Raw genomic sequence first — 57,671 nt, 5'->3', positions numbered from 1 at the left:
CGATTGGGGACTGACGTGCCTGCGCGCTCGGCCTGGCTGGCAGCGGGCGGCGCACTGGCATTTGTGGTGTCTGACAGCCTGATCGGCATTGACCGCTTCGTGATCAAGTTCGGTGCCGCGCCCTACCTGATCATCCTCAGCTACTGGCTCGGTCAATGGGGCATTGCCGCATCGGTGTTTAGCCAGCGCAAACGCTGACCCTTCCACTGTCACTTATGACAGTAGACGCCATGCCCGTTGCCATCATTAATACCGTCTCTGCACACTCAATCAGTCAGCGAGGGTTCGATGATGGCCAATCACTTTTCTACGCGTGGCAAAGACAAAATCAAAGGCACGCTCAAACCAAACCCCAAGCAACCGCCACGCTCTAAACAGGCACTGATCAGCGATGCATCGGCCACCATTACGGACCGCGCCGATTTCAAGGCCGATGACATCATGTTGGGCAGCGGCCTCAAGACCCTGTCCATTGCGGCCTCGGCTGCAACCTTTGGCTCTTACGAATACCGGGTGATTAATTTCATTTTTGACCGGGGTATTGAAAGCGGTACGCACATCTTCGAGCCGGGTGGAGCCGGACCGATCCGGGGCTTGTCGTATGTGGAGTTCGCGGTCGTGGGCGGCAATGAAATCTATTACAACTGCGAAGGAAACAGCGGCTCTTTGACGCTGGACATCATCGACCACGCGTACTACATCCGTGAGTTCACGTTTACCGCACAGGACAGCGAACAGAAAAACATCACCCTGACCGGGCATGTGAGCGTCTCGTCCTCGTTGTGTGATTGCACCTGACACCCTGTCAGCACATTCAGAATGCTGCGCGGTTTATCAGACAGACCGCGCACTCCGGCGCCAACTTGGCTAAAATGCCGCCCCTTTTGAATTTCCATCGCCGGAACCCTCGTGAGCAAAGAACCCGACCGTATTTTCGCCCAGCCCCTGGCCCAGGTGCCGGACTTCGCCTTTAACGAAGACGTGGTAAGGGTGTTCCCGGACATGATCAAACGCTCGGTGCCCGGTTACCCGACCATTGTGGAAAACCTCGGTGTGCTGGCGGCGCAATTCGCCCAACCCCACAGCGTGCTCTATGACCTGGGCAGTTCGCTGGGTGCGGTGACGCAGGCGTTGCGCCGTCATGTGCGCAACGAAGGGTGCAAGGTGATTGCGGTGGACAACTCGGCGGCGATGGTCGAGCGCTGCCGCGAATACCTCAATGGGCAGAACTCGATGTTTCAGGAGCTGTTGCCGGTTGAGGTGATCGAAGGCGACATTCTTGCGCTGCAATTTGAACCGGCCTCAGTGGTTGCGCTGAACTTCACGCTGCAATTCATTGCCCCCGAGCAACGGCTGGCGCTGCTCGGGCGCATCCGCCAGTCGCTGTTGCCGGGCGGCGCGCTGATCCTGTCGGAGAAGCTGCGCTTCAATGACGCTCAGGAGCACGCTTTGCTCACCGACTTGCACATTGCGTTCAAGCGCGCCAATGGCTACAGCGATCTGGAGATCGCGCAAAAACGCAGCGCCATCGAAAACGTCATGAAGCCCGACAGCCTCGAAGAACACCGCGAACGCCTGCTGGCCGCTGGGTTCTCGACCGTCGTGCCGTGGTTCCAGTGTCTTAACTTTGCCTCGTTGATTGCCTTGCCATGATTGATCTTTCCCCTCTTGCCCGGCGTCTGGCCGGCACGCCCCTGGCCGAATGGGCCACCACGCTGCAGGCTCAGCTCGACCTCAAAATGGAGAAAGGCCACGGCGACCTTGAGCGCTGGCAAAGCGCGCTGGATGCGTTGCCCGACGTCAAGCCTACCGAGATCGACCTGCTCAACGGGCTGACCCTGGACACCGACTGCGACGACGACACCCGCGCGCAGATGCATCAAGCGTTGATGGGGCTGTCGCCGTGGCGCAAAGGGCCGTTCGACCTGTTCGGCGTGCATGTGGACACCGAATGGCACTCGGACTGGAAATGGTCGCGGGTCGCGCCGCACATCGACCTCACAGGCAAGCGCATCCTCGATGTGGGCTGCGGCAACGGCTACTACATGTGGCGCATGTTGGGCGCCGGCGCCCACAGCGTCATCGGCGTAGACCCGAACTGGCTGTTTTTCTGCCAGTTCCAGGCCGTGCAGCGCTTCTTGCAGCAAGAAGCCGCGTGGCATTTGCCCTTCCCGTTCGAAGACCTGCCAGCGAACCTCGAAGGCTTCGATACCGTGTTTTCCATGGGCGTGTTCTACCACCGCCGCTCCCCCATCGAGCATTTGCTGGCGCTCAAGGACTGCCTGGTCAAGGGCGGCGAACTGGTGCTCGAAACCCTGGTGATTGAAGGCGACGAAAATCAGGTGCTGGTGCCGGAAGACCGCTACGCACAAATGCGCAACGTGTGGTTCCTGCCGTCAATTGCGGCGCTGGAGCGCTGGTTGCGGCGCGCCGGTTTCAGCGAGGTGCGCTGTGTCGACGTGAGCATCACCACCGTGCAAGAACAGCGGGCAACGCCGTGGATGAAATTCCAGTCGTTGAGCGACTACCTCGACCCGAACGACCACAGCAAAACCATTGAAGGTTTGCCTGCGCCGATGCGCGCAGTGATTGTGGCCCGCAAGTGACCACGCGTTAACCCGGCTACAACGGCTGTTTGGCGCGGCGGGCCTTGAAAAAGTCGCTCAGGATCGCGCCGCATTCGTCGGCCAGCACCCCGCCTTCAAACAGCACCCGGTGGTTGAGAAAGCCCTGGGTGAAGAACTGCCCCTGACTCTGCACAATCCCGGCCTTGGGCTCCAGCGCGCCATACACCACGCGTGACACCCGCGAATGCACGATCAGGCCCGCGCACATGCTGCACGGCTCCAGCGTGACGTACAGCGTGCTGCCCGGCAGGCGGTAGTTACAGGCCGAGGCGGCTGCGGCACGTATGGCGACCATCTCGGCATGGGCGCTGGGGTCGTGACCGCTGATCGGGCAGTTGAACCCGCGCCCGATAATCTCGCCGTTTTGCACCAGCACCGCACCCACCGGCACTTCCCCCAGGGCCGCCCCCTGAGCAGCCAGTGCCAGCGCTTCACGCATGTAGTCTTGATCGCGGCTGCGGTCGATGATCTGGGGTTGACGCCCTTGTCGCATCAGGAAACCTCAATGGCGGCCATCAGGCCGGTTTCCATGTGGTCAATCACATGGCAGTGGAACATCCACACGCCGGGATTATCCGCCACCAACGCCACGCGGGCACGTTCGTTTTTACCCAACAAATAGGTGTCGGTGAAATACGGGGTGATTTTTTTGCGATTGGACGCCAGCACCTTGAAGCTCATGCCGTGCAAATGGATCGGGTGCTGGTATTGGGTCATGTTCTTCAATTCGAAGATGTAGCTCTGCCCCAGCTTGAGTTTGGCAATCGGCCGATCGGCGCAGGTCTTGTCTTTGATGTCCCAGGCAATGCCGTTGATTTGCCACAGGCTGGGGGGTTGATCGCCGTCTTGATTCTCGGACACCGAACCGACCCATTCAAAATTGAAGTTGAGCTTCTCGGCATTGGCCACATCCGGCTCGGCAATCGGGTTGGCCGGCAAGGCGGCAGGCCACTGGGTCGCCGCACCGGGGCTGGCCACCGCCCGCAACGTACCCAGGCGCACAGGCCCGTCACGCAGGGACAATTCTTCGCCTTCGGCGGGTGCCTTGATGGCCAGGCAAATGCGCATACCGGGGCCCAGCCAGTATTCCTTGCCCAGCGGCCGTGGCTCTATGGGGTTGCCGTCCAGCGCGTAGATCCTGGCCTCCACCCCCGGGATGTTGATGCGGTAGGTCAAGGTGTTGTCGAGGTTGAGCAGACGCACACGGGTGATTTGCCCGGCGGGCAGTTCGATGGTCGGCACATGGCTGCCGTTGATCGTGGACAGGCGCCCCGCCGTACCGCCGCGTGCGGCTTCGCGGGTGATGCTGAATGGCATGAACCCGCCCTCTTCATCCACGTGCCAGTTTTTGATGCTCAAAGTGCGTTCGTGGACAAAACCGGTCGGCTCGCGCTCCTCGACAATCAGGGGCCCCACCAGCCCGCGACCCAGCTCTTCACTGCTGTTGACGTGCGGGTGATACCAGTAGCTGCCAGCGTCGGGCACGCGGAATTTGTAGTCGAAATACTCGCCCGGCAGAACCGGCAACTGGGACACATAAGGCACGCCGTCCATCTCCAGCGGCAGACGGATCCCGTGCCAATGAATGGTGGTGGGCACCGGCAGGTGGTTGATAAAGCGCACCCGTAGCCATTCGCCCTGACGCACCCGCAACTCGGTACCCGGTGCCGACGGACCAAAGGCCCAGGCTTCGGTCTGATGCCCGGGCACCAGCTCGACGTCCAGCGGCGCGGCAATCAGCTCGTAATCGTGGCCGGCCTCGGCGTCGGCCATTTTCCCCAGCCAGTAACGCGAAGCGCCACCCGCTCCGACACCCACCACGACCAGGCCGGCCAAACCACCGAGTATTTGTCGACGGGTAAAGGACATGGGCTCAACTACCTCTCGTATCGTAAACGGGCTTATGCCCCGCAAAAGGCGAATACGATACACCTGCAGTTGAGAAACAGTAAGGCCGGGGTGGCGAAGGGCCGCACCCACGTCAGCAAGCCTGAACCTCGACCAGGCGTTTACAGCCCTACGAGCACATGCACCACGCCATTGGCCAAGGGCATGACGTTCGGTAATTGCTGCGCGTGCAGGGTCAGTTTCGAGGCATCGCACACTTGGACACGCACGCGGGTGAGTGCGACTTTCTGTTCGGATGTAATGTTCTCGGCCCCGCCCAACGCCGCCAATACAGCACTGTCCAGCAACGACGAGGCCGGGCGGGTCACGTCGGGCACCAGATCCGGGGTCAGCGCTTTCCAGAGCGCCTGGTGAAATTTTTCAAACATGTTCAATGCTCCAGCACTAACGATTGAGGCTGCAAGGTGGCCCGCACATGCTCGGCGCTTTCCAGCGCCAGTACCTTGTCGGCCAATGCCTTGCAGGCGGTGAATTGCACTTCGCGTACTCGTGCCTTGATGGCCGGGATCAGCGGCACGCTGACCGACAGCTCATCCACCCCCAGGCCCAGCAGCACCGGCACCGCCAACGGCTCGGAGGCCAGCGCGCCACACACGCCCACCCACTTGCCATGGGCGTGAGCGGCCCGGACCGTGTGAGCGATCAGGCGCAACACGGCCGGGTGCAAGCTGTCGGCCTGACGGGCCAGGCGCGGATGATCACGGTCCATGGCCAAGGTGTATTGGGTCAGGTCGTTGGTGCCAATCGAGAAGAAATCCACCTCGGGCGCAAACAGGTCGGCCATCAAGGCCGCCGCAGGCACTTCGATCATGATGCCCAGCTTGGGCAACGCGCTGAGCCCCAGCCGCTGCGCCTCTTCCTGCAACATCTGCCGCGCGACCCGCAGCTCGGACAGGTGCGTGACCATCGGCAACAGGATGTGCAGTTGCGTCAGCCCGGCACAGGCCAAAATGGCGCGCAATTGGTCGCGCAGCAACTGCGGACGTTCAAGGCACAGGCGAATACCGCGCATGCCCAGGAACGGGTTGAGTTCACTGGCCATTGGCACGTAGGCCAGCGGTTTGTCACCGCCCACATCCAGCGTACGCACCACCAGCGGGTGTTCCGTGCCCACGGCGCGAGCTATCTCGCAGTAGGTGGCCACTTGCTCGTCATGGGAAGGGGCGCGGCTGCGATCCAGATACAAAAACTCCGAGCGCAGCAACCCGACGCCGTGGGCGCCCAAGGTCATCGCGTGTTCAGCCTCCGCGCGCGAGGCAATATTGGCGGTGATGTCCACCGGGTGCCCGTCCAGGGTGCAGGCCGCCAACGACGCGAGCTGTAAATCCCGTTGTTGACGGTCCTCACGCAACGCGCGCTGCGCACCCAGTCGCTCCACCTGCCCCACATCAGGCTGCACGTGCAACTGACCCGCATCGGCGTCCAGCAATACCGGGAGGCCACTGGCCAGCGCCCGCACCTGAGGTGACACCCCGCACAATGCCGGGATGCCCAAGGCACGGGCCAGAATGGCGACATGGCTGGTGGCGCCGCCGCCCACGGTGACAAACCCCACGACTTTGCGGGTGTCGAGCCCGGCCGTTTGCGAGGGCGTCAGTTGTTCTGCCACCAATATCGCCTGATCGGGCAACGCCAGCGCACGGTCATCCACGCCGAGAATCCGTTTGAGCACGCGCAGCCCCACGTCTTCCAGATCCAGCGCCCGCTCAGCCAGTAACGGACTGCCCAGGCCCTTGAACAACGCCGAGGTGGCTTCGGTCGCATTGCGCCAGGCAAAGGCTGCACTTTTGCCCGCGTTGATCAGCTCGGCGGCATGCTCCAGCAAGCTCGGGTCTTGCAACAGCTGCTGATGCGCCCGAAAGATGTCGCGCTGCGCCGGGTTGGATGCGTCATCGCGCAGCCCCTGCAACTCATCGGCCGCACGGGCCAACGCGTGTTGCAGCGCGGCGTGTTCGCGTTGCGCTTCGCTGGCATGTTCGTCCACCTCCAGCGCGCTGTGCGCCACCTGCACCACGTAACCGAACGCCGAACCGGTGGAGGCGCACACGCCGCGCAGCACATCCGACACCCCGTCATGGGCGACGGGGTCGGGATCTGGGGCCAACACCACGTGCTCAACCTCTTCGCCACAGCCTTGGCTCAGCAGCTCGGACAACTCACGCAGGGCCGCCTCGGCATCCGGCCCCGCCGCACTGAGGTAAACGCTGTCTGCATACGCGGTTTGCAATGCCATGATCGCCACCAGCGACTTGGCGTTGGCGCTGTCGTGCTGGCGATGCAGTTGAACACGTGCCGCAAAGCCTTTCGCCGCCTGGGCCAACACCCCGGCCGGTCGCGCATGCAGGCCATTGGGGTTGGGCAGCAGCACGGCCTGCGAATGCAACACCGGGCTGTCTTCATGACCGGTTGGCCCATCGCCTTTACCCGCGTGCACTTGCACGTGCAAAAGAGGCTGCCCGGTCTGGATGTGCGCCTTGCCGTGCGCCAGCGCCTGAAAACCCTCCCCGCTGATCACCAGCATCAGCGTCAGCAAACTGCGGGCATGCAGCGCCAGGTAGTCGGCATCGAACTCAATCAGCGGCTGCCCGGCCTCAACCCGCTGGCCTTCCTCAACCTGCGCGATAAAACCTTTGCCCTGAAGGTTCACCGTGTCCAGCCCAATGTGCAGCAGCACCTGCACACCGCTGTCATGGGTGATGCTCAGGGCATGCCCCGTGTGTTGCAGGTTGCTGACCACCCCGGCCAGCGGGGCGCATAACATCTGTGACGTCGGGTCGATGCACACACCATCGCCCATCAGGCGACTGGAGAACACCGGATCAGGGACATCGTCGAGCGCCAGCACCACGCCTGACAGGGGCGCCAGCAGTTCCAGTTGTGAGGGTGTGACCATGACTTCACCTGCAATAGAGAGTTTGAATGCCGAGGGCGTGCGCGCCTCGCCAGCGTCGCTTATTTCCACCAGTACTCGACCTGCAATCCCATATTTGAACCGTGCCGCGCCCTGCCAAACGCGCCGCTGTCAGATAACGCCGACCCGGCGTCCAATCGATTGGCGGCCAGCTGTGCGGCTTTGTTCCAGCGGGCATAGGTGTAATACAGGCGAATTTCGGGGCGCTCCCAAAAGCCGGGCCCCTTGGGCGACCAGGTGGGCGCAAAGGTAAATTTGCTCAAGGTGCGGGTGCCGTCGGCGGCCTTGACCTGATCGTGGCCAAGCTCGGTGACCAGCTTGAACTGTTGACTGATCGCGTACGCCGGGCGCACACCCAGCGACAGCCACTCTTGATTGTCACCCTGGGGGCGAACGTCTTTTTGATAGACCGCCTCGACCTGTCCGCCGAAGCGCGGCGTCACTTGCCAGTCAAAAAACTCCACCAGCCGATACCGTTTACTGCTGTTGTCCAGCCGGGTGTTGCCGGTGTAGCCAAGCCCCGTCCCTGAGCCCTCGCCGTATTGCAGGGCAACGGTGTTGCGGCCCCCCAAAAAGGCGTTTTGCACGTGCTGCGCCGTGATCGCCCAGCCGCTGTGGGCATCGGTGCGCCGGGGTTTTTCGAGGTAGCTCACACCGAACTCCAGCTCGCCTCCGGGGTTGGTCTTGAACCCAGCAACGTTGACGTCGTGACGGGTGACAGCCTGCTCCTGATAAAGACTGTCTTTGCGCGAAAACGCATAGCTGTATTTCAACCCGCCGATCAGCACATCTTCGATGCCGCCGCCCGTGGCGCTCTGGTTCCAGTAGTAAAAGTCGGAGATGTGGATGTCATTGCGTTTGTAGTAGCGACGCCCGGCCCACAGCGAACCGCCATTAAGACGCGGCAGGTTCGACCATTGCGCGTACAGCTGGGGCATGCGCACCGAACCGTTCTCCCCTTGAAAGGTGAGCTGGTGGTTGTACTGGTTGTAAAACGAGGCCATGCCGTCGACGCTGAGCACCGAGCCGTCATCCAGGGTCAGGATGTCCTGGCGAAGTTCCAGCTCCGCGTACTGCTCGCACTCGTTACCCAGCCGGTATTTGGTTTCAGCGCCGGGCAGTTTGAAACACGATTGTTTGCCCGCGTTGAGCGAGTTGCCGACGCCGCTGCGCAGGTAACCCGAGAATTCCAGCGCCTGCGCCGGGAGCGGTGCCAGCAGGCATAACGATGCGGTAAGCACGCAGCGGTTGAGTGGTGTGTTCATAAAAGATGACCTTTCTTATTGTTATGGGTAAATCACAGCGGCTAAACCGCTGGCAGGGGTTAGCCCGCGTCAGTCCTGCACGTGCAAGGCGAACGATTCGTAGGGCCGTAACGTGATGCGCCGCGTTCGCTGCGGGCAGTCGTCGTAGTTACTGATGAGCACACGCTGTTGCCGGTGTGGGTCGATGACCTCAGCGGGCAATTCGACATCGCAGGGCGTGCCGTAAAAGTTGTTGAGCACCAGCAATCGCTCTTTATCGCCTTGGCGCAGGTAGGCCCAGACACGTGGGTGGTCCAGCAGCAACGGGCGGTATTCGCCGTGTTGCAGTAACGGCTCGGCACGGCGCAAGGCGATCAGGCGGCGGTAGTGGTGCAGCACCGACGACGGGTCGTGGCGCTGGTCTTCGACGGTGATGCGAGTGGCGTTGTCCGGCAGGTCTATCCAGGGTTTCGCGGTGCTGAAACCTGCATTCGGCTGGTGGTTCCATTGCATCGGCGTACGGCCGTTGTCCCGCGACTTTTGCATGATCGCGGCCATGCACCCGGCATGGGGTTCGCCTGCGTCGCGCTTGAGGCGGTAGATGTTCAGGGTTTCGACGTCGCGGTACTGCTCGATGTGCTCGAAGCCGGGGTTGGTCATGCCGAGCTCTTCCCCCTGATAGATAAAGGGTGTGCCTTGCAGGCCATGCAGGGCGGTGGCCAGCATTTTGGCCGACAGCACGCGGTGTTCGCCGTCATCGCCAAAGCGCGAAACGGCGCGCGGTTGATCGTGGTTACACCAGAACAGCGCATTCCAGCCGCCCCCGGCCTGCATGCCCTGCTGCCACTCGCTGAGGATGCGTTTGAGCGCGAGGAAGTCGACGTCGGCGCGCACCCACTTTTGCTGGTTCGGGTAGTCCACCTTCAAGTGATGAAAATTGAAGGTCATCGACAGCTCGCGGCGCTGCGGGTCGGAATAACGGATGCAGTGTTCAAGGGAGGTCGAGGACATCTCTCCGACACTGAGCAAGTCATGCCCGGCGAAGACTTCGCGGTGCATCTCTTGCAGGTACTCATGCACCCGCGGGCCATCGGTGTAAAAACGGCGCCCGTCACTGTCATCCTGGGCAAAGTCCGCGGGCTTGGAGATCAGGTTGATGACATCCAGACGGAAACCGCCCACGCCTTTGTCGCGCCAGAAACGCATCAACGTGTAAACCTCGGCGCGGACGTTGGGGTTGTCCCAATTGAGGTCGGCCTGGGTGTGGTCAAACAGGTGCAGGTAGTACTGGCCGGTTTGCGCCTCGTACTCCCACGCCGACCCGCCAAACTTGGAATGCCAGTTGTTTGGCTGGTCGCGCCAGATGTAAAAGTCTCGGTACGGGTTGTCGAGGCTGCTGCGGGCCTGCTGGAACCAGGGGTGCTCGATGGAAGTGTGGTTGACCACAATGTCGAGCATCAGCTTGATGCCCCTGGCACGGGCTTCGAGAATCAGCAGTTCGCAATCGGCCATGCTGCCGTAGCTCGGGTCAATGGCGTAGTAGTCGCTGATGTCGTAGCCGTTGTCGCGCTGGGGCGAGCGCAGAAACGGCGTCAACCACAGGTAATCCACCCCCAGCCATTGCAGGTAGTCGAGCTTGTCGACCACCCCCAGCAAATCGCCGGTCGCGTTGCCGGCATGGCTATGAAAACTCTTGGGGTAGACCTGATAGATCACCGAACGCTGCCAATCGTGCATGGGGGAAAGTTCCTTGTGCTGCCTTGGGTTATCGCGGTTGCGCCTTTCAGGAGGGGCAGCCTGCGGCCGCCCACAAGTGAGGGCTCAGGCCACGCGGTAACCGGGGCGGATGATTTTCATGCTCAGCACACACGTCAGGGCAAACGGCACGACGATGGCCACCAGCATCCCGATGACGAACATGGGGATGTGCCCGGGGGTGATCGAGATAAAACCGGGCAACCCGCCGACACCGATCGCCGAGGCCTGCACCTGATTGAGCGACAGGAAAATACTGCCCAGTGCCGACCCGGTGAGCGCCGCATAAAACGGGAATTTGTAGCGCAGGTTGATGCCGAACATCGCCGGTTCGGTGATGCCGAAATAGGCGGAAATTGCCGAGGTTGACGCCATGCTGCGCTCGCGCAGGTTGCGGCTCATGTAGAACACCCCGAGCGCGGCACTGCCTTGGGCCAGGTTGGACATCACAATCATCGGCCAGATAAAGGTGCCGCCCTGCGTGGAGATCAACTGCAAATCGACCGCGAGGAACATGTGGTGCATGCCGGTAATCACCATCGGCGCATACAGCACACCAAAGATCAGGCCGCCGATCACGGGCGCCAGGTCAAACAGCATCACCAGGCCCTGGGTAATCAGAATCCCCAGATGCCGGGTGACCGGGCCAATCACGGCCAGCGCCAGCACCCCGGTGATGACAATCGTGGTAATGGGCACCACCAGCAGTTGAATGGCATTGGGCACCCGCGCGCGCAGCCATTTCTCGATCACGCTCATCACGTAGGCAGCCAGCAGAATCGGCAGGATTTGCCCCTGATAGCCGACCTTTTCAATCTGGAACACGCCAAAGATGTCGAAGTACGGCAGGCTCTGGCCCTCCAGCCCCGCCACCGCCTTGCCGTAGTTCCAGGCATTGAGCAGGTCGGGGTGCACCAGCATCAGGCCCAGCACGATGCCGAGGATTTCACTGCCGCCAAAGCGCTTGGCCGCTGACCAGCCGACCAGCGCGGGCAGGAACACAAACGAGGTATTGGCCATCAGGTTGATCAGGCTCCACAGCCCGTCCAGCGAGGGATAAGCGTCGAGCAGGGTTTTGTCGGCAATGAACATGCCTTTGGCGCCGATCAGGTTGTTAATGCCCATCAACAGGCCCGCAATGATGAGCGCCGGCAGAATCGGCATGAACACATCCGAAAACACCCGCACCAGGCGCTGCAAGCCATTGCCCTTGTCGGCGCCCTTCTGTTTGACGTCTGCGAGCGTCGAGGCCGCCAACCCGGTTTGCTCGCGCAAGGCGGCGTAGACCTTCTCGACATCGCCGGGGCCGATCACCACCTGAAACAGCCCACCGTTGAAAAAGGAACCTTTGACCAGATCGATCTGATTGAGGGTCGCACTGTCGACCCGGTTTACATCGTTGAGGGCCAGGCGCAGACGCGTGACGCAATGCGCGGCCTGTTCGATGTTGTCGGCACCACCGAGGCTGGTGATCAGCTCGCTGGCGATGGAAGAGTAATCGTGGCTCATGCCGGATCTCCTGCCTGGAATTATTGTTATGGGGCGTCGTTGAGGCAGCACGCTGAAACGAAAAATACTCGTCTGTACCAGTTAAATCAACAACTGGTACAGACGAGTTAAAGTACTGTATGTTTCGCTCGCCAGCACAGGACCGGGACTGAAAGACAAATCTGAAGACTGCGTGTGATGGCTCCCAATCTTTTATGGGACTTGCGCTACCTGAACCCTGCACTTAAGGTTCGGGCCCAGAGCACCCATCGGCATCGAGCCATCGCCATGACCAAATACAACCAGATCTACAGCGATCTGCTTGCCAGCATCACCAGCGAGCGCCTGCAACACGGCGCCCGGCTGCCCTCGGAAGCTGAATTGATGGCCACCTACGAGGCCAGCCGCGGCACGGTGCGCAAAGCGATTGAGCAACTGCAGGAACGCGGTTTTGCGCACAAGGTGCATGGCAAAGGGACGTTTGTACTGTCCACCCGCCCGATTGAGTTTCAACTGGGCGGCATCGTCAGTTTTCAAGAAACCTGGCCGCGGCTGGGTGAAAACGTCAGCACCGACGTGGTCGAATTCAGCCAGATTGCCCTTGAAGGCGCGCTGCACGCGCACATTGATGCCGAGGCTGGCAGTTCGATCACCCGCATCAAACGGGTCAGGCGCATCGATGGCAAACGCGTAATTCTGGACATCAACCACTTCGTGACCGACCTGATCCCGGGGTTGGACGAAGGCATCGCCCAGCACTCGATTTATGCCTACATCGAACAGCACCTGAAGCTGCAAATCAGCTACGCCCAGCGCACCATCGAAGCCGTGCCGCGCAACCAGGACGATCAGCAACACCTGGACATGGACGGCCAAAGCCATGTGATCGTGGTCAGCAACCAGACGTTTTTGCAGGACGGACGGCAGTTTGAGTACACCGAGTCGCGGCACACGCTGGACAAGTTTTACTTTTCCGATGTGGCACGGCGCTAGGCTCACGGGTTGCGCGCAGCCTTGCGCTCGTCAGTAACCGCCACCCCGGTTAGCCGCACGGTGACAAAGCGCAGAAACAAAAAAGGCGGTCAACACTGAGTGTTGACCGCCTTTTTCACATCGAACCGGTTAACCGGCCAGACTTATTCCCACTCAATCGTTGCCGGCGGCTTGCTCGACACGTCGTAGGTAACGCGGGAGATGCCTTCGATTTCGTTGATGATGCGACCGCTTACGGTTTCCAGCAGTTCGTAAGGCAGGTGTGCCCAACGCGCAGTCATGAAGTCGATGGTTTCTACGGCACGCAGGGCAACAACCCAGGCGTAACGACGGCCGTCACCGACCACACCCACCGATTTCACTGGCTGGAACACCACGAACGCTTGGCTGACTTTGTGATACCAGTCGGCCTTGCGCAGCTCTTCGATGAAGATGTGGTCAGCACGACGCAGGATGTCGGCGTATTCCTTTTTCACTTCACCCAGGATGCGCACGCCCAGGCCCGGGCCCGGGAACGGGTGACGGTAGACCATGTCGTACGGCAGGCCCAGTTCGAGACCCAGACGACGAACTTCGTCCTTGAACAGCTCGCGCAGCGGTTCAACCAGCTTGAGGTTCATTTCTTCCGGCAGGCCGCCCACGTTGTGGTGCGACTTGATGACGTGCGCCTTGCCGCTTTTGGCGCCAGCCGATTCGATCACGTCCGGGTAGATGGTGCCTTGGGCCAGGTACTTGATGTTGTCCAGCTTGCAGGATTCGGCATCGAACACGTCGATGAAGGTACGGCCGATGATCTTGCGCTTTTTCTCAGGGTCGGATTCGCCCGCCAGGTTGTTGAGGAACTGGTCCTCAGCGTTGGCGCGAATCACTTTGACGCCCATGTTCTCGGCGAACATGGCCATCACTTGCTCGCCTTCGTGCAGGCGCAGCAGGCCGTTGTCGACAAACACGCAAGTCAACTGGTCGCCAATGGCCTTGTGCAGCAGGGCCGCCACGACCGAGGAGTCCACGCCGCCCGACAGACCGAGCAACACGTTGTCGGTGCCGACCTGGGCGCGGATGTTGGCGATTGCGTCTTCAGCGATCTTGGACGGCGTCCACAGGGCTTCACAGCCGCAGATGTCGAGGATGAAGCGCGACAGGATGCGGCCGCCCTGTTTGGTGTGGGTCACTTCCGGGTGGAACTGAACGCCGTAGTAGCCGCGTTCGTCGTTGAACATACCGGCAATCGGGCAGCTCGGGGTGCTGGCCAGAATGTGGAAGTCAGACGGCATTTTGGTGACTTTGTCACCGTGGCTCATCCAGACGTCCAGGCCGAACAGGCCGTCGGAGTCGATATGGTCTTCGATGCCGTCGAGCAGACGGCTTTTGCCGACCACGTCTACGCGGGCATAACCGAACTCACGCAGCTCGGAACCTTCAACCTTGCCGCCCAGTTGCTCGGCCATGGTCTGCATGCCGTAGCAAATGCCGAAGACCGGTACGCCCAGATCGAAAACGGCCTGTGGCGCGCGCGGGCTGTTGGCTTCGTGAACCGACTCCGGGCCGCCTGCCAGGATGATGCCTTTAGGGGCGAATTCGCGGATCGCGGCGTCGTCCATGTCGAACGGGTGCAGTTCGCAGTAGACACCGATCTCGCGCACGCGGCGGGCGATCAGCTGGGTGTACTGGGAACCGAAGTCCAGGATCAGGATGCGGTGAGCGTGAATGTCGAGGGCCATGACAAAATCTCGATTAATTTCAGAAACGACACGGGGCTGAATCAAACAGCCCCGGTTACTTAATTCGCATCGCACCCGGCATTGGCCTGGGTGCGATTACTATCAACCTACGCGATAGTTTGGCGCTTCCTTGGTGATCTGCACGTCGTGGACGTGAGATTCAGCCATGCCGGCACCGGTGATACGCACGAACTCTGGCTGGGTACGCATTTGTTCGATGTCGGCGCTGCCGGTGTACCCCATCGAAGAACGCAGACCGCCCATCAGTTGGTGAATGATCGCTGTCAGCGAGCCTTTGTACGGCACGCGACCTTCGATGCCCTCGGGCACCAGCTTCTCGGCACCCGCGGAGGAGTCCTGGAAGTAACGGTCGGAGGAACCCTGGGACTGCGACATCGCACCCAGCGAACCCATGCCGCGATAGGCCTTGTAGGAACGACCCTGGAACAGCTCGATTTCGCCCGGTGCTTCTTCAGTACCGGCAAACATCGACCCCATCATCACGCAGGACGCACCGGCCACGATGGCCTTGGACAGGTCACCGGAGAAACGGATGCCGCCGTCAGCGATCAGGGGAACGCCAGTGCCTTCAAGGGCAGCGGCCACATTGGCAATCGCGCTGATTTGCGGAACGCCCACACCGGCCACGATACGGGTGGTGCAGATCGAGCCAGGGCCGATACCGACCTTGACAGCGTCCGCGCCCGCTTCAGCCAGCGCCAGTGCCGCTGCGCCGGTGGCAATGTTGCCGCCAATGACTTGCACGTCAGGGAAGTTCTGCTTGACCCAACGCACGCGGTCGATCACGCCTTTGGAGTGACCGTGCGCGGTGTCGACTACGACTACGTCAACGCCGGCAGCAACCAGGGCTGCAACGCGATCAGCGGTGTCTTTGCCGGTGCCGACCGCAGCGCCCACGCGCAGACGACCCTGGTCGTCCTTGCTGGCCAATGGGTAGGCCTTGGCTTTTTCGATGTCGTTGACGGTCATCATGCCTTTGAGGGCAAATTTGTCGTCAACGATCAGAACGCGCTCGATGCGGTGTTTGTGCAACAGCTCGCGGGCTTCTTCTTTGTCGGCGCCTTCCTTGACGGTGACCAGACGCTCTTTGGGCGTCATCACATCGCGTACGGAGGCTTCCAGACGGTTTTCAAAGCGCACGTCACGGGAAGTCACGATGCCGACCAGGTCGCCATTTTGCAGGACCGGAACGCCGGAGATGTTGTGCTGGCGGGTCAGTTCGAGCAGTTCACGGACGGTGGCATCCGCTTCGATCGTGATGGGCTCTTTGACCACACCGGCTTCGAAACGCTTGACCTTGCGGACTTCGTGAGCTTGCTGCTCGATGGTCATGTTCTTGTGGATGATACCGATACCGCCTTCCTGAGCCATGGCGATTGCCAGACGGGCTTCAGTTACGGTGTCCATTGCGGCGGAAACCAGCGGAATATTCAGTTCAATGCCACGGGTCAAACGAGTCTTGAGGCTGACTTCGTTCGGGAGAACCTCGGAATAACCGGGGACGAGAAGGATGTCATCGAAAGTGAGTGCTTCTTGGCTGATACGCAGCATCGCTGGGGCTCCCGAGCGGGAAAATGGAAGCGCGCCATTGTACTTAAAACACCTGTGCGGCTCAACGGAAACCTTTAGAGAGTTTTGCGCTAAGGGTCAATGATTTGCTGACTCTCAAGGCAGAAAAAAAGCCCCGACGCTGGCGCACGCGTTAAAGCTCCACCCTCACCCACGCCACGGGTTGATCCAGCCAGTCGGCAAACTCGTCCAGGAAGCTCTGTTTGAAACCCGCCTCGGCCCAATTATTGAAGATGAACCCCAGATTGGAGAACGCACAGGGCTGCAAGAACAGGAAACCATTGATGTCATCTTCATGGCCGCACAACGGGCACGTGAAGTTGTCGGTGCGCCCCGGCATCCAGTCTTCAAGGCTTTCGAACAGGGCCTCACCGACTTCCTTACGACACTCGGCGCATCCGGCCTCTTCAAGAAACCCCTTGGCCGGGGTGTAGATGCAGCGCTTGGTAATGATTTCCAGACCGTTGACCGGTTCACCGAACGGCAGCGCCTCGGGGTGCAGCACGACCTCGGCAGCGCCTGGCGCGATGGCATGGGCCATGCCGTTGCCGGTGCGACCGCAGGTGGTCAGGGCTTCTTCAATGATATTTTTGCGCACTAACCAGCGCACGATGGCGCGGGCGCGCGGCTCATGAACCGGCAAGGTGGAGATTTTGGGGACGATGATGCTTTGCGAATTCATGAAAAACGACACGTATAAAAAGAGAACAAAGCCAAAGGTGTAAACGCTGGCGCAGACCGCAAGGGTTTCAGGGGGTGCAGCTTAAAGCCTGATCCCCCGAGGTCAAGCGCTCAAGTAGCGCACGATCAGGGCAATGCCGCTGGCCAGCACCAGCCATGTCACCAGTCGCACAAAGGCCTCGCGGGACAATTTGCGCGTCAATCGGCGTCCCGTCCATAACCCGAGTGCCATTGCCGGTAACAGACAGACGGCCAATAGCAGCAGCGCGCCATCGGCGTACACCCCGGCCATCACAAACAAGATCAAGCGCACCACCGTGCTGCAACTGATCAACGCACTTTGCGTGGCCCGCGCCGCCTCTTTGGGCAAGCGTGCATTGAGGTACAGCGCATACAAAAAGCCGCCACTGCCAAACAATGCACCAAACAACCCGCCCACCGTGCCGGTCGGAATCGCCCAACCGGCCGCCACCTGCCTTGGCCGCGCCTTCACGGCCAGGCTGTAGATCGCATAGGCGCTGATGAAAATCCCCATCATCAGCAGCAACACATCTGATTTGAGGTTCAGCAGAAACACCACACCGACCAGGCAACCCAGCGCCATGCAGGGCAGCAAGCGTAAGAGCTCGGCGCGTGCCACGTCGCGACGCGCGGGCAACCAGTTCCCGAATGCCGCCACAAAATCGAGCAGCACCAGCAACGGGATGATTTTCGATAACGGCAGGCACAGGATCAACAGCGGGCCCGCCACCAACGCGGTGCCGAACCCGGCCACGCCAAATACGATGTACGCCAGCGCGATGGCCAGCTCCAACAACAACCACTCGCTCCCGGTGTAAGGCAGATCCATGGGACAACTTCCTTGTTTTTAGTGCGCGGACTGTAACCAGATACGTGCAGTGATAACAATCCGCCCTTATGATGGCCGACATGATTAAAGACCCCTTTGCAAGACTCAATCTGGACCGCGAAGTCCTGACCGTCAGCCAGCTAAACGGCCGTGCCCGAGTGTTGCTCGAAGACGTGTTCAGCAACATCTGGGTCGAAGGCGAAATCTCCAACCTCGCTCGCCCGGCGTCCGGCCACGTGTATTTCACCCTCAAGGACAGCGGCGCCCAGGTGCGGTGCGCGCTGTTTCGCAACAACGCTGCCCGCGTACGCCAAGCCTTGAAAGATGGCCTGGCGGTCAAGGTGCGCGGCAAGGTGTCGTTATTCGAAGGCCGGGGCGATTACCAACTGATCCTCGATACCGTTGAGCCTGCGGGTGACGGCGCGCTACGGCTGGCCTTTGATGCGCTGAAAGAAAAGCTCAGCGCCGAAGGCCTGTTCAGCGCTGAACGCAAGGTCGCGCTGCCCGCCCACCCGCAGCGCATCGCAATTATCAGTTCGCCCACCGGCGCCGTGATACGCGACATCATCAGCGTATTTCGCCGACGCGCACCTCAGGTCGAGTTGACCCTGATTCCTACCGCCGTTCAGGGGCGCGAAGCCACTGCGCAAATCGTGCGTGCGTTGAAAATTGCCGATGCACGTGGCTTTGATGCGCTGATTCTGGCCCGTGGCGGGGGTTCGCTGGAGGACTTGTGGTGCTTCAACGAAGAGGCCGTCGCCCGCGCCATCGATGCCTGCGTCACCCCGATCGTGAGCGCTGTCGGTCACGAGACCGATGTCTCGATCAGTGACTTCGTGGCCGATGTGCGAGCGCCTACGCCGTCTGCCGCCGCCGAGTTGCTGGCCCCGGATTCCAGCGACTTGCAACACCGCATTGAAAGCCTGCACAGACGCCTGGTGATGCGTATACGTGACCGTTTGATGCGTGAGCGCCTGCGCCTTGACGGGCTCGCGCGTCGCTTGCGTCACCCCGGCGAGCGTCTGCGCCAGCAAGCGCAGCGCCTGGATGACCTGGACATGCGCATGCGCCGCGCCTTTGAGCGCAGCCTCAATACCCGTCGAGAGCGCCTGATTCGCCTGGAAACGCGCTTGGCCGGTCAACACCCCGGCCGCCAACTGGCCCTGCTGCGCCAGCGCCTCGACAGTCTGGCCGAGCGCTTGCCGCGCGCGATGCGCGAAGGCCTCAAGGCCCGTCGACTGCAGTTGCAAAGCCAGATGCAAACGCTGCACGTGGTCAGCCCGCTGGCCACCCTGGGACGCGGGTACAGCATCCTGCTCGACGAGCGCGGCAACGCCATTCGCAGCGCCGGACAAACCCACAACGGCCAACGCTTGAAAGCCAAGCTGGGTGAAGGCGAACTCCATGTGCGCGTCGAGGACAATCACCTCACGCCTGTCACCCTTTCATTACTGGATTGATCGATGCTGCGTTTCGTCTCTGCTCTTTTGTTGCTGTGCCTGACCGTCAACGCGAACGCGGCTGACAGTTACATCACCCGCCTGCTCAACAAACCGGTGCCGGGCGGTGTGGCTGTGATTGAACTGGGCAGCGGCGCGCAAGCGCCCAAGGCCACCTACCAGGGCAAACCGGTGCTGGTGGTCAAGGAACAGGACACCTGGCGTGCCATCGTCGGTATTCCGTTAACGGTCAAACCCGGTACTCAATCCATCAGCGCAGGCGGCCGTGACCTGAATTTCACGGTTGGTCACAAAAAATACCCCGAACAGCGCATCACCCTGAAAAACCAGCGTCAGGTCAATCCGAACCCCGCTGACCTCAAACGCATCGACAACGAGCTGGCCATTCAGATCAAGGCCTACCGCACGTTCAGCCCCACGACGCCGAGCAACCTGTTGCTCGACAAACCGGTCAATGGACCGCTCTCGAGCAAGTTTGGCGTGCGGCGCTTCTTCAATGGCGAAGAGCGTAACCCGCACGCCGGTCTGGATTTTGCCGTGCCCGCAGGTACGCCAATCAAAACGCCCGCGGCAGGCAAGGTGATTTTGATCGGCAATTATTTCTTCAACGGCAATACGGTGTTTGTTGACCACGGCCAAGGGTTCATCAGCATGTTTTGTCACATGTCGAAGATTGACACCCAGGTCGGGCAGCAACTGGCACGGGGCGATGTGGTGGGCAGGGTCGGATCAACCGGCCGCGCTACCGGACCGCACATGCATTGGAATGTCAGCCTGAATGATGCGCGCGTCGACCCGGCCATTTTCATTGGCGCTTTCCAGCCGTAACATTTGTACCGAGCGCGCAGAGCACAAAACGCTGGCAGCACTCACTCAAGCGCAATCTAAAGCAACAATAAAAGACGATTGCGCTATTTACCTTCGAAAACCATTCATTTACGAGCATTCCTCTCAAAGTTTTTTGGCCGCTTGCCATCCTTACTGCCAATGGTTAGGGTTGAGGCCATGAAAACCTCTCACACCCTCATTCTGCAACGTCAACATCGCAGCCTTTGCCTCGTCAGCGCACGACTGCAAAGCTGATTGCGGTGCCTCGCCCCTCTGCTTTGTATCTCCGGTTAGCCGCCTTTTTTCGGCTCGTACAATAAGGATTGCCTGATGACCATGCTCAAAAACCCGTCTTCCAAGTACCGCCCGTTCCCCGTCATTGATTTGCCTGACCGGACCTGGCCGTCGAAAACCATCACTCAAGCACCTATCTGGTGCAGCTCCGATCTGCGCGACGGCAACCAGTCGCTGATCGAACCGATGGATGCGGCGAAGAAGCTGCGCTTCTGGAAGACGCTGGTGAGCGTGGGTGTGAAGGAGATTGAGGCGTCGTTCCCGGCCGCTTCGCAAACCGATTTCGACTTTGTGCGCACCCTGATTGAAGACGGACATATCCCGGATGACACGACCATTCAGGTCTTGACCCAGGGCCGCGAAGATTTGATCGCCCGCACGTTCGAGTCGCTTCGCGGTGCCAAAAAAGCCATCGTTCACTTGTACAACGCGACCTGCCCGGCCTTCCGCCGCATCGTGTTCAACCAGGACAAGGACGGCATCAAGGAAATCGCCGTCAGTGCGGCCAAGCTGTTCGTCAAATACGCGTCGCAACAGCCCGAAACCCAGTGGACATTCGAGTACTCGCCCGAGACGTTCAGCGCCACTGAGCTGGAATTTGCCAAAGAAGTGTGTGACGCCGTGATTGAGGTCTGGAACCCGACCCCTGAGCACAAGATGATCCTCAACCTGCCTGCAACGGTTGAGTGCGCCACGCCGAACATTTACGCCGACCAGATCGAGTGGTTCGGTCGCCATATCAACCGTCGTGACAGCGTGATCATCAGCCTGCACACCCACAATGACCGTGGCACCGGTGTGGCGGCCACCGAACTCGGCCTGATGGCGGGCGCCGACCGTGTCGAAGGCTGCCTGTTCGGCAACGGCGAGCGCACCGGTAACGTCGATCTGGTAACCGTGGCATTGAACATGTACACCCAGGGCCTGGACCCGCAACTGGACTTCTCGGACATCGACGGCGTGCGCAAAGTCGTCGAAGAGTGCAACCAGATTCCGGTTCACCCGCGCCACCCGTATGTGGGCGACCTGGTGCATACCGCCTTCTCCGGCTCGCACCAGGATGCCATCCGCAAAGGCTTCGCTCAGCAGAAGCCGGACGCGTTGTGGGAAGTACCGTACTTGCCAATCGACCCGGCAGACATCGGTCGCAGCTACGAAGCCGTGATTCGCGTGAACAGCCAGTCCGGCAAAGGCGGCATTGCCTACTTGCTCGAGCAGGAATACGGCATCAGCTTGCCGCGCCGCATGCAGATCGAATTCAGTCAGGTGGTGCAACGTGAAACCGACCGTCTGGGCCTTGAGATGACGGCCCAGCAGATCCACAGCCTGTTGCACAGCGAATACCTGCAAGCCAACACGCCTTACGCGCTGGTGAGCCATCGCTTGCAAGAAGAGAACGGCCACAGTGCTGTCGACGTCGAGGTGTCTGCCAAGGGCGCGGGCGAAACCAACCTGCGCTGGAGCGGTAAAGGCAATGGCGCTCTGGAAGCACTGGTAGCAGGCTTGCCGGTCAAGGCCGAGATCATGGATTACAACGAGCATGCCATCGGAGCGGGCACCCACGCCAAAGCGGCGGCCTACATTGAATTGCGGGTCAACGGCGAACGCGCCGTGCATGGCGTCGGCATCGATGAAAACATCACCACCGCCAGCTTCAAAGCCCTGTTCAGCGCACTGAACCGTGCCCTGAGCGAAGCCGAAGCAAAAGCCGCTTAACGCAGGCCAGCGACACAAAAGCCCCCATGGTGAAGGCCATGGGGGCTTTTTTTGCGCGCTACACCCTGAACGCCCTCACCGCCCGCTCGGACGGTTTGCCCTCAGACGTTCAGCTCGAACACATCGGCATCCAGATCCGCCGGAAAACGCTCACGGTAAGCGGCCAGTTCACCGGCGTTCAAGCTGACCTGGAACACGCCATCCGCCTCACCTGCGCTGAGCAGTGACTCGCCCTGAAAATCGAGAATATGGCTGTCACCCGTGTACACCAGTCCCTTGCCATCGGCTCCGACCCGGTTTACGGCGGCGACATAACACAGGTTTTCAATGGCCCGGGCAGGCAGCAGGCGATTCCAGTGCAGACGCCGCGCCCCCGGCCAGTTGGCGGTGTAAAGCAACAAATCGGTGTCATGGGGATCGCAACTCCAGACCGGGAAGCGCAGGTCGTAACAGATCAATGGCCTGATGCGCCAGCCCTTCACTTCGAACTGAACCTGACGTTCACCGGGGGTGAAGTGTTCGTGCTCGCCTGCCATACGGAACAAGTGACGTTTGTCGTAGTGCAGCACGACACCGTCCGGGCGAGCCCATAGCAGCCGATTACGATGGCTACCATCCGCCGCTTCAATGATGATGCTGCCTGTCACGACGGCATCGAGTTTTTTGGCTTGCTCGCGCAACCACGTGGTGGTCGGGCCATTTTCTGCTTCAGCCAGGGCTTTGGAGTCCATGCTGAAACCGGTGGTGAACATTTCAGGCAGTACCACCAGGTCCGCGCCCGCGGCCTGCTGCAGCAGGTCGTCGAAATGATCGAAATTGGCCTGACGGTCATGCCAGGCCAGCGTGGTCTGAACCAGCGCTACAGTTAAATCGGGTAAACCACTTAGATCACGCATAGTTTTTCTGCTGCTTCACGCAGCGTCTCCTCGCGTTTTGCAAAACATAGGCGAACCAGCCGCTGCCCTTCGGGCGGGGTCTGGTAGAACACCGAAACCGGAATCGTCGCCACGCCATGTTCGCGGGTCAGCCACACGGCCATGTCGACATCATTAAGGTCCGGACGAATAAGGGAGTAATCAACCAACTGAAAGTAAGTCCCCGCCACCGGCTTGAAGGTAAAGCGCGATGGGCTTAACAAATCACAAAACAGGTCGCGCTTGGCCTGATAAAAAGCAGGCAGTTCTTCGACGTGCTGCGGGCAAGCGGCCATAAAATCGGCCAGCGCATATTGCAGCGGCGTCACCCCACAAAAACTGACGTATTGGTGCACTTTACGCAGCTCTGACGTCAGGGCGGGCGGCGCGACCACATACCCGGTTTTCCAGCCGGTGACGTGGTAGGTCTTGCCGAAAGAACTGACAACGAATGCGCGATGGTACAACTCGGGATGTGACAAAACACTGACGTGGGGCACCCCGTCGAATACCAAATGTTCGTACACCTCATCGCTGATGAGGTAGATGTCACGGTGTTCGATCAGTTTTGCCAACTGGTCCAGCTCCCCGCGGCTGATCAGCGCCCCGCTCGGGTTGTGGGGGCTGTTGAGGATAATCATGCGCGTACGGGGGCCAATGGCCTCACTGAGTTTTTGCCAGTCGATGGAGAAATCATCCAGTGCCAGCGGCACGTGAACGCAACGGCCACCGGCCAGCTCTACGGAAGGCTCGTAACTGTCGTAACAGGGGTCAAACACGATGACTTCATCACCAGGGTGAATAACAGCCTGAATGGCACAGAAAATGGCCTGAGTCGCACCCGGCGTGATGGTCACTTCAGCGTCCGCATCGACCGTTACGCCATAGCTGCGACTTATTTTGGCGGCCACTTGCTGACGCAGCGCGGGCAAGCCGGTCATCGGGGCGTATTGGTTGTGACCACTGGCAATGTGTTGACCGACAGCATCACGCAAGGCTTGCGGGCCATCAAAGTCAGGGAACCCCTGAGACAAGTTGAGGGCGCCGGTTTCAGTCGCGAGCTGCGACATGCGCGTGAAGATGGTGGTGCCGACGTTCGGCAACTTGCTGGTGATCATGGCCGTTCCCTGTTGAGTTCCCGGCACTGACTGCGGCACAGGACCCACGGAGGATAGCCCAAACACCAGACACGAAAAAGGGCCCGTCAGGACCCTTTCTCATTACGCGTGGAGGTTGCGCGATCAGCGCTTGTCTTTGCGTTTTTTCTCGGCTTTCTTGTGGTGCGACATCATGCGGCGCTTCTTGTTGACCTGACGGTCGGTCAACGAGTTTTTGTTCGCCTCGTACGGGTTCTCACCCCCTTTAAACTCGATGCGGATCGGCGTACCGACCAGCTTCAAGACACGACGGTAGGTGTTTTCGAGGTAACGGACATAAGACTTCGGCACCTTCTCAACCTGGTTACCGTGAATCACGATAATCGGCGGGTTGGCACCACCCAAGTGGGCATAACGCAGCTTGATGCGACGGTTGTTGACCATCGGCGGTGCGTGCTCGCCCACGGCATCTTCAAGGATCTGGGTCAGGCGGTTCGTTGGCCAGCGGGTCACCGCCGACTTGAAGGAGTTCTGTACCGACTGGTACAGGTTACCCACGCCCGTGCCGTGCAGCGCCGAGATGAAGTGGATGTCGGCAAAGTCGACGAAGAACAAGCGGCGTTGCAGCTCGGTCTTGACGTAGTCGCGCTCGCTCGGGGTCATGCCGTCCCACTTGTTGATCGCGATGACCAGAGCCCGACCGGCCTCCAGCGCAAAGCCCAACAGGTTCAGGTCGTGATCCACCACGCCTTCGCGCGCGTCCATGACAAAGATCACCACGTTGGCGTCTTTGATCGCTTGCAGGGTTTTGACCACGGAGAATTTTTCGACTTCTTCGTGGATCTTGCCGCGCTTGCGCACACCGGCCGTGTCGATCAGCGTGTACTTCTCGTCGTTACGCTCAAACGGGATGTAAATACTGTCACGGGTCGTGCCGGGCTGGTCGTACACGATAACCCGGTCTTCACCGAGCATACGGTTGACCAGTGTCGATTTGCCGACGTTCGGACGACCGATGATCGCGATCTTGATGCCGTCTTTCTCGCCCGGCCCAGGAATGCGCTTGGCTTCCTCGCCTTCAAGAACGATTTCCGGTTCGCCTTCTTCGGCATCGTCTTCGTCACGCGGGAACGAGGACAACGCCACTTCGAGCAACTGCGAGATACCGCGGCCGTGGGCACCGGCGATCGGAATCGCGTCGCCCATGCCCAACGGTGCGAATTCTGCGCGAGCCATGTCCGGGTCGATGTTGTCGACCTTGTTGGCAACCACGTAGGAACGCTTGTTTCGTTTGCGCAGGTGTTCGCCGATCATCTGGTCAGCGGCAGTGAAACCCGCCTTGGCATCTACCAGGAACAGCACCACATCAGCTTCTTCGATGGCCAGCAGTGACTGCTCGGCCATCTTTTCGTCCATACCGTGCTCGTCACCGGAGATACCGCCGGTGTCGACCAGAATGTAGGAACGCCCTTGCCACTTGGCCTCACCGTATTGGCGATCACGGGTCAGACCGGACAAGTCGCCGACGATGGCGTCACGTGTCCTGGTCAGGCGGTTGAACAAGGTGGACTTGCCGACGTTTGGTCGGCCCACCAGGGCGATTACGGGAACCATGCGGCTCTCCACTTCGTTATTTCAGAAAATACAAAAGCCGCTGCAAGGCAGCGGCCAGAGTTCGGAACAGCACAAAAATGTGCCGCAAACCTTGCCAGAGCAAGGCTGCCCGAGGCCCTAGAGCCTCAAGCATAGACGCCTTAGCGAATGGTCAGGGCTTCCAGTTTGCCGCTGTTACCAAACACGTAAATCATGTCACCGACCACCAGCGGACGTGCCCGCAGGCCATCGCTGTCAATGCGGGTACGGCCTACGAAACGACCATCAACCTGGCTCAACAGGTGCAGATAGCCTTCCATGTCGCCGACCGCTACATAGCTGGAGAAGACTTCCGGTGCCGACAGCTGACGGCGGGCCAGGGAATCGTTGCTCCACAGGGCGGTGGTCGAACGCTCGTCGACGCCTTCAACAGTGCCGGACGCCAGGCTGACGTAGACGCTGCCAAAACCTTGTGCGACACCGGCGTAGCTGGAAGCATCACGCTGCCACAGCACACGGCCGCTTTCCAGTTCCAGTGCCGCCATGCGGCCCTGGTAACTGGCAACGTACAGCGTGCCACCAGACAGCAGCAGGCCACCGTCGATGTCAACAATGCGCTCCAGTTCGGAACGGCCTTGCGGGATGGCAACACGCTGCTCCCAAACGGGCACGCCATTGCGAGTGTCCAGCGCCACCACTTTACCGGTGGAAAGACCTGCCACCGCCAAATGGTTGGTGACCACAGGAGCCCCCGTACCCCGCAGGGTCAGAACACCCGGCGTGCTGTCGTAGGTCCAGCGCTGGTCGCCGGTCGAGGCATCCAGGCCGATCAGGCGGTCGTCCTGGGTTTGAACCACCACCACGTCACCGTTGGTGGCAGGCGGAGCCAGGACTTCGCTGGTCACTCGGGAGCGCCACTTTTCTTCGCCAGAGCTGGCGTCAAGCGCAACCACTTCACCTTGCAAGGTACCCAGCAGGACCAGACCGTAACCCGCGCCAACAGCGCCGGAAACAGGCAGTTCAAGGTCCTTTTTCCATTTGACGTCGCCGTTCATGCGGTCCAGCGCCATCACGACACCGGTCACATCGGCCGCGTACAGGGTATTACCTTCAACGGCTGGCACCAGCATGTTGTAGGTTTTGCCCTGGCCGTCGCCAATCGAGCGGCTCCACTGCTTTTGCAAAACGACTTCTTCTTTGAAGTCGGTCAGCGCGGCCGGTGGCAGTTCTTTTTTGCTGTTGCTGCTGCAACCCGCGGCCAAAATGGCCAGAGCCAGCAATGCTGCATGTTTCCAACGAATCACGTTACGCATCCCCTTTGGCCAGGTCGTCGAGCTTGATTTGTAAGCCGCCGACTGCCGCCTCATCCGAGAGCGCCGCCTTGGCTTTTTCGTAGGCTGCACGCGCGTCATCAGTGCGACCTTGCTGAACCAGCAGGTCACCCTTGAGCTCTTCACGGCTGGCCAGGAATGCTTTGTCCGAATCACCTTCAAGCAGCTTCAAGGCTTCATCAACCTTGTTCTGTGCAGCCAGAACCTGGGCCAGACGCTGACGCGCGACTTCGCCCAACGTGGCATTGGCAGGCTTGTCGACGATGATTTTCAGCTCATTGGCCGCGTCATCCAGCTTGCCGCTGTCAACCGCCACCTTGGCAACAAACAGACCACCAAATTGCGCGTAGGCGCTGCCGCTGTATTCGTTCTTCAGCTTGTTGGCCAGATCAGCGACTTGCGCGGCATCAGGCTGGCCGCTCGGCGTCAATGTGGTTTCAAGCAGTTGTTGGTAGAGAATCGACGCACCCTGCGACTGATTGCTCTGATATTTGTGCCAAGCCTGCCAGCCGAACACCACCACCAGCGCCAGCAAGCCGCCAGTGACCAGGGGTTTGCCGTTGCGCTGCCACCAGTCTTTCAACTCGCCCAGCTGATCATCATCGTTACTCGACACCCCAACACTCCTTATTCGATAAATCGGCTGTTTTTACAGCTTCAACCCTGCACGACGCAGGTGGCCAAGTGCTCTGAAAGAGCATCCCAGGCAATAGTTTGTTGTTCACCCTGGCCACGCAGGGGTTTGACGCCTACCACTTGCCGGGCCAATTCGTCGTCGCCCAGGATCAGCGCATACAGCGCGCCGCTCTTGTCGGCCTTCTTGAACTGGCTTTTGAAGCTGCCCGCACCGGCATTGACTTGCAGGCGCAGGTTCGGCAACTGATCGCGAACACGTTCGCTCAAGGCCAGTGCGGCCAGTTCAGCAGCTTCACCGAAGGCGCACAGGTACACATCGACCTGGCGCGAGATTTCTTCAGGGATTTGCTCAAGGGTTTCCAGCATCAGGATCAGACGCTCGATGCCCATGGCGAAGCCCACGCCGGAGGTCGGTTTGCCGCCCATTTGCTCAACCAGACCGTCATAACGCCCACCGGCACAGACAGTGCCCTGGGCACCGAGTTTGTCGGTGACCCACTCGAATACGGTCTTGCTGTAGTAATCAAGTCCGCGAACCAGTTTCGGGTTGATGACGTAAGGAATGCCGGCCGCGTCGAGACGCGCCTTGAGACCCTCGAAGTGCACGCGGGACTCTTCGTCGAGGTAGTCCACCAGCTTCGGTGCGTCAACCAGAACGGCCTGTGTGTCAGCGTTCTTGGTGTCGAGAACACGCAGCGGGTTGGACTTGAGACGGCGCTGGCTGTCTTCGTCCAGTTCGCTCAGGCGCGAAGTCAGGTATTCAACCAGCGCGGCACGGTAGCGGGCACGGGCTTCGCTGGTGCCCAGGCTGTTGAGTTCCAGTTTGACCGCGTCACGGATACCCAGCTCGCCCCACAGGCGCCAGGTCAGCACGATCAACTCGGCATCGATGTCCGGACCGTCAAGGTTGAACACCTCGACGCCCACCTGGTGGAACTGGCGATAACGGCCCTTTTGAGGACGCTCGTGGCGAAACATCGGGCCGACGTACCACAGTTTTTGCACCTGACCGCCGCCGGTGATGCCGTGCTCAAGCACAGCACGCACACAGGCCGCAGTGCCTTCGGGGCGCAGGGTCAGCGAATCGCCGTTGCGGTCTTCGAAGGTGTACATCTCTTTTTCGACAATGTCGGTCACTTCACCGATGGAACGCTTGAACAGCTCGGTGAACTCGACGATCGGCATGCGGATTTGCTTGTAACCGTAGTTATCCAGCAGACGCGCGACCTTGCCCTCAAAGAAACGCCACAGGGGCGTCTGCTCGGGCAGGATGTCGTTCATGCCACGAATGGCTTGCAGTGACTTGCTCACAGAAAATCCTTAATTCGTTTGATTAGCCGCGCGCAATAACAGCTGCGTCGGCTTCGACCTTTTCGGCCGCTTTCTGGCGGATCAGTTTTTCAAGCTGGTCCACCAGATTTTCATTCGTTAATTTCTGCGACGGCTTGCCGTCGATGTAAATCAGGTTTGGCGTACCGCCGGTCAGGCCCACATGGGCCTCCTTGGCTTCGCCGGGGCCGTTGACCACACAGCCGATCACAGCAACATCCAAGGGGACCAACAGATCATCCAGGCGCCCTTCCAGCTCGTTCATGGTTTTTACCACGTCGAAGTTCTGGCGCGAACAGCTTGGGCACGCGATGAAGTTAATGCCACGGGAACGCAAACGCAGGGATTTGAGAATGTCGTAGCCGACTTTCACTTCTTCTACCGGGTCGGCGGCCAGCGAGATACGAATGGTATCGCCAATGCCCTCGGCAAGCAGCATACCCAGCCCCACGGCAGATTTCACTGTGCCGGAACGCAACCCGCCTGCCTCGGTGATTCCCAAGTGCAAAGGCTGAACGATTTCCTTGGCCAGCAAGCGATAGGCCTCAACGGCCATGAACACATCGGACGCTTTGACGCTGACTTTGAAGTCCTGAAAATTCAGGCGCTCAAGGTGCTCTACGTGACGCAGTGCTGACTCGACCAGCGCGGCAGGCGTCGGCTCGCCGTATTTCTTTTGCAAATCTTTTTCGAGGGAGCCGGCATTCACGCCGATACGAATCGGGATACCCCGATCACGTGCCGCATCCACAACCGCACGTACACGGTCTTCGCGACCGATGTTGCCGGGGTTGATACGCAGGCAATCGACACCCAGCTCGGCCACACGCAATGCGATGCGGTAGTCGAAGTGAATATCAGCGACCAGTGGCACCTTGACCAGTTGCTTGATGCGGCCAAACGCTTCGGCAGCATCCATGTCCGGGACGGAAACCCGCACGATATCGACGCCTGCGGCTTCAAGGCGATTGATCTGCGCAACGGTCGCTGCAACATCATTGGTGTCACTGTTGGTCATGCTCTGAACCGCGATAGGGGCATCGCCACCTACCGGTACAGAGCCGACCCAGATTTTGCGCGATTCGCGACGTTTGATGGGTGATTCGCCGTGCATGACTTATTGACCTAGCTTCAGGCGAGCAGTCTCGCCACTGGTGAAAGGAGCCACATCCACTGCTTGACCGTTGTAGGTCACTTGCGCACCCCGGGCATAGCCCAGACGCAGGCTGAGTGGAGGCTTGCCGCTCACTTCAAGATTTTCGCCCTTGCGCTTCAGACCGCCAAACAGCACTTTGCCGTTCGCATCGGTGACCTGAGTCCAGCAATCGGCGGTGTACTGCACGCCCACCTTGCCAGCACCTGCCACTGCAGGGGCCGCTTCAGTGACGGGTGCGGCGGGAGCGGCCACGGAGGCAGGCGCCACCGGCGTCACAGGTGTTGGCGTTGGCGCTGTTTGAGCCGCCGGCGCAGGGGTTGCAGGCGCGGGCGCAACAGCAACGGGCGCTTCGGGTACGCCAGGCAGTGCTAACGCAGTCGCGCCCGTCTGGTCGCCTGCGGGTTCGGCCGGGACAGCCGCATCGCCTTCGGTTTTGGCTTCAGCGACGGCCTGATCTTCCGGTTCGTCCAGCGGATGGATCTGGGTTGTGCCGTCCGCGCCTTCCACTTCAACGTGCTCAGGCGTGAGGCCAACAAGGTCTTTGGCGCGCATGGACGTCTGGTCCTGCCACCAGAGAAAGCCGCCGCCGATCACTGCCAGCAGCAGTAACAGGCTGACAATACGCAAGATGGTATGCGACACACGCACGGGCTCTTCGATTCGGCCAAGGCTGTGAACGCTGCTGCCGGTCGAATCCGTCCCTGTGTAGACATCAAACTCATGCACCAGCGCAGCCTGGTCCATGCCCAGCAATTTGGCATAAGCGCGGATGTAGCCACGGGCAAATGTATGACCCGGCAATTTGTCGAACGCGCCCGCCTCAAGATTACTCAGGGAGCTGACCGTGAGATTGAGCTTCAAGGCAACTTCGGCCAATGTCCATCCATTGTTCTCCCGGGCTTGACGCAAGGTCTCGCCGGGATTGACTCGTGTCACTGCTGGAACTTCGGGTTGCGCCGCTTTCATCATTGCTCCGACAGGTATTGCTGATATTCCGGCGTGCCGGGATAAAGTCGTTTTAGTTGCTGGCCAAACGTGGCAGGTGTGGCACGGTCATCGAAGACAGTCGCCAACCGCGCGCCGAGCAATAGACTACGTGCATTTTGCCCACTAAGCAGGCTAAAACGATCGTAATAGTCACGGGCTGGCACATATTGCCTGTCCTGATACGACAGCTCGGCCATCTCCAGCAAGGCTCGCGGCTGCTTCGGATTCAAACGCAGCGCTTTTACCAGATGCTGGCGCGCCACTTCGGGTTGCCCAAGCTTGAGCGCCGTTATACCCAAATTTTCGTAAACACGGGAGCGTTCGGGATAAAGATTATCGGCGGCGGCTTTCTGAAACTGCGCAAAAGCCTCTTGATAGCGTTGCTGCTCAAACAGGAAACTGCCGTAGTTATTGAGCGTACGCGCGTCTTGGGCACGGGCGCTCAGCGATTGACGGTAACTGTTCTCTGCAAGCTCGGGTTCCATTTCGGACTGATACAGCAAAGCCAGTGCGGCGAGGGTGTCCGGGTCACGCTTGTCGAGTTCGAGTGCCTTACCCAGCGGGATCTTCGCCTGCTCGGCCAAACCTTGCTGCAAATAGCCGAGCCCCAGTTGCACATACGCCTGACGCGCTGCATCACGGCCCTTGTCGGTGCTCAACGGGTTTGATCCACCCGATGAAACGCAGCCAGCCATTACGCTGACCAACACCACACAAAGCGCCGCGCGCAGGGTCATAGCGTTCCTCTCTTAAGGCCGGGCGGCGGCGTTTTGCGCCAGATCGGCTTCAATCGAAGCAATGTGGCGCTCGCTGCGGCGCGTCCGGTCATTGACCTGCCCCACCAACTGCCCGCACGCCGCGTCGATGTCTTCACCACGCGTGGTACGCACGGTCACGTTGTAGCCCGCGTTTTGCAGCAACTCCTGGAAACGGCGAATAGCGTTGTTGCTAGGGCGCTCATAACCGGAGTGAGGAAACGGGTTGAACGGGATCAGGTTGATCTTGCAGGGCGTGTCTTTGAGCAGTTCGATCATTTCACGCGCGTGATCGACATGGTCGTTCACGTCTTTGAGCAAGGTGTACTCAACGGTCAAAACGCGCTTCTCACCCAGGGTCGCCATATAACGACGGCAGGATTCCAGCAACATTTTGAGCGGGTACTTTTTGTTGATTGGCACCAATTGACTGCGCAGTGCGTCATTCGGTGCGTGCAGCGACAACGCCAGCGATACATCGATGTGCTTGGCCAGCTCATCGATCATTGGCACCACGCCAGACGTGGACAGGGTTACCCGGCGCTTGGAAATGCCATAGCCCAGGTCGTCCATCATCAGGTGCATGGCAGCGATAACGTTGTCGAAGTTCAGCAGCGGCTCGCCCATGCCCATCATCACCACGTTGGTGATGGCGCGGTCGATGGTTGCCGGAACGCTGCCAAAGGATTTGTTGGCAATCCACACCTGGCCGATGACTTCAGCGGCCGTGAGGTTGCTATTGAAACCTTGCTTGCCGGTGGAGCAGAAACTGCAATCCAGGGCACAGCCCGCCTGGGACGAAACGCACAAGGTGCCACGTTTGCCCTGGGGAATATAAACGGTCTCGACGCAGCTGCCGGATGCCACGCGAACGACCCATTTACGGGTACCGTCGGTGGATATGTCCTCGCTGACGACTTCAGGACCGCGAACCTCGGCAATGGCCTTGAGCTTATCGCGCAAGGCCTTGCTGACGTTCGTCATGGCGTCGAAATCATCGACGCCAAAGTGGTGAATCCACTTCATGACCTGACCGGCACGGAAACGCTTCTCCCCGATTGAGTCGAAGAATTTCTCCATTTCCGGTTGAGTCAGACCCAACAGGTTAGTTTTGCCAGTCGTTGCAATCATGTCTTCACCCTCACTCACAAGCCGATGCTTATCGAGTGGTTACTTCAGTAGCTGCGAAAAAGTAAGCGATTTCGCGAGCAGCGGCTGCTTCGGAGTCGGAACCGTGAACAGCGTTAGCGTCGATGGATTCAGCGAAATCGGCACGGATGGTGCCAGCAGCTGCTTCTTTAGGGTTGGTAGCGCCCATCAGTTCACGGTTACGAGCGATAGCGTTTTCGCCTTCCAGAACCTGAACAACAACCGGACCGGAAGTCATGAAGGCAACCAGGTCACCGAAGAAACCACGTTCGCTGTGCTCAGCGTAGAAACCTTCAGCTTCGGCTTTGGACAGTTGCTTCATTTTCGAAGCAACAACGCGCAGGCCAGCGTCTTCGAAACGAGTAACGATCTTGCCGATAACGTTTTTAGCAACGGCGTCAGGCTTGATGATGGAGAAAGTACGTTGAACAGCCATGGTGTAACTCCAGAAACAGTGATTGAAGCGAAAAATTAAACCCGCGAATTATACGCGGGTTCAGGGGTATTGCATAATTACGTGCGTTGCAGGCTTAGTCAGCCTCTTCGATCCACAACCCCTGAATGGCTTCGAGGACCTTTTCCCCTCCGCGATCAGGGACGTCATCGAAGTCTGGCAGCGCCATCACCAGATTGCGCAGCTTGACGAAATTCACCGTCAGCGGATCAACATCCGGATGAGCCTCAGCCAGCTGAATCGCGATTTCCTGTACATCAACCCATTTAAGGCTCATGACACTTCCTTTAAAAGCAGAGTCTTATACCGCTCAGAACCTTGGCGCGGCTGAAAAACGGGAATGATCCGAATCAGCCAGCGCACCACGGCAGCGATCGAATCAGTGCGGCGCTTCGGCAGCATGATTAAGCGAATACTTAGGGATTTCGACCGTCAGGTCTTCGGTCCCGACCTTGGCCTGACAGCTCAGGCGCGAGTGTGCCTCCAGGCCCCACGCGCGATCAAGGTAGTCTTCTTCGAGCTCGTCAGCTTCTTCCAGCGAATCAAACCCTTCGCGAATGATGCAGTGGCAAGTGGTGCAGGCGCAGACGCCACCGCAGGCGCTTTCGATCTCAATGTGGTTGTCATGCGCCACTTCGAGGATCGACTTACCGGTCTCGGCTTCAACAACCATACCGTCCGGGCAATGCTCGGCGTGTGGCAGAAAAATGATCTGCGGCATCAGTTATTCCTCGATTTCATTCAGGTTGCGCCCGGCCAGAGCCGCCTTGACAGTCAGGTCCATACGGCGGGCAGCAAAGGCATCGGTCACGTGCGACAGACGCTTGGTCTGCTGCTCAATGGCGTAACCATCGGTGCCTTTTAACAATTCGGACAATTGCTGCATGTGCAGCTCGATCACCTTGCGCTCTTCAGCATCAAGCAGACGGTCACCGTCCACCTCCAGCGCGGCTTGCACGGCTTCGATCAGGCGCTGCGCATCGACTTGTTGCTCACGCAACACGCGAGCCACTTTGTCGTCACCTGCGTACTGGAACGAATCCTTGAGCATTTTGGCGATTTCACCATCCGTCAGGCCGTAGGACGGCTTGACCTGAATACTGGCTTCAACGCCCGATCCCGTTTCACGGGCTGACACACTGAGCAAACCGTCGGCATCCACCTGGAAAGTCACGCGGATTTTGGCGGCACCTGCGACCATCGGCGGTATGCCACGCAACTCGAAACGCGCCAACGAACGGCAGTCGCTGATCAGCTCGCGCTCACCCTGCAGGACGTGGATCATCATGGCCGTCTGGCCATCTTTGTAAGTGGTGAAATCCTGAGCTCGCGCGACGGGGATCGTGGTGTTGCGGGGAATGACTTTCTCCATCAGGCCACCCATGGTCTCAAGACCGAGCGACAACGGGATCACGTCAAGCAGGAGCAACTCCCCCCCCTCACGTTTGTTGCCCGCGAGCGTATCGGCCTGAATCGCTGCCCCAATGGCAACCACTTGATCCGGGTCGATGTCAGTCAACGGCTGACGGCCAAACATGTCGGCGACTGCCTCGCGCACCCGAGGGACGCGCGTCGATCCACCCACCATGACCACGGCCTGCACATCTTCGACTTCGATATTGGCGTCGCGCACGGCTCGGCGACAGGCTTTGAGGCTGCGGGCGACCATTGGCTCGATCAGCGCATCGAGCCTTTCGCGGGTCAGCTCGGCAGACCACTGTCCAAACATAACCGTCACGCTCGATGCATCCGTCAGCGCTTCCTTGGCCGCGCAGGCGCTTTGCAGCAGTTGACGCTGAGTGCCAGGGTCCAGATCAGCCGACAACCCTGCCTGCTCGACTATCCAACTGGCGATCGCATGGTCGAAATCGTCACCCCCCAGCGCGCTGTCGCCGCCGGTCGCCAACACTTCGAACACACCGCCGGTCAGGCGCAGGATTGAAATATCAAACGTGCCGCCGCCCAGATCATAGATAGCGACAACACCTTCAGCAGACTGGTCAAGACCGTAAGCCACCGCAGCAGCCGTCGGTTCATTGAGCAAACGCAACACATTAAGACCAGCCAGCTTGGCCGCATCTTTGGTCGCCTGACGCTGAGCGTCGTCAAAATAAGCGGGTACCGTAATCACGGCACCGACCAATTCACCACCCAGTGTTTTCTCGGCACGCTCGCGCAATACCTTGAGGATTTCCGCCGATACTTCGACCGGGCTTTTGGGCCCTTGAACCGTATCGATGAACGGCATATGCGACTCACCGCCCACAAAGCGGTAAGGCAGTTGCTCGCCCAGTTGCTTGACGTCGGACAGACCACGCCCCATCAGGCGCTTGACCGACAACACCGTATTGAACGGATCGGCAGAAGCCGCCAGGCGCGCTGATTCACCCACCTCTACGCGGTCAGGGTGATAACGCACGGCTGAGGGCAAAATGACATTGCCACTTGCGTCAGCCAAAGGCTCGGAAAGGCCACTGCGCAACGCAGCAACCAGCGAATTGGTGGTGCCCAAGTCGATCCCCACAGCCAGACGTCGCTGGTGCGGTTGAGGACTTTGGCCGGGTTCGGCGATCTGCAGTAGGGCCATCGTTATCAGGACTTATCTGTAATCAGGCGTGCAATCGGAAAAGCACGGAGTTAATCGTCGAGGCGCTCTTCTAGCTGGCGCACTTCGTAAGTGAGCTTGTCGAGGAACTGCATGCGCCGCATCAGGCGTTCGGCCTGTTCACGCTGCGCAACATCATCCCAACAAGCAGCGAAGCTGTCGTTCAAGGCTTGCTGAGCGTCTTTCAGTCGACGCTTGAAAGCTGCAATACCTGCCATGTCGGCGGTGTCGTGCAAGTCTTCAAGTTCTTCGCGCCACTGCATCTGCTGCATCAAAAATTCAGGATCGTGCACCGTTGCTTCCAGAGGCACGTCATTACCCTTGAGTTCGAGCAAATAACGCGCGCGCCTGGATGGGCTTTTGAGTGTCTGATAGGCCTCGTTAAGGCTGGCGGACTGCTCCAGCGCCATGCGCTGCTCCCGCTCGGAAGCATCAGCAAAGCGATCCGGGTGAACACCGCGCGCCAACTCACGGTAGCGCGTAGCCAACTGATCGAGATCCAGATTGAAGCTCGGCTGCAGTTCAAACAAAGCAAAATGACAAGGAGTACCCACGACTGGCCTCAAATGTTGAAGCTCTCGCCGCAGCCACATTCGCCACGCACGTTGGGGTTATTGAACTTGAAGCCTTCGTTAAGGCCTTCCTTGACGAAATCCAGCTCGGTGCCGTCAAGGTAGGTCAGGCTTTTGGGATCAATGATCACTTTTTCGCCATGGGTTTCAAACACCTGATCGTCTTCGCCCACTTCGTCGACAAACTCCAGCACATAGGCGAGGCCGGAGCAGCCGGTGGTGCGAACACCCAGACGAATCCCCTCACCCTTGCCGCGCCCATCAAGGGAACGGCGAATATGTCGGGCCGCCGCTTCTGTCATGCTGATAGCCATCGTGACTCCTTACCTGTTGCCAGTTTCTTCACCACATGTGCGCCATATTGGGGCGCAATGGATCAGATCAAACCTTTCTTCTGCTTGTAGTCGCGAACGGCGGCCTTGATGGCGTCTTCAGCGAGTACAGAACAGTGAATCTTGACGGGCGGCAGCGCCAACTCTTCAGCCAACTGAGTGTTCTTGATGGTCTCTGCTTCGTCCAGAGTCTTGCCTTTCATCCACTCGGTCGCCAGGGAACTGGAAGCAATGGCCGATCCGCAACCGTAGGTTTTGAACTTGGCGTCTTCGATGATGCCCTGCTCGTTAACCTTGATCTGCAAGCGCATCACGTCGCCGCAAGCCGGCGCGCCGACCATGCCGGTACCGACATCCGGGTCTTCCGCGTTCATCTTGCCGACGTTGCGTGGGTTCTCGTAGTGGTCAATGACCTTTTCGCTGTAAGCCATGGTACTAATCCTCACTCATCAGAGAGTCGCTCTTGAGCCGCTGTAAACGCTGCTATTCGCTGCATTTACAGCGGCTGTCTGCGGCGACTTGAAATATCAGTGCGCCGCCCACTCGATTTTCGAGATGTCGACACCGTCTTTGTACATGTCCCACAGTGGCGACAGTGCGCGCAACTTGGTCACCGCCTCGCACACTTTCTGCGCGGCGTAATCGATTTCTTCTTCCGTGGTGAAACGCCCGAACGTGAAGCGAATCGAGCTGTGAGCCAATTCATCGTTACGACCCAGCGCACGCAACACGTAAGACGGCTCAAGGGAAGCCGAGGTACAGGCCGAACCGGAAGACACGGCCAGATCCTTGAGCGCCATGATCAGCGACTCGCCTTCAACATAGTTGAAGCTCAGGTTCAGGTTGTGCGGCACGCGCGCAGTCATGCTGCCGTTCACGTACAATTCTTCGAGGTGTTCAACCTGCTTGAAGAAACGATCGCTCAACGCCTTGATACGCACGTTTTCAGCAGCCATTTCTTCTTTAGCAATCTGGAACGCTTCACCCATGCCCACGATCTGGTGGGTCGCCAGCGTGCCGGAACGCATACCGCGCTCGTGACCGCCGCCGTGCATGGTGGCTTCGATACGCACGCGAGGCTTGCGGCTGACGTACAGGGCGCCGATGCCTTTAGGGCCATAGGTTTTATGAGCCGAGAAGGACATCAGGTCGACTTTGAGCTTGGACAGGTCGATTTCTACCTTGCCCGTGGACTGAGCGGCATCAACGTGGAACAACACACCGCGCGAGCGAGTCAGCTCACCAATGGCAGCGATGTCGTTGATGGTGCCGATCTCGTTGTTCACGTGCATGACCGAGACCAGGATGGTGTCTTCACGCAGGGCCGCTTCAACCATGGCAGGCGTGACCAGACCGTCTTCACCCGGCTCGATGTAGGTCACTTCAAAACCTTCACGCTCCAGCTGACGCATGGTGTCGAGTACGGCTTTGTGTTCAATTTTGTCGGTAATCAGGTGCTTGCCTTTGGACGCATAGAAGTGCGCAGCGCCCTTGATGGCAAGGTTGTTGGCTTCGGTCGCACCGGAGGTCCAGACGATTTCACGCGGATCGGCGTTAACCAGATCAGCGACCTGGCGACGTGCGTTCTCGACCGCTTCTTCGGCCTTCCAGCCAAAAACGTGGGAGCGCGAAGCCGGGTTACCGAAGTTCCCGTCAACCAGCAGGCAGTCGCTCATTTTTTGAGCAACACGCGGATCAACCGGGGTGGTGGCTGAGTAATCAAGGTAAATCGGCAATTTCATGGACTATCTCCTAAATCAGGCTGGCTGGCGCACCGTCGTTTTTATGCAATCACTCGACGGCGGACGCTTCGATCTTATCCAGGTGCGGCGCTTTGCCATTACAGCGGCGCTGATCCTGACGCTGGGCTACTTCTTGTACCTCACGGCGAGTAACAAGATCAGCCAAGCTGATACCGCTGAGAAACTCGTGGATTTGCAGGCTCAGGTCGCACCACAAGTGGTGTGTCAGGCAGGTATCGCCAGCATGGCAATCGCCCAGACCCTGGCAACGTGTCGCATCGACAGACTCGTTGACTGCATCGATCACCTGGGCAACCTGAATACCTTGCATATCGCGCGATAGCTGATAGCCACCGCCTGGGCCACGCACACTGGAAACCAGACTGCTGCGGCGCAACTTGGCGAAAAGTTGCTCAAGGTAGGAAAGGGAAATGCCCTGGCGTTCGGAAATATCGGCCAGGGACACCGGCCCGTGCTGTGCGTGCAACGCCAAATCGAGCATTGCAGTTACGGCGTAACGGCCTTTTGTAGTCAGTCTCATGGACAGGTACCACGGAATTCGGAATGGGGGCGAGTATGCTATTCCCGAGTATTTAAGTCAACTATTAGACCTAGTACTTTAGTCGGGATTACCCGCAAAACAGCGCGCGCATTGTAGCAGGCTATGCGACGTAATGGCACACGAGCGATGCTGCGTTTTACAGCGCGCTCGTTGCCGCAAACCTCAAGAAAGCGTCAGGCCAATGATGCAAGCAGGTGGCGCCGCAACCCTTCACAACCGCCTGGAACCACTATCGGCCTAACCGGGTTTGACTTCATCTTTGCCCTGAACACAGGCGAAATCTTCCTCGCGCAACGCGGGCAAGTCCTTGGCGCAGTAGGTACTGCCCAGCTCCTTCAGGGCCCCGCACATACCGTCCAGCTTGCCATCAACGGCCTGCAAATGATCCAGCAATTGCGCAATAGCCCGCGCCACAGGATCGGGCATGTCCTCGCTGACACCGTAAGCATCGAAGCCGATTTTCTCCGCCATCGCCTTACGCCTGGCTTCAACGTCACCCTCGGCCTTGATGATAATTCGCCCCGGAATCCCAACAACCGTTGCACCCGCAGGCACCGGCTTGGTGACGACCGCATTCGAGCCCACCTTTGCGCCTGCACCCACCGTAAATGGGCCCAGCACTTTGGCGCCCGCACCGACGACGACACCGTTCTCCAGCGTAGGATGGCGCTTGCCTTTGTTCCAACTGGTGCCACCCAGGGTTACACCCTGATAAAGCGTGACGTCATCACCGATCTCTGCGGTCTCGCCGATCACAATCCCCATCCCGTGATCAATGAAGAAACGACGACCCACCTTGGCACCCGGATGAATTTCAATGCCCGTCATCCAGCGTCCGAAGTTAGAGACCAGCCGCGCCATCCACTTCCAGCCTGCATGCCACAACCACCCCGACAATCGATGAAGCCAGATGGCGTGCATGCCCGGGTAACAGGTCAACACTTCAAACGCATTGCGCGCAGCAGGATCGCGATGAAACACACTCTGGATATCTTCACGCAGACGCTCGAACATCTTTAATCCTTGCGCTTGAGCAGCTCGCCACGGGCTGCTTTTTGGGTTTCGGTCAGAATGCCACGCAATATATTCATCTCGGCACGACTTACCGAGCTACGGCCATACAAACGACGCAGGCGCGCCATCAGGTGACGCGGTTTTTCAGGATCGAGAAACTCGATCGCCACCAAGGTCTGCTCCAGGTGTTCGTAGAAACGCTCGAGCTCATCCATCGTCGCCAACTCTCCACTTTTGGTGGAGGCGACTTCATCCTTCTCGACCTTGCTCGGCTGCCCCTGCGCAGCCAGCCACGACATGCGAATTTCGTAGCTCAGCACTTGCACAGCGGCTCCCAGATTCAGCGAGCTGAACTCAGGGTCCGACGGAATGTGCACATGATAATGACAGCGCTGCAACTCTTCATTGGTCAGACCGGAATCTTCGCGACCGAAAACCAAGGCTATCTCAGCGCCTTGAGCCGCCTCATCCACGACCTTTTGCCCGCATTCGCGCGGATCGAGCAGCGGCCAGGGAATCCGGCGATCACGCGCACTGGTGCCCAGGACCAGGTTGCAACCCACCAGCGCCTCTTCAAGGGTCGCAACCACTTGAGCATGCTCGAGGATGTCACCGGCGCCCGAAGCACGCGCATCCGCCTCGTGATGAGGAAACAGTCTTGGCTCTACCAGAACCAATCGCGACAAGCCCATGTTTTTCATGGCACGCGCAGCACCGCCGATATTGCCGGGATGACTGGTATTGACCAGAACGACACGAATATTTGACAGCAATGGAAGCGCTCACAGACCGTTAAGAGGGTGCAAATCTTACCTAAGCCCATCACCTTACGCCACGAAAGCTAACGCAAACCTTCATATGCCAAACTTTTCTGCTAGAATGTTCGGCTTTCTTTAACGACCTAGGTGAAACGTCCATGCAGCCCATGCTGAATATCGCGCTGCGCGCCGCCCGCAGCGCCAGTGAATTGATTTTCCGCTCCATCGAGCGCCTGGATACCATCAAGGTTGACGAAAAAGACGCCAAGGATTACGTCTCTGAAGTCGATCGTGCTGCCGAACAGAAAATCATCGACGCCTTGCGCAAGGCTTATCCGACCCACGGCATTCTCGGTGAAGAAACCGGCCTGCATGCGGGCAGCGGCGAAGGTGCTGACTACCTGTGGATCATCGACCCGCTCGATGGCACCACCAACTTCCTGCGTGGCGTTCCGCACTTCGCTGTCAGCATCGCCTGCAAATACCGCGGCCGCCTTGAGCACGCCGTCGTCCTTGATCCGGTTCGCCAGGAAGAATTCACCGCCAGCCGTGGTCGTGGCGCTCAACTGAATGGTCGCCGCCTGCGTGTCAGCGGCCGCACCAGCCTGGAAGGCGCCCTGCTGGGTACCGGCTTCCCGTTCCGCGACAACCAAATGGATAACCTGGATAACTACCTGGGCATGTTCCGCAGCCTGGTAGGCCAAACTGCAGGCATTCGTCGCGCCGGTGCTGCGAGCCTGGACCTGGCTTACGTCGCAGCAGGCCGTTTCGATGCATTCTGGGAGTCCGGCCTGTCCGAATGGGACATGGCTGCGGGCGCCCTGCTGATTCAAGAAGCAGGCGGCCTTGTCAGCGACTTTACCGGTAGCCACGACTTCCTTGAAAAGGGTCACATCGTTGCCGGCAACACCAAGTGCTTCAAAGCCGTTCTGACTGCAATCCAGCCTCACTTGCCGGCCTCGCTGAAACGCTAAGCGAACCGCGCAGACCAAAAAAGCACCCCTCGGGGTGCTTTTTTTTGGGCACTACTTCAATACACCTTGATCGCTGCGCCCGCCGATAAACGGCCAGAGGCTGAAACTGACTCTACAGCCTCTAGAGCGGTATCAATTGAGTATGAGCTTGCCCTGCTTGTCGACGGCAATTTCGCTGCCCGGCTCGTGATCCATCCGAACCTTGCCTTCCTTGCCATCCAGCACGTAACGCACGTCGTAACCCACCACCTTGTCACTGATGTCGTTGACGGTATTGCAGCGGGTTTGAGTCGTGGTGTACGTATCGCGGTTCTGCATCCCTTCCTGAACCTTGTTACCGGCATAGCCACCGCCTACGGCACCCGCAACGGTCGCAATCTTCTTACCGTTACCGCCACCCACCTGATTACCCAACAAACCACCCGCCACGGCACCAATGACGCTGCCAACAATTTGATGCTCATCCTTAACCGCCGCACGACGCGTTACGGTTACGTCCTTACACACCTCGCGAGGGGTTTTAATCTGTTGCTTGACCGGCTGAACAGCCAGCACCTGCGCAGACTCAGGGGCTTTAACCAAGCTGTAAGTAGCAACAGCACCACCGGCAGTGACGCCGACAGCACCCAAAACAGCACCTACCAGCAAAGATTTATTCACGTGAACCTCCAGGCCTTTCTACGCAGGAACAATCCCGCGCTAATCCCAGCCTTGGAGCATAAAAAAAGGCGCGAGTTCAATACTCGCGCCTTTTTAGTGACCATTGGCCATCAACGAACGGTCATGGACGGTCGTCGATTTCCTTTTCACTCGCCGCGGGCGGAATCAGGTCCTCAGCATTGAGGTTCAGCCAGATCAGCACCACGTTGGCGATGTAGATCGACGAGTAAGTACCCGCCAACACACCGACAAACAGGGCAATCGAGAAACCCCAGAGATTGTCGCCACCAAAGATCAGCAGCGCCGCAATGGCCAGCAACGTGGAGATCGACGTCGCCATGGTCCGCAGCAGGGTCTGCGTGGTCGAGATGTTGATGTTCTCGATCAGGCTCGCCTTGCGCAGCACGCGGAAGTTCTCCCGCACCCGGTCAAACACAACAATGGTGTCGTTGAGCGAGTAACCAATGATCGCCAGCACCGCCGCCAGCACCGTCAGGTCAAACGTGATCTGGAACCACGACAACACGCCCATGGTCACGATCACGTCATGCACCAGCGAAACAATTGCACCGACCGCGAACTTCCACTGAAAGCGGAACGCGAGGTACAACATGATGCCGCCCAAGGCCATGAGCATGCCCAGACCACCCTGGTCGCGCAGCTCTTCACCCACTTGCGGGCCCACGAACTCGACGCGCTTGATCACGGCCGGGTTGTCGGTATCCGCCTGACCCAGCGCCGCCGCAACCTTGTTGCCCAGCAAAGGGTCATCGCCCGGCATGCGCACCAGCAAGTCAGTGGTCGCACCAAAGCTCTGCACTACCGCATCGTGAAAACCAGCCGTCACCAGCTCGTTGCGCACTTTGGTCAGATCAGCCGGTTTCTCGTAGGTCAGCTCGATGAGCGTACCGCCAGTGAAGTCCAGGCCGTAGTTCATGCCTTTGTGGAACATGCTGAACAAGGCCAGCACGGTAAGCAGCACAGTGACGCCGAACGCAACGTTGCGAACGCCCATGAAGTTGATTGTACGTAACATGGCAGCCCCTTAAATCCACAACTTCTTGAAGTCCCGACCGCCGTAAACCAGGTTGACCAACGCGCGGGTCACCATGATGGCCGTGAACATCGAGGTAAAGATCCCGAGGGACATGGTCACCGCAAAGCCTTTGACCGGCCCGGTACCCATGGCAAACAGAATCCCGCCGACCAACAGGGTTGTCAGGTTGGAGTCGACAATCGCCGTGAACGCGCGATTGAAGCCTTCATTGATCGCCCGCTGCGGCGTCATGCCATTGGCAATTTCCTCACGGATACGCGAGAAGATCAGCACGTTGGCGTCGACCGCCATACCCATCGTCAATACGATACCGGCGATACCCGGCAGGGTCAGCGTAGCCCCCAGCAAAGACATCAAGGCCAGCAGCAGTACCATGTTGCCCGCCAGTGCCACCGTCGCAATCACACCGAAGAATCGATAGATCGCGATGATAAAGATGGACACAAACAGCATGCCCCACAGCGACGCATCGATACCCTTGGTGATGTTGTCAGCACCCAGGCTCGGACCAATGGTGCGCTCTTCAGCGAAGTACATCGGTGCAGCCAGACCACCGGCACGCAGCAACAGCGCCAGCTCGGAAGCCTCACCCTGACCGTTCAGACCGGTAATCCGGAACTGACTGCCCAGCGGCGACTGAATGGTCGCCAGACTGATGATCTTTTTCTCTTCCTTGAAGGCCTGGACCGGCACTTCTTTCTCGACACCATCGATCACTTGCTTGGTGTAGGTCGTCACCGGCTTCTGCTCGATGAAGATCACCGCCATGCTGCGACCGACGTTGCTGCGAGTGGAACGACTCATCAACTCGCCACCATGACCATCAAGCTTGATGTTCACCTGTGGACGACCATGCTCGTCAAAACCGGCCTGCGCATCCGTTACCTGATCACCGGTGATGATCAGACCACGCTCGATTTGCGCGGAAGGACGGTTGCCTTCACGGAACTCGAACGTTTCGGAAGTGGCTTTAGAAGCGCCCGGCTCTGCCGCCAGACGGAACTCAAGGTTGGCCGTCTTGCCCAGAATACGCTTGGCTTCGGCGGTGTCTTGCACGCCCGGCAGCTCGACCACGATGCGGTTAGCACCCTGACGCTGAACCAAAGGCTCGGCAACACCCAACTCGTTCACCCGGTTACGGACAGTTGTCAGGTTTTGCTTGATGGAATATTCACGGATTTCCGCCAGCTTGGCCGGGGTCATCGCCAGACGCAGCACCGGCTGACCATTGAGGTCGGCAGCGGTAATGTCGAAGTCGTTGAAGTTTTTGCGAATCAGGCTACGCGCTTGCTCACGGGTCGCTTCGTCGGCAAAGCCCAACTGAATGGCGCCATTGAGTTGCGGCAGACTGCGATAGCGCAGTTTGTCTTTACGCAACAGGCTTTTGACGTCGCTTTCGTACACTTTCATGCGCGCGTCAACGGCCTTGTCCATGTCCACTTCCAACAGGAAATGCACACCGCCCGACAAGTCCAGGCCCAGCTTCATCGGGTGAGCACCCAGATTACGCAGCCATTGCGGCGTGGTCTGAGCCAGGTTCAGTGCAACGACATAGTCGTCACCCAACGCCTTGCGCACCACGTCTTTGGCCGGCAACTGATCGTCTTTGCTCGCCAGGCGCAACAAGCCGCCCTTGCCGTTCTGGGCCAGAGTCGCGCCTTTCACCGCAATGCCAGCATCCTTGAGCGCCTTGCTCGCACGCTCCAGGTCAGCATCAGTGACTTGCAGCGCCGTGCTCGCGCCCGACACCTGAATTGCAGGGTCATCCGGGTAGAGATTGGGAGCGGAATAAATAAAACCGATCGCCAGCACCGCCAGGATCAGTACGTATTTCCACAGAGGGTATTTGTTCAGCATCAATCACGCCGCCCGCTTAGAACGCGGGGCGCCTTGCGCGCCCCGTCGATTGTTAAAAGTTGAAACTTTAGATCGCTTTCAGCGTGCCTTTAGGCAACGTGGCGGCTACAGCGCCCTTCTGAATTTTCAGCTCGACAGTGTCAGACACTTCGATCACAACAAAAGCGTCAGTCACTTTGGTGATTTTGCCGGCGATGCCGCCAGTGGTAACGACTTCGTCGCCTTTTTGCAGGTTACCCAACAGGGCTTTCTGCTCTTTGGCGCGCTTGGCCTGCGGGCGCCAGATCATCAGATAGAAGATGACCAGGAAGCCGACCAGGAAAATCCACTCAAAACCAGTACCGGCTGGGCCAGCAGCAGGTGCAGCAGCGTCCGCGAAAGCGGGAGAGATGAAAAAGCTCATTAAGCACTCCAGTTGCAAAAAGTGTTTCTTAGGGTCCGAAAATCAGTCCAGGGGCGGTACAGGCAACCCGCGCTTGGCATAGAAGGCATCGACAAAGGCGGCCAATGTACCCTGTTGAATAGCCTCGCGCAAACCAGCCATGAGCACCTGATAGTGCCGCAAATTGTGGATGGTATTGAGCATGCTACCCAGCATTTCACCGCACTTGTCCAGATGATGCAGATAAGCACGGGAGAAGTTCTGGCAGGTATAGCAATCGCAGGTCGGATCCAGCGGCGAATCATCATGGCGATGGAACGCGTTGCGGATCTTCAACACACCGGTGTCGATAAACAGATGCCCATTGCGGGCATTACGGGTTGGCATCACGCAATCGAACATGTCCACACCGCGGCGCACACCCTCCACGAGATCTTCAGGCTTGCCAACCCCCATAAGGTAACGAGGTTTGTCAGCTGGCATCATGGCGGGCAGGTAGTCCAGCACCTTGATCATCTCGTGCTTGGGTTCACCCACCGACAGTCCGCCAATGGCCAGACCATCGAAGCCGATCTTGTTCAACCCTTCCAGCGAACGCTCGCGCAGGTTCTGGTGCATGCCACCCTGAACGATACCGAACAGTGCCGCCGTGTTATCGCCGTGGGCGTTTTTGGAACGCTGAGCCCAGCGCAACGACAGCTCCATCGAAACACGGGCCACGTCTTCATCGGCCGGGTACGGGGTGCACTCGTCGAAAATCATCACCACGTCAGAACCCAGGTCACGCTGGACCTGCATCGACTCCTCCGGCCCCATGAACACCTTGGCACCATCGACCGGGGAAGCGAAGGTCACGCCCTCTTCTTTAATCTTGCGCATGGCGCCAAGGCTGAACACCTGAAAGCCGCCCGAGTCGGTCAGGATAGGCCCTTGCCATTTCATGAAGTCATGCAGGTCGCCGTGCTTCTTGATGACTTCAGTGCCCGGACGCAGCCAGAGGTGAAAGGTGTTGCCCAAAATCATCTGCGCGCCAATCGCTTCGATATCGCGCGGCAGCATGCCTTTGACCGTACCGTAAGTTCCTACCGGCATGAACGCAGGGGTTTCCACCACACCACGCGGGAAGGTCAGACGACCGCGACGCGCCTTGCCATCAGTGGCCAGCAGCTCGAAGGACATACGACAGTTGCTCATGCTTGATCCTCTGGGGCCGGGGCGGGAGCCGTCGGCGCAGGATTGCGGGTGATGAACATTGCATCACCGTAACTAAAGAAGCGGTACCCCTGCTCAACCGCAGCCTTATAGGCCGCCATGGTTTCGGGGTAGCCGGCGAACGCCGAAACCAGCATCAACAGCGTGGATTCCGGCAAATGGAAGTTGGTCACCAGCGCATCGACCACATGAAACGGCCGGCCAGGGAAAATAAAAATGTCCGTGTCACCACTGAACGGCTTGAGCGTACCGTCGCGCGCGGCACTTTCGAGCGACCGCACACTGGTGGTGCCCACCGCAATTACGCGACCGCCGCGCGCGCGACAGGCGGCCACGGCGTCGACCACCTCCTGACCCACTTCCAGCCACTCGGTGTGCATGTGATGGTCTTCAAGACGCTCAACCCGCACCGGCTGGAACGTGCCCGCCCCTACGTGCAACGTCACGAATGCGGTCTCGACACCTTTGGCGGCGATGGCCTGCATCAGCGGCTCATCGAAATGCAGCCCGGCGGTGGGCGCTGCCACAGCACCAAGACGTTGAGCGTAGACCGTTTGATAACGCTCGCGGTCGGCACCTTCGTCAGGACGATCGATGTAAGGCGGCAGGGGCATGTGCCCGACACGGTCCAGCAACGGCAGCACTTCTTCAGCAAAACCCAGCTCGAACAACGCATCATGGCGCGCCAGCATTTGGGCCTCGCCACCGCCATCGATGAGGATTTTCGACCCCGGCTTGGGGGACTTGCTGGAGCGCACATGCGCCAGCACCCGGTGGCTGTCGAGCACGCGCTCGACGAGGATTTCGAGCTTGCCGCCGGAGGCCTTCTGGCCAAACAGGCGGGCCGGAATCACCCGGGTATTGTTAAACACCATCAAATCGCCCGAACGTAAATGTTCAAGCAAATCAGTGAATTGACGATGAGCCAGCGCCCCGCTCTCCCCATCCAGGGTCAGCAGGCGGCTGTTGCGGCGCTCCGCCAAAGGATGGCGTGCGATGAGCGAATCAGGGAGTTCGAAAGTAAAGTCAGCAACGCGCATGATAGGTTTCGTCTAGCAGGGCCGGGGAGTTTAACGGACTTAGCAAAAATAGACCAATAAGTTGTTGACCGACCTAAAGCTCATCTCTATACTTCGCCGCCATTGAGCCCTGATGGCGGAATTGGTAGACGCGGCGGATTCAAAATCCGTTTTCGAAAGAAGTGGGAGTTCGAGTCTCCCTCGGGGCACCATCTAGCAGTATCTGCAAGTCTCTAACAGGACTCGCAGCACAGGAAAACCGGCCACTGAGCCGGTTTTTTTGTGCCTGACGATCTACCTCTGTCTCCCCCTATCCGTTGTATCCCTGTATCCCCACTTGTATCCTGAGAAAAATACCGAACTTTGGGATACAAGGATGAAGCGCGCAGACATCAAGCGCCGCCCCCTGGCCGATACCACGCTGGCCGGGCTGGAAGCAGAGTCAAAAGAATATCGAGAGCTGGATGGAAGCGGTCTCTACTTCAGGGTAAAGCCTGACGGCGGCAAATCGTGGCAACTGCGCTACAAACGTCCGGCGGGCAATTGGGCCTGGATGGGGCTCGGGGGTTATCCAGAGGTAAGTGGTGCCGTGGCACGAGAGAAAGCTGCTGAACTACGCAAAGTAGTGAGTAGCGGTGCCGACCCTCTGGAACAGAAACGTTCTGCCAAAGCTGCCATCGACATTGCCAAAGCCCGCACCTTTCGCGCAGCTGCTGACGCATGGCTCAAGGCCAAAGAAGAAAAAGGCCTGGCACCCTCCACTCTCAAGAAGATCCGCTCCTACCTCGACAAAGACATACTCCCGGCACTTGGCGACAAACCTCTCGACGACATCACCCGCACCGATTGCGCCGAGCTGCAGGCCAGCATTGAGGCTCGTGACGCCCACAACGTTGCCGAGAAATGCCGCACCTGGGTCAATCAGATCTTTGGCCGGGCCATCGGCTTGGGACTGACAGAGAACGATCCGGGAAGCCGCTTGAGGGATATTGCCGCGCAAGCTCCCAAGACTCAGCAACACCCTCACCTCCTCGAGCATGAGCTGGGTGAGTTTCTTCAGGCACTCAAAAACACCCCCAGCAGACTCACCGCTCGCACAGCGGCATGGCTTTGCCTGTGGACAGCCTCAAGACCGGGCATGGTGCGCTTTGCTGAGTGGCAAGAAATCGACCTTGAGAAAGCCCTGTGGACCACACCGGCAGAGAAAATGAAGATGCGCAGGGATTTTGTCAGCCCTCTACCCAAGCAAGCTATAGAGGCACTGAAGGAGCTGCAGTCATTAACAGGTCGTAGTCGGTGGCTATTCCCCGGAGTCGGCGCAATGAACCCGACCATCAGCGAAAACACCATCAACAAAGTGTTCTCCACTATTGGCTACAAAGGTCGTCTTGTAGGTCATGGCACTCGACACACCGCGAGCACACTCCTAAGGGAGCATGGCTGGCCAAAAGAGCATGTGGAGGCTCAACTGGCACACAAGGAACAAGGTATCTCCGGGATTTACAACAAGGCACAGTATCTCGATAACCGCATCAAAATGATGCAGTGGTACGCCGACCACCTTGAAGAGCTGAGCGCTGGGAATGTGGTGCACGCAGACTTCGGGAAAGCGATATGAATATACAATCCCTACCTTCCATAAAAGCCGGTGTTACGTGTGTAACTCGTGTAACGAAAACAAGCAAGCACTTGAAAATAAAGGATTATTTATTCGTAACACTCTCTACACACACAAACTCAGCAACGTGTAACGCGCCCAATCTGTGTAACAGCAGCAGCTCACAAACCTACCTGCAGGTGCTCACACCCCGACACTTCAATCGCTGGTTTCATGCTCAAAAATGGGGCTCGGGGCAATCTGAATGAATTTCGAATTTGGCGTGAATACTGATGATCTAGAGATTGCAGGCTACAACGTGAAGTACTTACTTTGGGATATGGACGAAGCTGAAGCAGCTGTGCACAAGCTAGCGCTATACCCCCAATTCTACGATCACTTCTATGACGCGTTTGATGTAATCAACATGGCCACCTCGTTCTGGCTCGACGAAGGAAGCTATACAGAATGTGCCGAGTCCACGATCCAATCAGTTTTTCATCTTCGCGACGTGATCGTGCAAGAAGCCAGCTTTATGCAGGCAGCATCCCTTCCAAGGGCTGTTCGCAATGTCATAGGCGTTGATCACCCTGCGACTGATTCACAGCTCACTGCAACCGTGGCACTGGTCTACAGCGTGGAAGCAGTGGAGATCTTGGCCAACTGGCTTTTCAACCTCGAAATCATCGTTGAGGGGATCGACGCAGAGCTAGTTGAACAATTGAAAATGAGGCCTTCGCGGGAATACCTGGACCTAGTTGAGAGACAAAGAGATCTCAACAGCGGCCTAGAAATCTATGCCCGGGAACAATTCGCCATCAGAAAAGGGGATGCTGAAAACGCCCTTCAATTGGCTGGCCTTTATCTGCAAATTGAAAACATCGATGTTTCGGTTAAGGGATTCAATGTTTCAAGCGTACTGCACGACATCGTAAGCACTGCGTTCTCTTCCAAAGCCTCGTTACGGTCAAGTGCAGCTGGCAAAGGCAATAAATCTCCTGACTCTGTTAAACAGCAAGAATCTCAGGATTTAAAGGACAGGATCATAAAGTCAGCCAAGCGGCACCTTCAAGCCAATGCCCAAAGCACAAAAACAGAACTCGTGAAAGCCCTTCATGCGGATGGCATTGCATCTAAACCGACTATTCGAAAGTACGTCGACGAGGGTAATTTCTTTCCTAAATTAAAATGAATAGCTAGGAAAGCAAACCATGTTTGCTTTCCGTTGCGTTCGTACCCTGTGCTGACTCTCACTTGCTAGGCACAGCTATGACGGACTATCTCACTCCAAAATCAAAAGCCCTTTCTCTCCGCGATCCAGGGACAACCTTGATCCGAATCACCGAAGTAATGGCCATCGTAGGCCTTGCTCGCCCCACCATCTACAAGCTTATGCAGCAACCCGAAAGCGGCTTCCCTACTCCAGTAAAACTAAGTAACAGCAATGCCCGCGGCGCGCCTGTTGCTTGGGTACTAGGGGAGGTTCAGAGCTGGACTCGCGCCCGTATCGCTGCTCGCGACGGTGAGGCCGCATAGATATGGGCCATCCTCTAAAAGTAACCATCTGGCCATTCCGAGTGCTGCGAAAAATCGGCTTTTCGCCATCCCGTATCACTCGTTTTGAACGGTTGCGTCGACGCCATGAAGCACTGGGCCGTGCATTGATAGTAGTGAGCTGGCCCGACGGTGTTTGGTGCGTGCTGATCCTGCACACAGAACGCTTTGGCGCAGTCGCCCTTGATGAGCAAGAGAAGTTTTACGCCTATCACGAAGCTCGCCAAATGGTCAGTGAAAGCATCGCTCCCATTCTGCACCTGCGTCACGAAATCCATGCCTGAAACGAAAACGCCCCCGGGAGCGATCCGGAGGCGTTGAGGTATATCTACATGCCAGCTCAATTTATGCCGCTTCGAAAAAATGCGCAAGACCTCCACACGGTTGCACTTTTAAAATCGAGACGTTACTCTTTTGTCGTCGCTGCAAATTCAGCGACCGGGTTTGACGGCCCGACGAATCCAAGGCGCACAGGCGCCCCCATAACGATTGCAGGCGCTTTTTTTGTGCCCGCACATCCTGTTTATGGCGGCTGTGCGCAGGACACCTTCGGGTGTGCCGGTTTCCTTGATTCCCGGTCCGTCAACCTGCGTACAGCTGCCACCTTAATTCGTTTGACGGCGAGTCGTGGCAGTTCCCAAATCAAGGAGCTACGCCACATGCACGCCCTCAATCCGTTCAAAAATCGCGCCGCTGCTCATCGAGCAATGGCTCTCGCCGCTTTACACGCAAACTCCAGCCTTGCTACACGTCTCGCCCGCTACAACTCTCATATGTCCAAAGCACGCGCCCTCGAATCCGCTGGGGGTGCTCAATGAAAAGCGCTCTGAATTTCGCCCTGCCTGAAGATCTTCTTTGCGTCAGCAAAGAGGCCGAAGCCGGTATCCCCATTGACGCCATCACCTGCGCCATTGATCGCGCCTCGTCAGTTCTGACCCTCCTGGAAGATCACTTTGAAGGTGACACCCCTCGTCTTTCCAACCACATCATCGCCTCCGTACTCTGGGATGTTCGCGGCACGTTGGGCTTGATCAGAACCTTGGCCATGCATGCCGACGCGGCCTCGAACCAAGCTGATTCAGTTGGGGGTGCCAAATGAATACTCCCCCAAAAGGTAAATCACGCCGCCCTACTTTTGCCCAAGTCAAAGCTGCAGCTCTGCGCAACATTGATCGCGTACTCACTCAATGGCTGCCCAACGGCAAGCGTGTAGACGGCGGCAAGGAATACACAGCACCCAATCCAACTCGCACCGACAAGCGCGCAGGCTCACTCAAAATCAACCTAAGCAAAGGCACGTGGGCTGATTTTGCGACCGACGACAAAGGCGGGGATCTTATTGATTTGGTGCGCTACCTGGATGGCGGCACGGACGTAGAGGCCTGTAACAAACTTGCGGATCTGCTTCGGCTGAGCGCTGAGGATTCACCATCAAAACCAGCACCGACTAAAAGCCCAGCAGTTGAATGGAAAGCAATTCAGCCGATCCCGACCGAGGCCATGAACAAGTGCCCGGCCAAGCATCGGCAACATGGCGCCCCGTCCAAAGTTTGGATCTATAGCGATACTCAAGGCCAGCCACTTATGGCGCTATATCGCTTTGAACTCGGCCATGACGAAGACGGCAAAACTAAAAAAGTCTTCGCCCCCCTGACGTGGTGCCAGAACTCGGGTAACCCATCGACCCAGTGGCGGTGGCAAGGCTTGCCCGAGCCACGCCCATTGCTGCGCCTGCACGAATTGAGCTTGCAAGCAGATGCAACAGTGGTCCTGTGCGAAGGCGAAAAGGCTGCAGATGCTGCCACCGAACTATTTCCAAACTACGTGGCCACCTGCTGGCCAAATGGCTCGAATGCCTGGCATAAAGCGGACCTGTCTCCTCTCAAAAATCGCAAGGTAGTGTTGTGGCCGGATAACGATCCAAGCGGCACTACCTGCATGGATGCCGTTGCTAAAAAACTGGAAGCAATCGGCGCCGAGTCAATCCGCGTAATTGCGCTGGAGAACTTCAAACGTAAACCAACCCTCGAAAATGGCCACCCCGGTTTCGCCAAGGGCGGCGCGTGGGAGCAAGGCGATGATGCGGCGGACGCTCTCGCCAAGGGATGGACCTCAAGCCACATTGCCGAACTAGAGCGCACTGGCGAACTATTTGGTATTGCGCCTGCTCCAGCTACAGAAACCAAGGTAAAAGCACCGGCTAAGCGTGCGACTAAACCCAAGACTGACACACTGCCCAGCGGCTTTCGTCTGACACACGAAGGTGTGTTTTATTCCGGTGAAGATGGCGAGTCGCGCCCTGTCTGTTCGCCACTGGAAATCCTCGCTCGCACCCGTGACGCCAAAGGTCATAACTGGGGTTTGCTGGTCGAATTTGACGATCCTGACGGCGCAAAAAAACGCTGGAACATTCCGGCGCGCACCATGACCGGCGACTTCGGAAAAGACGTTCTAGGTCCGTTGGTAGATATGGGCCTGCGCCTTGCTGGCACGCGCTCCAGCCGCAATGCGCGTAACGATCTACAAAGCTACTTCCAAGGTTTCGATAGCGCCCAACGAGCACGTCTGGTCACTCGACTGGGCTGGCATGACAACGCCTTTCTTCTGCCAGAGCAGCAAGTCGGTTCACACACTGAGCACCTGCACTTCTACGAAGCAGGCGCCCAACTGCCACCTATCAGCGAGGCTGGCACCCTGGAGCAATGGCAAGAGCAAATCGGCGCCTTGTGCGTTGGTAATCATCGCTTGGCATTTGTGGCCAGCGTTGCGTTTGCTGGACCACTACTGCACATGCTTGGTCATGAATCAGGTGGATTTCACCTGTACGGCGATAGCTCGGGCGGTAAAACCACCCACCTGCAAGTCGCTGCCTCTATCTACGGCGGGCCGCGCTTGGTGCGGTCATGGCGCTCGACCGATAACGCACTGGAGTCCATCGCTGCCGCGCATTCGGACGGCCTCTTGGTACTCGACGAAATCGGCATGTGCGACCCCCGCATCATTGGCGAAACCGTGTACATGCTCGGCAACGGCACAGGGAAAGCCCGCGCTAACGATCGTGGCCAAGCGGGCCGACAGGTTCAGGAGTGGCGCCTACTGTTTCTATCCACAGGCGAAAAAACTTTGGCGCAACACATGGCCGAAGCCAACAAAGAGCTCAAAGCAGGCATGGAAGTACGCATGCTCGCGGTGCCTGCAGATGCTAGTAAAGGGCTCGGCATGTTCGACGTATTGAATGGTTTTGAGGACGCTGCCGCCCTTTCTGACGCACTCAAAGCCCGAGTGGCCAAGTACTACGGCACACCACTCACAGCCTTTCTATCAGCGTTGTGCGAGCCCGGAAAAATGCACGGTTGGGCGATCATCCTGCGCCGCACTCTTGAAGGGTTTATTGCCAAATCCCTGCCCGCCTCAGCGAGTGGTCAGGCCCATCGTGCAGCTCTTCGTTTTGGTCTTGCGGCTGCAGCTGGTGAGCTAGCTACCGCACTGGGCATCACAGGCTGGCCTGATGGAACCGCTACCACGGCAGCCCGTGTCTGCCTCAACGCATGGCTGAATGAGCGTGGCGGCGCTGGTAACTATGAAGGCGATGCCATCGTGGCTCGACTGCGCCAAGTCATCGAGCGCTTTGGTGAAAGCCGCTTCACCCGCTGGGAGTCCGCCGCCGCCAAGATCGACGAGCACGGCCCACGCACCATCGACCGGCTGGGCTTCCGCAAATCGTTGGAGCATGGCTTGGGTGACGAGCTGCACACCACCAACACCTACTACGTGCTGCCTGAGGCTTGGCGCTCCGAGGTATTCAAAGGCATGAACATCAATGCCGTGAACAAGGAGCTGCTGCGTCGTGGAGTGCTCGAGCCGGGAAGCGATGGTAAGGCGTCTAGCCTCGTCCGCCTGCCGGGACTAGGGCCACAACGCTGCTACATCGTAAATACGGTTCCGGGGACAGATGAGAGCGAGGCCAGAGCTGCCTAACGGTGCCCATTGATCGAGGTAGTGCCGGCTCATTCCCGGCCTCGCCAGCCATTTAGCCAATCCCTATTCGAACTACATTGAGATAGAACAAATGAACGAGATCCAAGAACTGAAAGACCGCCGCGAACAAACAATTCTCGAGAAGGAAGCACTTGAGCGGGAACTAGTCCCCTATGCGGCTGCACTCGAAGACTATGACGTGATGCAAAGTTTGGAAGACAACTTGCGCTACAAAATCACCGATAAAAAAAGAGAGGTCGGCTACCGTGAACGGGATATCGAGACGCTCGATAAGAAGATCCATCGCAGAGAAACACTGGCAAATCACCAGAACCTGATGGCTGGCTATATCGAAGCCATCACTACATGGAAAGCTGACGAAGAAGAGCTAAACCAAAAACGTAACAGCATCAGTACGCGCTTGGAGCAGGTTCGTCAGCGAGCCCATGAAGATATGGCAAAAGCTCGGCAAGCCGAGACAGAGGCCGCTACTGCATATGCACAAGCAGTAGCTTGGGGCGATGTGGAGGGGGAGAAAAGAGCTAATGAGGACGCTCAAAAAGCTGCGAAACATCTCACCTCAGCCGCTGAGCATCATCGTCGCCAACAGCTGATTATTACTGCGCTGGAGCAAGAAATCGTCACTATTGACCTGCACATCGCAGAGGCACAGAAAACGCGCGGAGACATTGAAAAACAAGCGTCACGCCTTGCAAACATAGTGCTTGAAGAACAATGGAATGCTGCAGCACTAGCTCTGCTCGAAGTAGGCGGAAAACTCTGGGCCGCTCGACGCCTTATCTATAGCGACCCTGTGGCGATGCTCACGCTGAACATCCCTGGACAGGGCGAAAACTACGGGCCTTGGGGCTGGAGCGATCTTTCAGAACGGTCTCATCAGCATAGCTTCGAAGACGTACTCGCTATGTAGCACAGATATCCCTGAAACGGCCTAGAACCAAGGTCGTTTCGGTCATCCAGAGGCTCGATCATGAACACTGCCACACAAAGCAAAATCAGTTATTCGGAATCCTTGAAAGCCAGGAAAACGCATCTGAACGGACTAATAAACCTCGTGAAGCCAAGCACAGGAAAAACGACAAAAATAGAGACTATGACGATTGCAGCAATCAATGCAGAGATAAGCATCATAGAACAACAGCTTAAAAAACGAGACTAATCCTAAGGCGGAAGCCCAATAGGCTTCCGCTTTAGTCTGAGCTGCTGGTTTATGCCAATAACTCCAACAACCCTAGACTGAAGACTTTCATTTTCTAAAACGCCCTACCACAGATACGTACTTGCACATTAAAATCAGACCCGTTAAAGCTAACAGTGGCTAAATGGGCTCCCCGGGAATTCAGTAGAACTCATCAAGCAAATACAATTACACGGCCAAGTTCAATATTATCTGCAAACACGTCACAGACGAGTGCATTATGGCAGGACTTCAAACAGCGGGACTAGATCTAAACAGAGCGCGCTCTGCTTCCAAATACAGCCCTAGCCCAAACTAGGCCATGGGGACATGGCATCACTCAAATATATACCGACCACCTACAGATAAATTTCCACTTCCTTTTCTGGACTGCACCCCATAGCTGGCTAAATGGATAACCTATCCACTTACCTGAATCTGATGACAAGCTTTACAGCTAGTGAGAAACTGAAAGAAAACCCTCTTCTCCCACTTTATTTTTAATGCCAAAGCGCTTCAAGGTCAACATCGTCGCTGCTTGGGCGATGCTCTTTAATGAGCGGATCTACTCTAAGTATCATAGGAAGATCAAACGCAGTCCCTGTAACCACACAGCAACCCTTAGCGAGGGTGGGTATAAGAGTGCGGGATGAGTAGTCGAGGGTACTGATCGTATTTTCCATTAAGTGAAGATCGCGATCATTTACTAACCTATGTATAAAAAAGTTGTGGATTTGAGAGACGATTGTTGGTGATATATCCGCTGGACGCTGGCTTGCAAGAGACAAATAGACCCCATACTTACGCCCCTCTTTTATAATCTCTTCAAAAAGCTCGAGCCTATAATCCTTCCAAACTTCATGCTCGCGAGTCGACTGCTCGGAAAGTATATTATGTGCCTCATCAATAATTAGATGCAGCGTACGATCCGGAGGACTTTTAACTACATCTTTGTGGTGCACGTAGGCATTTTTTGCAATCAATAGAGGAAGGATTTTTTTGATATCATTTTTGCATTTTTTAAGCGATATAACATGCAGCAGTGTTGGGGGCGGCGGATAATCAACGACATCAATAACGTTTCGAAGGCTCGCAAGCATAGATTTAGCCCTATTCAAAACTGGTTGAATA

At 58.1% G+C, this 57,671-nt stretch carries 56 protein-coding genes and 1 tRNA gene (2 of these 57 running past the window's edge); 18 read left to right on the top strand and 39 right to left on the bottom strand.

Going from position 1 to position 57,671, the window contains the following annotated elements:
• The 4 genes from IF654_RS05415 to cmoB all read left to right on the top strand — a co-directional run.
• Positions 1-198, top strand: partial view of a lysoplasmalogenase gene (locus IF654_RS05415; protein WP_047273903.1) — the 3' portion only. Its footprint begins 438 nt before the window's first position; 198 of the gene's 636 nt are visible here — the last part of the coding sequence; its start codon lies off the left edge, out of view; the stop codon is at positions 196-198.
• A 90-nt stretch (positions 199-288) separates the two neighbouring features.
• Positions 289-798, top strand: a complete 510-nt coding sequence (locus IF654_RS05410) for a hypothetical protein (protein ID WP_070413753.1) — start codon at positions 289-291, stop codon at positions 796-798.
• A gap of 111 nt (positions 799-909) precedes the next feature.
• Positions 910-1,653, top strand: coding sequence for a carboxy-S-adenosyl-L-methionine synthase CmoA (gene cmoA, locus IF654_RS05405; RefSeq protein ID WP_070413754.1), 744 nt, complete (start codon positions 910-912; stop codon positions 1,651-1,653).
• Entirely contained in the window at positions 1,650-2,606 is a 957-nt protein-coding gene (gene cmoB, locus IF654_RS05400) for a tRNA 5-methoxyuridine(34)/uridine 5-oxyacetic acid(34) synthase CmoB (RefSeq protein WP_047273897.1), read from the top strand. Before cmoA ends, cmoB begins: the two co-directional genes overlap by 4 nt.
• Before the next feature lie 16 nt (positions 2,607-2,622).
• Here cmoB and tadA read toward each other — a convergent pair whose 3' ends face one another.
• The 7 genes from tadA to treP form a co-directional block, all read right to left on the bottom strand.
• Positions 2,623-3,120 carry a tRNA adenosine(34) deaminase TadA gene (gene tadA / locus IF654_RS05395; RefSeq protein ID WP_047273895.1) on the bottom strand — a complete coding sequence of 166 codons (498 nt, stop codon included), beginning with the start codon at positions 3,118-3,120 and terminating at the stop codon, positions 2,623-2,625.
• Positions 3,120-4,496 carry a multicopper oxidase family protein gene (locus IF654_RS05390; RefSeq protein WP_047281200.1) on the bottom strand — a complete coding sequence of 459 codons (1,377 nt, stop codon included), beginning with the start codon at positions 4,494-4,496 and terminating at the stop codon, positions 3,120-3,122. Before IF654_RS05390 ends, tadA begins: the two co-directional genes overlap by 1 nt.
• A gap of 140 nt (positions 4,497-4,636) precedes the next feature.
• Complete coding sequence (locus IF654_RS05385) at positions 4,637-4,903, bottom strand: PTS sugar transporter subunit IIB (RefSeq protein ID WP_094987389.1); 267 nt, start codon at positions 4,901-4,903, stop codon at positions 4,637-4,639.
• Positions 4,904-4,905: 2 nt separating this feature from the next.
• The gene (ptsP, locus tag IF654_RS05380; RefSeq protein WP_194862695.1) at positions 4,906-7,428 is read right to left on the bottom strand and encodes a phosphoenolpyruvate--protein phosphotransferase; all 2,523 of its coding nucleotides are present in this window, start codon (positions 7,426-7,428) and stop codon (positions 4,906-4,908) included.
• A 59-nt stretch (positions 7,429-7,487) separates the two neighbouring features.
• Positions 7,488-8,711, bottom strand: coding sequence for a maltoporin (locus IF654_RS05375; protein WP_194862696.1), 1,224 nt, complete (start codon positions 8,709-8,711; stop codon positions 7,488-7,490).
• 69 nt (positions 8,712-8,780) lie between these two features.
• Positions 8,781-10,427 carry an alpha,alpha-phosphotrehalase gene (gene treC / locus IF654_RS05370; protein ID WP_194862697.1) on the bottom strand — a complete coding sequence of 549 codons (1,647 nt, stop codon included), beginning with the start codon at positions 10,425-10,427 and terminating at the stop codon, positions 8,781-8,783.
• A gap of 84 nt (positions 10,428-10,511) precedes the next feature.
• Positions 10,512-11,954, bottom strand: a complete 1,443-nt coding sequence (gene treP, locus IF654_RS05365; protein WP_070413756.1) for a PTS system trehalose-specific EIIBC component — start codon at positions 11,952-11,954, stop codon at positions 10,512-10,514.
• Positions 11,955-12,221: 267 nt separating this feature from the next.
• Between treP and treR the strand changes: the two genes are divergently transcribed.
• Complete coding sequence (treR, locus tag IF654_RS05360) at positions 12,222-12,926, top strand: trehalose operon repressor (RefSeq protein ID WP_047273882.1); 705 nt, start codon at positions 12,222-12,224, stop codon at positions 12,924-12,926.
• 143 nt (positions 12,927-13,069) lie between these two features.
• On the opposite strand, the gene guaA is transcribed toward treR, so the two are convergent.
• The 4 genes from guaA to IF654_RS05340 form a co-directional block, all read right to left on the bottom strand.
• Positions 13,070-14,647 (bottom strand): glutamine-hydrolyzing GMP synthase, encoded by a 1,578-nt coding sequence (guaA, locus tag IF654_RS05355; RefSeq protein WP_047273880.1) that lies wholly within the window; start codon positions 14,645-14,647, stop codon positions 13,070-13,072.
• Positions 14,648-14,749: 102 nt separating this feature from the next.
• Complete coding sequence (gene guaB, locus IF654_RS05350) at positions 14,750-16,219, bottom strand: IMP dehydrogenase (RefSeq protein WP_047273879.1); 1,470 nt, start codon at positions 16,217-16,219, stop codon at positions 14,750-14,752.
• 151 nt (positions 16,220-16,370) lie between these two features.
• Positions 16,371-16,919, bottom strand: a complete 549-nt coding sequence (locus tag IF654_RS05345; RefSeq protein WP_047273877.1) for a hypothetical protein — start codon at positions 16,917-16,919, stop codon at positions 16,371-16,373.
• A 102-nt stretch (positions 16,920-17,021) separates the two neighbouring features.
• Positions 17,022-17,768 carry a sulfite exporter TauE/SafE family protein gene (locus tag IF654_RS05340; protein ID WP_047273876.1) on the bottom strand — a complete coding sequence of 249 codons (747 nt, stop codon included), beginning with the start codon at positions 17,766-17,768 and terminating at the stop codon, positions 17,022-17,024.
• Between the two features lie 80 nt (positions 17,769-17,848).
• On the opposite strand from IF654_RS05340, the gene xseA reads away from it, so the two are divergent.
• The 3 genes from xseA (at position 17,849) to leuA (ending at position 22,066) form a co-directional block, all read left to right on the top strand.
• Positions 17,849-19,228: an exodeoxyribonuclease VII large subunit gene (gene xseA, locus IF654_RS05335; protein WP_047273875.1), complete on the top strand. Its 1,380-nt coding sequence runs from the start codon at positions 17,849-17,851 to the stop codon at positions 19,226-19,228.
• 3 nt (positions 19,229-19,231) lie between these two features.
• Positions 19,232-20,056, top strand: a complete 825-nt coding sequence (locus IF654_RS05330; protein ID WP_047281220.1) for a M23 family metallopeptidase — start codon at positions 19,232-19,234, stop codon at positions 20,054-20,056.
• Positions 20,057-20,386: 330 nt separating this feature from the next.
• On the top strand, positions 20,387-22,066 hold the full coding sequence (leuA, locus tag IF654_RS05325) for a 2-isopropylmalate synthase (RefSeq protein WP_047273871.1): 1,680 nt from the start codon (positions 20,387-20,389) through the stop codon (positions 22,064-22,066).
• A gap of 101 nt (positions 22,067-22,167) precedes the next feature.
• On the opposite strand, the gene IF654_RS05320 is transcribed toward leuA, so the two are convergent.
• From IF654_RS05320 to trmJ, 21 genes are all read right to left on the bottom strand, one after another.
• A complete protein-coding gene (locus IF654_RS05320; RefSeq protein ID WP_047281221.1) occupies positions 22,168-22,962 on the bottom strand; it encodes an amidohydrolase in 795 nt (264 codons plus the stop codon).
• The gene (locus tag IF654_RS05315; protein ID WP_047273870.1) at positions 22,950-24,098 is read right to left on the bottom strand and encodes a pyridoxal phosphate-dependent aminotransferase; all 1,149 of its coding nucleotides are present in this window, start codon (positions 24,096-24,098) and stop codon (positions 22,950-22,952) included. Before IF654_RS05315 ends, IF654_RS05320 begins: the two co-directional genes overlap by 13 nt.
• Before the next feature lie 123 nt (positions 24,099-24,221).
• Positions 24,222-25,691, bottom strand: coding sequence for a ribosome biogenesis GTPase Der (gene der, locus IF654_RS05310; RefSeq protein ID WP_047273868.1), 1,470 nt, complete (start codon positions 25,689-25,691; stop codon positions 24,222-24,224).
• Between the two features lie 140 nt (positions 25,692-25,831).
• On the bottom strand, positions 25,832-26,983 hold the full coding sequence (gene bamB / locus IF654_RS05305) for an outer membrane protein assembly factor BamB (protein WP_047273865.1): 1,152 nt from the start codon (positions 26,981-26,983) through the stop codon (positions 25,832-25,834).
• Positions 26,976-27,617 (bottom strand): tetratricopeptide repeat protein, encoded by a 642-nt coding sequence (locus IF654_RS05300; protein WP_047273864.1) that lies wholly within the window; start codon positions 27,615-27,617, stop codon positions 26,976-26,978. The genes bamB and IF654_RS05300 overlap by 8 nt, the downstream gene beginning before the upstream one ends.
• A 41-nt stretch (positions 27,618-27,658) precedes the next feature.
• Positions 27,659-28,948: a histidine--tRNA ligase gene (hisS, locus tag IF654_RS05295; RefSeq protein WP_047273862.1), complete on the bottom strand. Its 1,290-nt coding sequence runs from the start codon at positions 28,946-28,948 to the stop codon at positions 27,659-27,661.
• 22 nt (positions 28,949-28,970) lie between these two features.
• Positions 28,971-30,080: a flavodoxin-dependent (E)-4-hydroxy-3-methylbut-2-enyl-diphosphate synthase gene (gene ispG / locus IF654_RS05290; RefSeq protein ID WP_047273860.1), complete on the bottom strand. Its 1,110-nt coding sequence runs from the start codon at positions 30,078-30,080 to the stop codon at positions 28,971-28,973.
• A 3-nt stretch (positions 30,081-30,083) separates the two neighbouring features.
• Positions 30,084-31,088 carry a RodZ domain-containing protein gene (locus IF654_RS05285; protein ID WP_047281222.1) on the bottom strand — a complete coding sequence of 335 codons (1,005 nt, stop codon included), beginning with the start codon at positions 31,086-31,088 and terminating at the stop codon, positions 30,084-30,086.
• Positions 31,088-31,846 (bottom strand): type IV pilus biogenesis/stability protein PilW, encoded by a 759-nt coding sequence (gene pilW / locus IF654_RS05280; RefSeq protein ID WP_047278845.1) that lies wholly within the window; start codon positions 31,844-31,846, stop codon positions 31,088-31,090. The genes IF654_RS05285 and pilW overlap by 1 nt, the downstream gene beginning before the upstream one ends.
• A 12-nt stretch (positions 31,847-31,858) precedes the next feature.
• Positions 31,859-32,995, bottom strand: a complete 1,137-nt coding sequence (rlmN, locus tag IF654_RS05275) for a dual-specificity RNA methyltransferase RlmN (RefSeq protein WP_047273855.1) — start codon at positions 32,993-32,995, stop codon at positions 31,859-31,861.
• Between the two features lie 28 nt (positions 32,996-33,023).
• Entirely contained in the window at positions 33,024-33,449 is a 426-nt protein-coding gene (ndk, locus tag IF654_RS05270) for a nucleoside-diphosphate kinase (protein ID WP_047273854.1), read from the bottom strand.
• Between the two features lie 94 nt (positions 33,450-33,543).
• A complete protein-coding gene (iscX, locus tag IF654_RS05265) occupies positions 33,544-33,744 on the bottom strand; it encodes a Fe-S cluster assembly protein IscX (RefSeq protein ID WP_047273852.1) in 201 nt (66 codons plus the stop codon).
• A 102-nt stretch (positions 33,745-33,846) separates the two neighbouring features.
• Positions 33,847-34,188 (bottom strand): ISC system 2Fe-2S type ferredoxin, encoded by a 342-nt coding sequence (gene fdx / locus IF654_RS05260; protein WP_047273851.1) that lies wholly within the window; start codon positions 34,186-34,188, stop codon positions 33,847-33,849.
• A 3-nt stretch (positions 34,189-34,191) separates the two neighbouring features.
• Positions 34,192-36,054 carry a Fe-S protein assembly chaperone HscA gene (hscA, locus tag IF654_RS05255; protein WP_094987396.1) on the bottom strand — a complete coding sequence of 621 codons (1,863 nt, stop codon included), beginning with the start codon at positions 36,052-36,054 and terminating at the stop codon, positions 34,192-34,194.
• Positions 36,055-36,104: 50 nt separating this feature from the next.
• Positions 36,105-36,626, bottom strand: coding sequence for a co-chaperone HscB (gene hscB, locus IF654_RS05250; protein ID WP_047273845.1), 522 nt, complete (start codon positions 36,624-36,626; stop codon positions 36,105-36,107).
• 8 nt (positions 36,627-36,634) lie between these two features.
• Positions 36,635-36,958: an iron-sulfur cluster assembly protein IscA gene (gene iscA, locus IF654_RS05245; RefSeq protein ID WP_047273844.1), complete on the bottom strand. Its 324-nt coding sequence runs from the start codon at positions 36,956-36,958 to the stop codon at positions 36,635-36,637.
• A gap of 62 nt (positions 36,959-37,020) precedes the next feature.
• Positions 37,021-37,407, bottom strand: a complete 387-nt coding sequence (iscU, locus tag IF654_RS05240) for a Fe-S cluster assembly scaffold IscU (RefSeq protein ID WP_007929523.1) — start codon at positions 37,405-37,407, stop codon at positions 37,021-37,023.
• 96 nt (positions 37,408-37,503) lie between these two features.
• Positions 37,504-38,718, bottom strand: a complete 1,215-nt coding sequence (locus tag IF654_RS05235; RefSeq protein WP_047273840.1) for an IscS subfamily cysteine desulfurase — start codon at positions 38,716-38,718, stop codon at positions 37,504-37,506.
• Between the two features lie 49 nt (positions 38,719-38,767).
• The gene (gene iscR, locus IF654_RS05230) at positions 38,768-39,259 is read right to left on the bottom strand and encodes a Fe-S cluster assembly transcriptional regulator IscR (protein ID WP_047273839.1); all 492 of its coding nucleotides are present in this window, start codon (positions 39,257-39,259) and stop codon (positions 38,768-38,770) included.
• A 258-nt stretch (positions 39,260-39,517) separates the two neighbouring features.
• Complete coding sequence (gene cysE / locus IF654_RS05225; protein WP_047273838.1) at positions 39,518-40,294, bottom strand: serine O-acetyltransferase; 777 nt, start codon at positions 40,292-40,294, stop codon at positions 39,518-39,520.
• 2 nt (positions 40,295-40,296) lie between these two features.
• Positions 40,297-41,067: a tRNA (cytosine(32)/uridine(32)-2'-O)-methyltransferase TrmJ gene (gene trmJ / locus IF654_RS05220; protein ID WP_047273837.1), complete on the bottom strand. Its 771-nt coding sequence runs from the start codon at positions 41,065-41,067 to the stop codon at positions 40,297-40,299.
• Positions 41,068-41,210: 143 nt separating this feature from the next.
• On the opposite strand from trmJ, the gene suhB reads away from it, so the two are divergent.
• Positions 41,211-42,026, top strand: coding sequence for a type III secretion system regulator SuhB (gene suhB / locus IF654_RS05215; protein WP_047273836.1), 816 nt, complete (start codon positions 41,211-41,213; stop codon positions 42,024-42,026).
• Between the two features lie 132 nt (positions 42,027-42,158).
• Here suhB and IF654_RS05210 read toward each other — a convergent pair whose 3' ends face one another.
• The 6 genes from IF654_RS05210 to queA form a co-directional block, all read right to left on the bottom strand.
• Positions 42,159-42,686, bottom strand: coding sequence for a glycine zipper 2TM domain-containing protein (locus tag IF654_RS05210; protein WP_047273835.1), 528 nt, complete (start codon positions 42,684-42,686; stop codon positions 42,159-42,161).
• 121 nt (positions 42,687-42,807) lie between these two features.
• Positions 42,808-43,722, bottom strand: a complete 915-nt coding sequence (gene secF / locus IF654_RS05205) for a protein translocase subunit SecF (RefSeq protein ID WP_047273834.1) — start codon at positions 43,720-43,722, stop codon at positions 42,808-42,810.
• A gap of 9 nt (positions 43,723-43,731) precedes the next feature.
• Complete coding sequence (secD, locus tag IF654_RS05200) at positions 43,732-45,600, bottom strand: protein translocase subunit SecD (protein WP_194862698.1); 1,869 nt, start codon at positions 45,598-45,600, stop codon at positions 43,732-43,734.
• Positions 45,601-45,667: 67 nt separating this feature from the next.
• Positions 45,668-46,003: a preprotein translocase subunit YajC gene (yajC, locus tag IF654_RS05195; RefSeq protein ID WP_047273832.1), complete on the bottom strand. Its 336-nt coding sequence runs from the start codon at positions 46,001-46,003 to the stop codon at positions 45,668-45,670.
• Positions 46,004-46,045: 42 nt separating this feature from the next.
• Complete coding sequence (tgt, locus tag IF654_RS05190; protein ID WP_047281236.1) at positions 46,046-47,161, bottom strand: tRNA guanosine(34) transglycosylase Tgt; 1,116 nt, start codon at positions 47,159-47,161, stop codon at positions 46,046-46,048.
• 11 nt (positions 47,162-47,172) lie between these two features.
• Positions 47,173-48,234, bottom strand: a complete 1,062-nt coding sequence (queA, locus tag IF654_RS05185) for a tRNA preQ1(34) S-adenosylmethionine ribosyltransferase-isomerase QueA (RefSeq protein ID WP_047281226.1) — start codon at positions 48,232-48,234, stop codon at positions 47,173-47,175.
• Between the two features lie 106 nt (positions 48,235-48,340).
• On the opposite strand from queA, the gene IF654_RS05180 reads away from it, so the two are divergent.
• The 9 genes from IF654_RS05180 to IF654_RS05140 all read left to right on the top strand — a co-directional run bounded on the left by IF654_RS05180 (position 48,341) and on the right by IF654_RS05140 (position 56,273).
• A tRNA-Leu gene (locus tag IF654_RS05180) sits at positions 48,341-48,425 on the top strand.
• 164 nt (positions 48,426-48,589) lie between these two features.
• Positions 48,590-49,831 carry a tyrosine-type recombinase/integrase gene (locus tag IF654_RS05175; protein WP_194862699.1) on the top strand — a complete coding sequence of 414 codons (1,242 nt, stop codon included), beginning with the start codon at positions 48,590-48,592 and terminating at the stop codon, positions 49,829-49,831.
• Between the two features lie 244 nt (positions 49,832-50,075).
• On the top strand, positions 50,076-51,002 hold the full coding sequence (locus tag IF654_RS05170) for a hypothetical protein (RefSeq protein ID WP_194862700.1): 927 nt from the start codon (positions 50,076-50,078) through the stop codon (positions 51,000-51,002).
• Between the two features lie 77 nt (positions 51,003-51,079).
• The gene (locus tag IF654_RS05165; protein ID WP_048351130.1) at positions 51,080-51,346 is read left to right on the top strand and encodes a helix-turn-helix transcriptional regulator; all 267 of its coding nucleotides are present in this window, start codon (positions 51,080-51,082) and stop codon (positions 51,344-51,346) included.
• Between the two features lie 2 nt (positions 51,347-51,348).
• The gene (locus IF654_RS05160) at positions 51,349-51,648 is read left to right on the top strand and encodes a hypothetical protein (RefSeq protein WP_194862701.1); all 300 of its coding nucleotides are present in this window, start codon (positions 51,349-51,351) and stop codon (positions 51,646-51,648) included.
• Positions 51,649-51,696: 48 nt separating this feature from the next.
• Positions 51,697-52,182, top strand: a complete 486-nt coding sequence (locus IF654_RS05155; RefSeq protein WP_194862918.1) for a hypothetical protein — start codon at positions 51,697-51,699, stop codon at positions 52,180-52,182.
• A complete protein-coding gene (locus IF654_RS05150) occupies positions 52,179-52,463 on the top strand; it encodes a hypothetical protein (protein ID WP_194862702.1) in 285 nt (94 codons plus the stop codon). Before IF654_RS05155 ends, IF654_RS05150 begins: the two co-directional genes overlap by 4 nt.
• Entirely contained in the window at positions 52,460-55,342 is a 2,883-nt protein-coding gene (locus IF654_RS05145) for a DUF927 domain-containing protein (protein ID WP_194862703.1), read from the top strand. Before IF654_RS05150 ends, IF654_RS05145 begins: the two co-directional genes overlap by 4 nt.
• Positions 55,343-55,433: 91 nt before the next feature.
• On the top strand, positions 55,434-56,273 hold the full coding sequence (locus IF654_RS05140) for a coiled-coil domain-containing protein (RefSeq protein WP_194862704.1): 840 nt from the start codon (positions 55,434-55,436) through the stop codon (positions 56,271-56,273).
• 767 nt (positions 56,274-57,040) lie between these two features.
• Here the strand turns inward: IF654_RS05140 and IF654_RS05135 are convergent.
• Positions 57,041-57,671: the 3' end of an ATP-binding protein gene (locus tag IF654_RS05135; protein ID WP_194862705.1), read on the bottom strand. Its footprint extends 1,133 nt past the window's final position; only the last 631 of its 1,764 coding nucleotides appear in the window; its start codon lies off the right edge, out of view — the gene reads right to left on this strand; its stop codon occupies positions 57,041-57,043.

This window comes from Pseudomonas lundensis (genome assembly GCF_015377145.2).
GTDB classification, from domain to species: Bacteria; Pseudomonadota; Gammaproteobacteria; order Pseudomonadales; family Pseudomonadaceae; genus Aquipseudomonas; species Aquipseudomonas lundensis.
This window is presented reverse-complemented; position numbering and strand designations above follow the sequence as displayed.

Bases quoted from the DNA above. Each gene is read 5' to 3' on its own strand.
- IF654_RS05410 (WP_070413753.1), top strand. From the start codon at position 289: ATGATGGCCAATCACTTTTCTACGCGTGGCAAAGACAAAATCAAAGGC.
- cmoB (WP_047273897.1), top strand. From the start codon at position 1,650: ATGATTGATCTTTCCCCTCTTGCCCGGCGTCTGGCCGGCACGCCCCTG.
- tadA (WP_047273895.1), bottom strand. From the start codon at position 3,120: ATGCGACAAGGGCGTCAACCCCAGATCATCGACCGCAGCCGCGATCAA.
- IF654_RS05390 (WP_047281200.1), bottom strand. From the start codon at position 4,496: ATGTCCTTTACCCGTCGACAAATACTCGGTGGTTTGGCCGGCCTGGTC.
- IF654_RS05385 (WP_094987389.1), bottom strand. From the start codon at position 4,903: ATGTTTGAAAAATTTCACCAGGCGCTCTGGAAAGCGCTGACCCCGGAT.
- ptsP (WP_194862695.1), bottom strand. From the start codon at position 7,428: ATGGTCACACCCTCACAACTGGAACTGCTGGCGCCCCTGTCAGGCGTG.
- IF654_RS05375 (WP_194862696.1), bottom strand. From the start codon at position 8,711: ATGAACACACCACTCAACCGCTGCGTGCTTACCGCATCGTTATGCCTG.
- treC (WP_194862697.1), bottom strand. From the start codon at position 10,427: ATGCACGATTGGCAGCGTTCGGTGATCTATCAGGTCTACCCCAAGAGT.
- treP (WP_070413756.1), bottom strand. From the start codon at position 11,954: ATGAGCCACGATTACTCTTCCATCGCCAGCGAGCTGATCACCAGCCTC.
- treR (WP_047273882.1), top strand. From the start codon at position 12,222: ATGACCAAATACAACCAGATCTACAGCGATCTGCTTGCCAGCATCACC.
- guaA (WP_047273880.1), bottom strand. From the start codon at position 14,647: ATGGCCCTCGACATTCACGCTCACCGCATCCTGATCCTGGACTTCGGT.
- guaB (WP_047273879.1), bottom strand. From the start codon at position 16,219: ATGCTGCGTATCAGCCAAGAAGCACTCACTTTCGATGACATCCTTCTC.
- IF654_RS05345 (WP_047273877.1), bottom strand. From the start codon at position 16,919: ATGAATTCGCAAAGCATCATCGTCCCCAAAATCTCCACCTTGCCGGTT.
- IF654_RS05340 (WP_047273876.1), bottom strand. From the start codon at position 17,768: ATGGATCTGCCTTACACCGGGAGCGAGTGGTTGTTGTTGGAGCTGGCC.
- xseA (WP_047273875.1), top strand. From the start codon at position 17,849: ATGATTAAAGACCCCTTTGCAAGACTCAATCTGGACCGCGAAGTCCTG.
- IF654_RS05330 (WP_047281220.1), top strand. From the start codon at position 19,232: ATGCTGCGTTTCGTCTCTGCTCTTTTGTTGCTGTGCCTGACCGTCAAC.
- leuA (WP_047273871.1), top strand. From the start codon at position 20,387: ATGACCATGCTCAAAAACCCGTCTTCCAAGTACCGCCCGTTCCCCGTC.
- IF654_RS05320 (WP_047281221.1), bottom strand. From the start codon at position 22,962: ATGCGTGATCTAAGTGGTTTACCCGATTTAACTGTAGCGCTGGTTCAG.
- IF654_RS05315 (WP_047273870.1), bottom strand. From the start codon at position 24,098: ATGATCACCAGCAAGTTGCCGAACGTCGGCACCACCATCTTCACGCGC.
- der (WP_047273868.1), bottom strand. From the start codon at position 25,691: ATGGTTCCCGTAATCGCCCTGGTGGGCCGACCAAACGTCGGCAAGTCC.
- bamB (WP_047273865.1), bottom strand. From the start codon at position 26,983: ATGCGTAACGTGATTCGTTGGAAACATGCAGCATTGCTGGCTCTGGCC.
- ispG (WP_047273860.1), bottom strand. From the start codon at position 30,080: ATGCACGGCGAATCACCCATCAAACGTCGCGAATCGCGCAAAATCTGG.
- IF654_RS05285 (WP_047281222.1), bottom strand. From the start codon at position 31,088: ATGAAAGCGGCGCAACCCGAAGTTCCAGCAGTGACACGAGTCAATCCC.
- pilW (WP_047278845.1), bottom strand. From the start codon at position 31,846: ATGACCCTGCGCGCGGCGCTTTGTGTGGTGTTGGTCAGCGTAATGGCT.
- rlmN (WP_047273855.1), bottom strand. From the start codon at position 32,995: ATGATTGCAACGACTGGCAAAACTAACCTGTTGGGTCTGACTCAACCG.
- ndk (WP_047273854.1), bottom strand. From the start codon at position 33,449: ATGGCTGTTCAACGTACTTTCTCCATCATCAAGCCTGACGCCGTTGCT.
- iscX (WP_047273852.1), bottom strand. From the start codon at position 33,744: ATGAGCCTTAAATGGGTTGATGTACAGGAAATCGCGATTCAGCTGGCT.
- fdx (WP_047273851.1), bottom strand. From the start codon at position 34,188: ATGCCGCAGATCATTTTTCTGCCACACGCCGAGCATTGCCCGGACGGT.
- hscA (WP_094987396.1), bottom strand. From the start codon at position 36,054: ATGGCCCTACTGCAGATCGCCGAACCCGGCCAAAGTCCTCAACCGCAC.
- iscA (WP_047273844.1), bottom strand. From the start codon at position 36,958: ATGGCTATCAGCATGACAGAAGCGGCGGCCCGACATATTCGCCGTTCC.
- iscU (WP_007929523.1), bottom strand. From the start codon at position 37,407: ATGGCTTACAGCGAAAAGGTCATTGACCACTACGAGAACCCACGCAAC.
- IF654_RS05235 (WP_047273840.1), bottom strand. From the start codon at position 38,718: ATGAAATTGCCGATTTACCTTGATTACTCAGCCACCACCCCGGTTGAT.
- iscR (WP_047273839.1), bottom strand. From the start codon at position 39,259: ATGAGACTGACTACAAAAGGCCGTTACGCCGTAACTGCAATGCTCGAT.
- cysE (WP_047273838.1), bottom strand. From the start codon at position 40,294: ATGTTCGAGCGTCTGCGTGAAGATATCCAGAGTGTGTTTCATCGCGAT.
- suhB (WP_047273836.1), top strand. From the start codon at position 41,211: ATGCAGCCCATGCTGAATATCGCGCTGCGCGCCGCCCGCAGCGCCAGT.
- secF (WP_047273834.1), bottom strand. From the start codon at position 43,722: ATGTTACGTACAATCAACTTCATGGGCGTTCGCAACGTTGCGTTCGGC.
- secD (WP_194862698.1), bottom strand. From the start codon at position 45,600: ATGCTGAACAAATACCCTCTGTGGAAATACGTACTGATCCTGGCGGTG.
- yajC (WP_047273832.1), bottom strand. From the start codon at position 46,003: ATGAGCTTTTTCATCTCTCCCGCTTTCGCGGACGCTGCTGCACCTGCT.
- tgt (WP_047281236.1), bottom strand. From the start codon at position 47,161: ATGTCCTTCGAGCTGCTGGCCACTGATGGCAAGGCGCGTCGCGGTCGT.
- queA (WP_047281226.1), bottom strand. From the start codon at position 48,234: ATGCGCGTTGCTGACTTTACTTTCGAACTCCCTGATTCGCTCATCGCA.
- IF654_RS05175 (WP_194862699.1), top strand. From the start codon at position 48,590: ATGAAGCGCGCAGACATCAAGCGCCGCCCCCTGGCCGATACCACGCTG.
- IF654_RS05170 (WP_194862700.1), top strand. From the start codon at position 50,076: ATGAATTTCGAATTTGGCGTGAATACTGATGATCTAGAGATTGCAGGC.
- IF654_RS05165 (WP_048351130.1), top strand. From the start codon at position 51,080: ATGACGGACTATCTCACTCCAAAATCAAAAGCCCTTTCTCTCCGCGAT.
- IF654_RS05160 (WP_194862701.1), top strand. From the start codon at position 51,349: ATGGGCCATCCTCTAAAAGTAACCATCTGGCCATTCCGAGTGCTGCGA.
- IF654_RS05155 (WP_194862918.1), top strand. From the start codon at position 51,697: ATGCCAGCTCAATTTATGCCGCTTCGAAAAAATGCGCAAGACCTCCAC.
- IF654_RS05150 (WP_194862702.1), top strand. From the start codon at position 52,179: ATGAAAAGCGCTCTGAATTTCGCCCTGCCTGAAGATCTTCTTTGCGTC.
- IF654_RS05145 (WP_194862703.1), top strand. From the start codon at position 52,460: ATGAATACTCCCCCAAAAGGTAAATCACGCCGCCCTACTTTTGCCCAA.
- IF654_RS05140 (WP_194862704.1), top strand. From the start codon at position 55,434: ATGAACGAGATCCAAGAACTGAAAGACCGCCGCGAACAAACAATTCTC.